This is a genomic window from Peribacillus sp. NPDC097197, assembly GCF_050278025.1.
In the GTDB taxonomy this organism is placed as follows: Bacteria; Bacillota; Bacilli; order Bacillales; family DSM-1321; genus Peribacillus.
On record NZ_JBNNST010000004.1, the window covers coordinates 57,672 to 115,342 of the forward strand.

A 57,671-nucleotide genomic window follows, 5' to 3' on the forward strand; every position below is an offset into this window, starting at 1 on the left:
TTAAGCGTTACCGCTCCTTTTTCCTTGGCTTCACGTAGAAACTGCGTTTGCAAAGGATTATAGATAATGTCACTGACAAATGCACCGGCCTTAAGCTGGTCTAACTTCATTGGGGATTGATCCAACTTCGGACTCATCCCGCAAGATGTTGTTTGGATGATCAAATCATATTGTGATAAGCTTTGTTCCGCCTCGTCAATCGTGAGCGCCTTTGATTCTTTATCATATGGGCAATCAGAAACAAGGTGGGCTGCCCGGTCCTTCGTCCGGTTCGCAATATCAACTTGCTTTACCCCTTCTTTAACAAGGGTGAAGTAAATGGCACGTGCAGCACCGCCCGCTCCGATCACTAACGTTTTTTTAGCCTTAATGTCACCTGATATTTCATCGCATAAAGATCTATAAAATCCTATTCCGTCTGTATTATACCCTATAAAGCGGCCTTTTTCGTTAAAAACTGTATTTACTGCCCCGATGGCAAGCGCCAATTCGTCTACCTCATCGAGTAGGGGAATGACTGGGGTCTTATGTGGAATCGTTATGTTAAACCCTGATACACCAAGGGCTTTCATGCCTTTTATCGCATCAGGCAAACTATCTGGTTTGACATGAAAATGATGATAAACGGCCTGTATATTTTCTTTTTCAAAAGCATCATTATGAATGTCCGGAGACATCGAATGAGCAATTGGATCCCCTATTACACCAAATATCTTCTTCATGGAATCCCTTCCCCTATGGATTAGATTAATGATTTACGGACGATTACGTTAACGCCTTTCGGTACATGCGCAATGACCTTTGCTCCTGGTTCATTGACTGTAACCCAGCCAAGACCTGAAAACACAATATCCATTTTACCTTCTTTTAAAGTAAACTCATGCGGAATCAATTTCGGGAATTCTTCCAATTGAGCCGGACGTGGAGGCGTCAGCATTTCTCCAGCATGATTCTTATATAATTCATCCGCTTTCTCCAATTTCGTACGGTGAATGTTCAATTCATTGGAAAGATAACATGTCAGAGAGCGTCTGCCTCCTGATACATAATCCAAACGAGCCAATCCGCCAAAAAACAACGTTTGAGCTTCATTCAACTGATAAACCCTCGGTTTGATTTCCTTCTTCGGCATGATAATCTTGAAATCACGTGTATCCACATAGTGGGCCATTTGATGGTGGTTGATGATTCCTGGTGTATCAATCAAAGCTTGTCCGTCATCCAACGGGATCTCAATCATATCCAAAGTCGTTCCAGGGAAATGCGAAGTCGTGATGATATCCCCTTCACCGCTCACTTCTTTAATAAGGCGATTGATGAAAGTTGATTTCCCGACGTTCGTACAACCGACGACATATACGTCCTTACCATTCCGATATTTTTCTATCACATCAGCCGCTTCAAGGATATGTTTTCCCTTTTCTGCACTGACAAGTAGGACATCGACTGGATTCAATCCCAATTCCTTCGAAGATTTCTTCATCCAATTAATCAGTTTATTCGGCTTTACCGATTTTGGAAGCAAGTCTACCTTGTTTCCAATCAGTAGTACGTCATTATGTCCGACAAATCGGTGTAATCCTGGCAACCAACTTCCATTGAAATCGAAGATATCGACGATTTTAACAATCAAAGAATCGGTTTCGCCCACTTTATTCAAGATTTTCAAAAAGTCATCGTCCGTTAAAGAAACATCTTGAACCTCATTATAATGTTTTAATTTAAAGCAACGCTGACAAATGATGCTTTCCTTTTCCAGTGCAGATTGAGGGGCGTAGCCCAATTCCTTGGGATGTTCTGACTGGACTGTCACACCGCACCCGATGCATACTAATTCTTGTTGGCTGTTCAATTGTGTTCCTCCCATTCTATCATTCCTTTTCGTTTAAAGAACGCCATGATCTTTCTTTCGAAATAGCGGTTAATTTTCGTTCTGAATTCATCCGTTTGTGCGACCGGTACGACGAGGATCGTATGGAATCCTCCTCTATTTCCTCCCAATACATCCGTCATCAGCTGATCTCCGATTACTACCGTCTCTTCCAACTTCAAGCCCATTGCCTTCCGTGCTTTATGGAAGGCTCTTGCCATCGGTTTTCTCGCCTGATGAATAAAGGGAATCTGAAGGGGGTCGGAAAAAGAACGAACGCGTTTCTCATTATTATTCGATACAATCGTCACTAAAATCCCGTGGGCCCGTAATTTATCGATCCAGATAATCAATTCAGGGGTAGCGGTGGGCCTATCCCACTCCACCAATGTATTATCTAAATCAGTGATCACTCCTTTTATTCCCTTTTCTTTCAACTTTTCAGGATCTATATCAAAAATGCTTTGAACATGTTCACTCGGCAAAAATAATTTAAGCATACTGACACCTCTGTATTTTCTTTGAAATTTACCGTCTCTATCATATCGAATTTTCGGCTTACTTTCAAAAAATTCGTGAAAGAAGGGCTAATCGTAAAGAAACATCATAATGTATGTTTTCTAATATGAAAAGGCATTTTTCCAACAAGCTAAAGAAATCGATAACTTGAATCCATGAGTCACCCTAAAAATTACCAATAGTTTTCGACAAATATTGCCTACAACCAACCTGTGGATAACTTTACTAACATTTTCCATACTGATATGTAACATCTCACTTACTTTGTAAACAACTTAACCACAGGTTATCCACTTTCGGTTGTGGATAACAGAACGATTGTTCTCCAAGTTTATTTCTGATACAGTAGGGGTACACCAAAGATGACTTAATAATATATGTCTAGAAATGCAAAGTATTCCTCGCATTCCAACTGGAGGTGGCAGCCGTAAATGGCGTTCTAATGCAAAAACTATCCGATGATTTGTTGCTTGAATCCTATTTTAAAGCAAGGAATTTAAAGCTGAGCTCTGATTTCATCCGTCTAATTGAAACAGAAATCCATCGAAGGTCCTTAACACATAGAATTCGCTCATTATTTTAATATGGGATACATAGGCTGACAAATCCTGTTAGCCTTTTTATTTTCATACCCCTTCTTGCTTGGCCGCCAAATGTCCAATCGTTTCACCGACCCTGACATCAGCAGGAACGGATAAGCTTTCGGCGAGTCTAAAGCGATCCTTTTCAAAGAGCAGAACGACGGTTGAACCGAAACTGAAATAAGAGAATTCCTGTCCTTTTTTCAATTGCCTTGAATCATCCGTTATGACGATGGAATTGATAAACATGGCGCCGACCTTGACCATGGTTATGCACCCTTCCTCGCTTTGTAATTCTGTAATCGTACGATAATTTTTGGCCAAGGGCTCCTTACCATACTTCATCCCCCATTTATTGACAGGGTATGACTTTTTCCCAAGTGTCCACCTTTTGATTACAGAACCGGAAATGGGCGCATGAATCCTATGATAATGGCTCGGGCTTAAGTATAACACGAGATATTTACCGCCTAGGTATTTTTCTAGAAACAGAGCATCCCCCACCATTTCTTCCATAGAATATACCTTTCCCTTAACGACGATTTTTTTATCAGTACGAATTTCTCCCGCGTCCTCGAGAACGCCATCGACCGGACACGCCACCGCAGAGCTGTCGGTCGTAACCGGTCTCGTCCCCTGTTTTAGCTGCCTTGTAAATAAATCATGCAAATTCGTATAGGCATTCATGTCATTGTTGAACTCTTGTTGATCAAGGTTGAATTTTTTCACATATAGAGGAATCAAGGGCCTACTCCATCGTGATTGGCTGAACTGTTTTAATAGGCCTGAAGATACTCTTCCATTCGTGAGTTCTATAAGAATACGATAAAATGTTTGATACAACTATACCACTCCAACTTGTTAAAAAATTCAAAAAGCACTTGCATAAATTGCGTTCATTCCAATATTATTATATAATAAATACTTATGTTTACTATTCTTTACTTTATTTTGCTTTTTTTGAAGGGAGGGAAAAGATGTTTTTATTACATGCCCTAGATCAAACCATAAAAAAATTGAAAACCCAAACAGCCAATATTATAACTCTAATGAACTTATCCCTCGGTGGATTTGCCATAATAGCCGTGATACACGACCAATTAAATCTTAGCTTGCTTTTAATTTTCCTGGCTGCCCTAGCAGATCGATTTGATGGTATGGTTGCGAGGAAGTTTAACATTGAATCGGAATTAGGTAAAGAGCTTGATTCCATGTGTGATATTATTTCTTTTGGAGTCGCACCCGCTCTACTATTATACCAAGGAATATTAATAGAATTCGGTGCGCCAGGAACATTTTTAACTGTTTTTTATATTGGTTGCGGAGCATACCGCCTTGCACGCTTCAATATAAGTGAGAATAATGGATATTTTACCGGCGTACCGATTACCGTCGTTGGCTGCGTGGCCACACTTAGCTACCTGGCGATTCCTTATTTACACCCGGTCTTTTTCTTATTTCTTATGATTCTATTATCTTTACTTATGATCAGTCCATTTAAATTGAGAAAAGTTTAATTGCTGAAGGAAGCGGGCGCCCTATTCGGGCACCCTTTTTTTTGCAATTTTCCGCTTCATGCCTTTCGAACAAGTGGATCCGTCAAACGCATAAATTCCTCAACATCCTGCATACAGGTAGAAACCGCTTCTTGCCAAAAACCTCGTGTGGTTATATCGACACCCAAATGCTTCTTAGCCAAGGATTCCACATTCATCGAACCTGTATCCTGAAGCAGGGCGATATACTTCTCTTCGAATCCAGCAGGTTCATTCAGAGCTTTCGCATAGATACCTAACGAAAATAGGTAACCGAATGTGTACGGGAAATTATAAAATGGAACATCGGTGATATAAAAGTGAAGCTTCGAGGCCCAGAATGTCGGGTGATACTCATCTAACGCATCCCCATATGCCTCTTTCTGAGCATCGACCATCAGCTCATTTAAACGCTCAGCACTTACATATCCTTGTTTTCTTTCCTCATAAAACCTAGATTCAAATAGAAAACGGGCATGGATATTCATTAATAACGCCACGGAGCGCTGAATTTTATCTTCTAGAAGAATCAGCTTCTCTTCCTCACTGGATGCTTCTTTCAAAGCTGCATCCGCTACGACCATCTCAGCGAATGTAGAAGCTGTTTCAGCCACGTTCATGGCATATGAGCGATTTAATGGATGGATATTCCCCATCACATGGGAATGGAAGGCATGTCCCAACTCATGGGCCAATGTCGATACATTCGAAGGCGTTCCCGAATAGGTCATAAATATCCGGGATTGATGATCCAGTGGGAAGCCGGTACAAAAACCGCCTGGTCTCTTGCCTGGTCTATCCTCCGCCTCAATCCAGCTGTCTTTGAATGCCTTTTGGGTGAAATCCGCCAATTGACTTCCGAATTTCGAGAATTGTCCGATAATGAAGTCTGCCCCTTCTTGATACTCCATTACTTTCGATGTGGCCGTAACAGCAATAGGTGCATCCAAGTCAGCCCAACTCAGTTTTCCCACTTCAAGCATTTCAGCCTTTCTATGTAAAAACCGCACAAGTGGTTCTTTATTGTCAGCTATGACCTGCCACATGCTTTCAAGCGTCTCTTTCTTCATCCTGCAGATTTCCAGGGGTTCCTTCAAAATATCGTTCCAGCCCCTTTTTTCATTCACGCTAATCCGAAAGCCCGCCAAATGATTCAAGGTCCTTGCAAACAGTTCACCCTTTTCTTCCCATGCACGTTCCCAAGCTGTAAATAATTCGTTTCGGACACTTTGGTCCGGACTGGAAAATTTATTTGCCGCCTGACCGATAGAAAGCTCTTCCCCTTTAAACGGAACCGTCATCGAACCGACGAGCGTATCATACATTTGGCTCCATCCTTCAAATCCGTCCATGGACAACTGGGTGATCAGCGACTCTTCCTGGACCGAAAGTTTCTCTTTAGCACGGTCTCGACGCTCATTCAATACATAGGCCAGTTCATTCAACGGTTCTTTCTTGAAGACATTCTCGAACCAATCATCATCCAACTGGACCAGTTTTTCATCCAGTCTACTTAAAGCGACTTTCAAGGATGCTTCCACCTTCATCAGTTTGACCCTTAACTGACCTGCTTTTTTATCCTGAACATTTTGGGCCTCAAGGCAACCGATAAAAGCCCCTGCTTGTTCCATTTTCATTTTGGTGACTTTGTACAGATCGAGAGCCTTGATCAAAGTCTTTTCACTACCCTCTGAATTCAACAGACACACAGCTTGATCCAATTCCGTCACTTCTTGTTTGATTTCATCCATTAGGAGCAGAAATTCCGCTGAAGAGCTTCCCCCTTTAAAAAAGACATCCAAATCCCACGTTAAAGAATATCCCATACATAATTCCTCCTTATTATCAACAACACCATTATAGAGGGTCCATCCATTTTTTCCTATTCATAAGGAAGATTAAGTAGATTTTTGTCTAATTGTTTTCCCGCTTTCCATTTTATAAGCATGATATGATTGATGTACGTAGTAATCGAAAAGTTGGTGGTCCTTTTTGAAGTTCATTATCCACTTTTCAGTCATTGCCCTTCTCCTCTGGACACTGCCCCATTCCTACCAGCAGCATACTCCATTGACCCTTGAAGAGGGCAATGACGTACACCTTTTGAAGAAAATCGAGAAGAAGTTTGCACTGATACCTTTCTTGAAAGTCAGCCTAATCCTCATCGTTTTGCTAGTGAAAGAATCATGGATATTCCTGTTCCTTTATTTCCTCTCTGCCTTCCGCCGACGTTTTTTCAATCCTGTCTTTTATCAGGCGAATTACATAGCTTCTCTCACTCACTGATTTTACAAAAAAAATCGAGGAGTGATGGATATGTGGTTCCGCCTAATCATGATTGGAATCTTTTCGTTAACTGCATCACGTCTATTTCTGTTCCAGGGCATTGAAATCTACCATGCCTTTGCAGACCTGATTCGCAATAAATAAAAAAACGAAGAGAGTGCGGAAGCAAGAATCCGCACTCTCTTCGTTTTACATCCCATTATCTTTGGCCTTCTTTTCCTTCTCTTTCTCCGCACGATAAAATTCATGGAACATCTTCATCAAGGCACGCTTTTCAATTCTTGATACATAGCTACGAGATATGCCCAGTTCTTTAGCAATCTCTCTTTGCGTCTTCTCTTTCTTTAAATCTAGTCCAAACCTTCCAACGATGACTTCCTTTTCACGCTCATCCAAAACACCAATATACTTCTTCACTTTTTCTATTTCCATATTAAGCTGAATCGTGTCAATGACATCCTCTGATTCTGATTTCAATACATCAATTAAACTGATTTCATTTCCTTCTTTATCTTGACCGATTGGATCATGCAGGGAAATATCCTTTTTCGTTTTTTTTGTTGCACGTAAATGCATCAGGATTTCATTTTCAATACAACGTGCTGCGTAAGTGGCAAGCTTCGTGCCTTTACCGTCGGAATAGCTTTCAATAGCCTTTATCAATCCAATGGTCCCGATTGATATCAGATCTTCAGTATCTTCACCGGTATTCTCGAATTTCTTGACGATATGGGCCACTAGCCTAAGATTATGCTCGATGAGAATATTACGGGCTTCCCCATCCCCTTCACTCATAAGCTTCAGATACTTCTTCTCATCTTGTGAAGATAATGGCTGGGGAAAAGCATTATTTTTCACATAGGAAACTAATAAGTAAAATTCCTTGATGAGATAACCGACTGCAGTAAGTATTCCAGGCATTGGTTTCATCCTCCCGCCTCATTGGGTGTTTCCTTATCCATACCTATGCGATTGTGGGCTTGTTCTTGTCTGTACCACAAAAAGAAATCCTCCGCTTGGTTCATTACGTTGCTAGAGAGTCTCTACATACACGGATATTCTCTGGAATATCCATGTTTTTAGGATTCAAGGATTGATGGACCTTTCTAAAAGATGCCCAGAAAATCACCTAAGCGATTAATAGAAAATGTGGGAGGGATATCATTCAAGAATTCTCCTTTTAAAATCCCAATCAAACATAGACAAACTTACATATAATGATAGGGAATTTAAGCGGAAGGGAGGGATTTGTATGGGATACGGCTATGGACCATACGGATATAATTACGGTGCTCCATGCCCAGCACCTTGTTATGGCGGAGGTGGATTCGGTCTTGGAATCGCCTTGATCGTCGTCCTCGTCATCTTACTGCTGTTATTCGGATTCTGGTTCATTCCTGGTGGATTCGGATTCGGGGGCTGCGGAGGACCGGGGCCATGCTGTTAAAATAGAAAAAACTCGGCCAAGTGCCGAGTTTTTTCTATTTTACATAGTCCATGATGCTGTGCAGCGGTTTATCGGCATCGACAGAAACATTTACAGCGATTACTGTTCCAATGACAGTCGTAATAACCAGTACCATTACGATTGAGAACATTCTGAATCACTCCTTATAATTGAACCTATCTTCAATTTACCACGTTTAGGTGATTACCGACCGCTGCTATTTTGAACACTTTTCATACAATCCATGGCGATACTGTGAAGATTGCCTTACATTCGTTAGCCGGTATCCTTCTCCTGCCAGTAGCAACACTTTTCCCCTTTTATAATGGCCCATTTAATCATCTTGATCTCCACCTTTCATTTTAATATTTCTTACGTGCATCTTAGATTAGAAAAAAGGACGATGCCTCATTGCTTTATCTAGGTGCTGCTCACGTAATTTCCTGATTCGCTCTTCTTGCAAACATTCCTCAGCAGTCATTTTCCTCATTTTGATCGTGATTGTAAAAAACAGCATATTCAGTGTCATAATATCACCTCCTTTAAGGGGGCGGCTTACCAAAAAGGCATAAAAAGGCCGCAGAAAGTTCCTTCCTCCTGCGGGATTTTTAAAAATATAAAAAGGCCGCAGGGTAAAAGGATTCTCCCTGCGGCCATTATGTCTGAATGATTAATAAAGCCCATTTGCTTTAAGAATATTCCGCATGGCACAGGTCGAATAGTATATGATTGTTTGTTGGCGCGATCCAGCTAATCAGCTTAATGTTGCTTTCAAGTAAATATGTTCTCATCTTCTTCGACCTCCTTTGGAATATTATTTGGTAAGTATATCCAATAATCAACGTTTTGTAAATAGACTTTTTGTAATTTTTAGAAATTTTTTTCTGTTCCAGAACATAAGGCAATAAAAAAAGCCTGATTCCCCAGTTACACTAAGGAGATCAGGCTTGATTGCTATTGTTGTAAAAAATCTTGGTCATCGCTTTCGTCCAAGATTTTTTTATATTTTTTGGATATAAGGAAAAAGAGGATGGACAAACCGAGGAAGAGTACAGTCGCTCCCATATAGACATTGGTGGAAAGGTCCGTTTTTCCGGTTGTAGGCAGTATCGTTCCTAAATAAAAGAACGCTCCTACACATAATAAGGTGATCGCAAATTGTTTAAAATCCGCCATTTTGGAACGTAGAGCAGACGCCGTTTGATTTTTACGGTTTTTCATCCCATTCACCCCTTCTTTCTTCTAGTAAACAATCTATATCTCATTCTACCATATTAATTCCAAATGGTTGGGTGTAAATAATGGCAGGAAGCTGTGTGGGTGATGGTTCTATCCTTCTAGCGCCTGTTCTAGATCTTCCAAGAGGTCTTCCACATCTTCAAGTCCTACGGATATTCGGATTAATCCATCCGTGATGCCTAAGGTTGCGCGTCGTTCGGCTGGAATCGAGGCATGAGTCATCAAGGCCGGAACCGAAATGAGGCTCTCCACTGCCCCAAGGCTTTCGGCAAGGGTGAAGTATTTCACTTTTTGAAGCACCCGTTCTGCCTTTGCACCACTGCCGACATCGAATGAGACCATGCCACCAAAACCCCGGGATTGCTTTTTGGCAATTTCATGGTTGGGATGATTGACGAGGCCTGGATAATACACGTTTGAAATCGATTCATGCCCGGTCAGGAAACGGACAATTGCCAAGGTGTTCCTTTCGTGTTCCTCCATTCGGATGCCGAGTGTCTTCATTCCGCGCATCAACAACCAGGAATCTTGAGGCCCCAGCACGCCTCCTGTGGAGTTCTGGACAAAGTGAAGGTCTTCCCCTAGTTTTTCATCATTCACGACGGCAAGACCAGCCACAACGTCACTGTGGCCCCCGAGATACTTCGTTGCACTATGGAGAACGATATCTGTCCCGAGCGTAAGCGGATTTTGCCAATATGGAGTACTGAACGTATTATCCACAATGGTTAGCAGGTGGTGTGCCTTCGCTATTTTAGCTATTTCTTCCAGATCGGTGATTTTCAATAGAGGATTCGTCGGGGATTCAATGAACAGCGCTTTTGTATTCTGCTTGATTCCTTTTTCTATAGAGTCCAAATCACTCGTATCGATAAAGGTGGCCTCTAGCCCAAATCGGTTCAGGATTTTTGTCATCACCCGAAAAGACCCACCATATACGTCATCAGTCAGTAAGATATGATCCCCTTGATTAAAGAGCATCATCACAGCCGTCATTGCCGCCATTCCGGAACCGAAGGCAAATCCCCGTTTTCCCCCTTCAAGTTCCTTGATTAATTCCTCGAGAGCATGCCGGGTCGGATTGCCGGTACGGGAGTACTCATAGCCCCTGTGCTTTCCAGGCCCATCCTGTTTGTATGTGCTTACCTGATAGATTGGCACCGATACGGCCCCTGTTTTTTGATCGCCAAAAATGCCTCCATGAATCAATTGTGTCTTCTTCCTCACTTCATAGGCCTCCCCGATAAATATTTTTGCTTAAATACCGCTCGCTGGAATCTGGAAAAACGACGACGATATTTGTACCTGCCCGGGCCTTTTCCGCTTCCATCAAGGCCGCGGCAAAAGCAGCACCAGAGGAACTCCCGACGAGCAGTCCTTCTTTCAAGGCTAATTCTTTCACCTTGGAAAAGGCCTCTTGATCGCTTATTGTATGAATCTGATTAAAATAGGCCTCATCCATGTAAGCGGGTAAAAACTCCATGCCGATTCCCTCTGTTTTATGGGGTCCCGTTTTCCCGCCGTTTAAGATGGATCCCTCCGGTTCGACGATGACGGTTTTGACGGCAGAGTTTTGTTCCTTTAAATATCGGGATGTCCCCATGAAGGTTCCCCCAGTTCCCGCACCGGCAACGAACACATCGACCTGGCCATTGAGCTGCTCCCAAACTTCCGGACCAAGCGTTTTATAATACGTCTCCGGATTCGAGGGATTGGCAAACTGTTGCGGACAGTATGCACCAGGAATTTCGGCAAGAAGTTCTTTCGATTTGGCAATGGCTCCTTTCATGCCATCTTCAGTGGGGGTTTGCACAACTGTTGCCCCAAGAGCACGCATCAGCTCCTGCTTTTCACTACTGAATTGCTCCGGTACACAAAAAATCACATCGACATCCTGGTTTATCGCTGCCAAGGCTAAACCTATCCCTGTATTTCCAGCGGTCGGTTCGATAATGGTCCCGCCTCTTTTTAATGCTCCCGTTGCAAACGCTTGCTTCAAAAGTTCTTGGCCAAGGCGATCCTTCACGCTTCCCCCAGGATTGAGGAATTCCAATTTGGCATAAATCCGGACATCATCCGGAAGTGGGAATGAAGTGATCTCCATCATGGGCGTCTTGCCAATCAAATCATGTATATTGTGAATGACCTTCATAGTGGACATCCTCTCTAAGTTTTCTTAGAAGTTTAGTTGGTTTAAAGGTGGAGATAAAGAATAATCAGCGGAATGGCTTCCGCTGATCACTTGCTGTTTTATATCTTATTTCATTTTTTCAACCATTTTCAGAATCAGTTCCGCTGAATGAAGCGCCGCCGTTTCCAGGAATTGATCAAAGGAAACATTGGACTCCTTACCAGCGATATCCGAAAGCGAGCGAATAATAACAAACGGTGTCTGGAATTGATGCGCAACCTGAGCGATCGCTGCCGCTTCCATTTCGACCGCATATAAATTAGAGAATTTACCTCTGACGAATTCGACACGGACCGGATCATTCATGAACGAATCTCCCGTCACGATCAATCCTTTTGCCACTTGGATATCTTTAATTTCTTTAGCCGCTTCTTCTGCTATTGTGAATAGCTTTTCATCCGGGATGAAAGCAGCAGGCAGCTGTGGCACTTGACCATATTCATAGCCAAAAATCGTTACATCCACATCATGATGGCGCACTTCAGTTGAAATGACGACATCGCCGACATTCAAATCAGGGTGATATCCACCTGCAGATCCCGTATTAATGACTGCATCCGGTTTGAACTTTTCCAAAAGGATTGCGGTCGACATGGCCGCATTCACTTTTCCGATTCCTGATTTAAGCAAAATGACATCGATTCCATTCAATGACCCTGTATTGAATTCCGAACCGGCAATCGTCACCTGTTCCAGCCCTTCCAATTTATCGCGTAAAATCGTAACTTCTTCTTCCATTGCTCCGATTATGGCTACCTTCATTAGTAAAAACCTCTTCCTATATTTTTTCCGCCTCCATAATCCAAACAAATGAGTTGCAACGCTCAAAATTCACAGTGAACCCATGTTTTACAAGCACTTTTTCCAAAAAAGGAATCGTCGTGTAATATTCTGTTTGCAAATCCTTCGCCAAATTATGAAAGCCTGCATCCTCTGCATCCCGAATCGCTTGATCATGCGCTTCTTTTGATTGATACATGGTATCCGCAAACACTATTCTACCACCAGCATTCAGTAACTTTCCATAGTTGGCAATGGCTTTTTCTTTTTCTTCATCCGTTAAATGGTGAAAAGCATACGTACTAACGATTGAATCGACCTGTTTCGGCATCGGAAAGTCGATGAAATCACCATCCACGATTTCCGTTTTATCCTGTAACTTTCTGATTGCTATTTCTCTCATGGCTGGAGATGGTTCGATCCCAGATACCGTGAGACCGGCTTTTATCATCCGTTCCGTCAAGTTCCCCGTTCCCACCCCAAACTCCAATACATGGCCATGGGACCGGCTCGCGACACTATCCAATATTTTGTCATAGTGCTTAAAAACCTCTTGATATTCAATATCCTGTCCCTTGACGGATTCATCATACGATTTAGACCATTCATCAAATAGTTCCAAAAACTCTCTGCCCATATTAATCACCTTTTTATGAGAAATAATCATACCTATGAACAGAATATGAGAGTAAACAAAAACGGTTCGCATTTTTTAGGCAGTTTCACCAGATTTGATGGTACACTAACACTATCAAAACCTTGGAGGAATATAGTATGGATTTTCAACTTGATTTAAATTTATTCGAAGATAAAATTGAATTTTTCGAAGCGGAAAGCATCAAGAGCCTAGAAGAAAAGATCCAATCCCAAATCGAGATCAACAAAGCGATCTTGCTACAGGTGCACTCCGTATCACACCAAATGTATGTTAGTGAAGAAGGACGCCGCTTCTATAGCGCCGTCGTCCATTTTAAAGCGAAAAAATGAAAAAAATCCCGGAAAGCCATCGCTTTTCGGGATTTTCATGCTTACTTTTTATCATTCACTTTCAATTCTTCGACTTTGACTGGTCTCCATCCAGAACCGTCCACCCACTCGATATGTACACGATACGTTTGTGATTCGTTTCCATCTGAAACAGTGCCGATGGCCGTACTCGGAGATCCACCGTTTTGTAACCACCATAACTTCATGCTGCCTTCGTCCACACCAGCTCCAAGGGCAATCGCCTTACGCATTTCATTCCAGTCAACCGAACCCTTTTCGAAGCTTGTCGTATGTTCACCCGATTGCTCTGTACCAACCGGTTTCCAACCCTCACTCGTATAAGCCTTCTCGACATTGCCATCTCCGCTTGCCTCCACTTCTACAAGCTCAGCATCCTTGTCCTTATCTTCCTCAGTCGTATCTGTCGCTTCTGAATCTTCTTCATCTGCTTCTTCTTCCTCGACTCCTGGTGCATCTTCTTTTTTCTCTGTTTTCTCAGCTTTCTTCTGTTGTTTTTCAGTGGTTTGTTTCGGCTCGGTTGTCGCTTTTTCTGTGGAATCGTCATCACTAAGGAAAATCGTGGCTGCCACAATGACAATGAGAATGGATACGATGGTAATCGCGATATTATAAATTTTATTTAATTTTCGTTTTTGATCTCTCTGATTGAATCTAGAACTCAAGGTCCATTCCTCCCTACCTTTACTTTCAGCCTCATTCTATCATGATTCAGCTGGAGATAGAAGGGGAAGGTTTCCTACACTTTTCGTCAATTCTCGCGTATATTCTGGTCCTTGCTATATAGAACATTTACAATATCTGAAAATAGAGGCGTCATGCTGGAACTACTTTCATTTGTTTCAAAATTCACCGTAACCAGTGCATATTTGGGATTTTCATACGGAAAATACCCAGCAAACCATTTATTGAGCTCCCCTTTTTCAATGTTAGTCTGTGCAGTCCCCGATTTCCCTGCGACCTCAACAGGAAGGTTCTTTAGAGAAGCACCGGTCCCTTTCACTTCCGTGACCACCTTTCGTAAAAGATGTTGCAATTTCATCGCCGTATAAGGCTTCACTGTATCTCCCGCCATTGTTTGTGTAGGAAAGTCGACTACTGTCGTGCCGTTGTCGAATTCTACCTTCGAAACTGCTTTGACCTGTTCTTTCTTCCCTCCTCTTGCAATGGTCGCCATCATATTGGCAATGGCAAGTGGTGTGGTTTGGACATCCTGTTGACCAATGGATGTCTTGGCAATCATTTTCGGATCCTTTTTCAATTGTTCATCATGCCATACCTTTCCTTTTTGTTCATGGTACAACTGGGTGACGGCCGTATGGTAAACATCCCCCTGCCATCCGGATTGGCCAACCAACCCCAACATTTCAGCATATTTATCCAAAAAGTCCGGATCCTTTACGGCGATTTCCTTCGATAATTCGGCAAATGTCCTGTTACAGCTCTGGGCAAAGCTATTCTCAAAATTCAGCCTGCCAAGCTCTCTCTGTTTATCGGCTTCCCCTTCAATCGTTTTATCACAATCAAACGTTCTAGTCGGGCTCGCAGCCTCGTAATCAATGACAGCTGCTGCCGTTACCGTTTTAAAAACGGATCCGGGCGTTTTTTGAGTGAGCATCGTATTGATGGCACCTTCGCCATTGGGGTCCTTTTTATTAAGGGCGGGGCGGGACACCATGGCCACGATTTCGCTTTTTTCAATATCAATCAGCACAAGTCCACCTTTTTTAATCCCGCGCTCATCCACGAGCTTCTCTGCTTCTTCTTGAATGCTCTTATCGATGGTCGTGATCACTTTGACGGGGTAAAGAGGGTTGGCAGGTTCCACATATTTTACGTCCACGCCAAACATCGGACCCCCACTGGCATCGACATGAAATACGAGCTTTGATTCTCCATCGGAAAGTAAGAACTCATCAAATGTCCTTTGCAAACCCGTATTGCCAATTTTCGTATCTGCAGAAAGCTGCATATCCGGGTAGCGCTTTTTCTTTTCGGCATCCGATATATTCGTTGTACCAATCAATTGTGCGGCGGGTATTTGATCATGATATAGCTTTTCGTTCACCGCAAATACGCCAGGGATTTTCAATTCATTGATTGCCTTGGACTGATCCAAGGTTAGCTCGATCGGGTCATCCCCACCAAAAACAAAGGGATCTTTCGCTTCTGCGATCGACTGTCTCAGTTCCCATTCCGTCCTGCCGATTATGGAGGCGACTTGATCTATAGGCCAGTTCATCTTATTTAAAAACGGAAACAAAACAAGTGTCGGGATTTCTTCATGGGCAAGTGGAATGCCATTTCGGTCGTAAAACTTCCCCCGTCCGTCGTCAATCTTTAAAATTTGCGAGCGTTGGTTTACACTTGCTTCTATTAAATTCACATCATGCTTGGAAAAGGATTCTGTAGACACTAGTTGGATATAAGCTATTCGGCCAATGAGCATCAGCATGAACATAGCCAAGACAACTGCAAGTATCCTCATTCGTTTCTTTTTCATATAGAAACACCTCGTTACCATTGTTGACGAGGTTCGGATTTTTAAACACTAAAAAGAGGATGCCCTCATGGACATCCTCCTGGAAAACGCTATTAGCTAATAGAAACGATTTTGACGCTCATTTCGCCGCCTGGCGTTAGGATTGATACTTTGTCGCCAACTTTTTTCCCAATCAAGCTTTTGGCAATGGGAGAATCATTCGAGATTTTGCCTTCGAATGGATCTGCTTCAACGCTACCCACGATGGAATACGTTTCTTCATCACCATTTGGAAGTTCTATGAATGTTACAGACTTACCAAGAGTTACTGTATCTGTATTCAAATCATTGTCTTCAATGATTTTAGCATTACGAATCATGTTTTCGATGGTAGTGATACGACCTTCAACAAATGCTTGCTCTTCTTTTGCAGAATCATACTCAGAGTTCTCTGAAAGATCGCCAAAACTACGGGCGATTTTGATTCTTTCCACCACTTCTTTACGTTTAACCGACTTTAAATGTTCTAGTTCCTGTTCTAACTTCGCTTTACCTTCGTTAGTCATTGGATATACTTTTTCAATTGCCAAAACCCTTCACTCCTTCAAATTCTTCACAGCTGACATCCCGCCGTGACCAGTTTATGTACTCTATAAGTGCTTACCCGAAAAAAAATATATATAATCACATGCCACTACGGAACAACCGTCCCTTAGTATATAAACCGACTGCATTAAGCAGCCGGTTCGTTCTGTATCAAGAATAGATTATTGTGTTTTCCAACATTTGTCCAGTCTTTCCCTATAAATAATTGGGATTTTTATATATATGAGGTAAAATGGCACCTATCATTATTTATGCTATGTTATTACAAAAAAGACTTTTGTTCAAGGATTGTTTGTATTTTTGTTACCATGAGGTCAATTGCCACATGGTTTTGCCCACCTTCAGGAATGATGATATCGGCATATCGTTTCGTCGGTTCGATGAACTGATTATGCATCGGGCGAACGACGCTGATATATTGATCGATGACAGAATCCAAGGAACGGCCACGCTCTTTAATATCACGAGTCATACGTCGAAGGATTCGCAAATCTGCATCTGTATCCACATAGAGCTTCATATCCATCAAGTCTCTTAGGCGTTGGTCTTCCAATACCAAGATTCCTTCAAGAATGATGACGTCTTGTGGTTCAACCGTTATGATTTCATCTGACCGCGTATGATTCGCGTAATCATAAACCGGTTTCTGAATCGTTTCATATTTCAATAATGCATTGATGTGTTCAATCAATAAGTCATTATCGAATGCAAACGGATGATCATAATTCGTTTTCAAGCGTTCCTCAAACGGCAAGTGGCTTTGATCTTTATAATAATAATCTTGTTCGAGCATCAAGATGGAATGTCCATTGAAGAATTCAAAAATTGAGCGTGTTACACTTGTTTTACCTGATCCCGACCCACCGGTAACTCCGATGACTACTGGTTTTTTCCTTGTCATGTTAATTCTCCTTACGCATCATATTGTTCACATATACCGGCTTATCTACTTGAATGCGGACAATTTGAAGCGGATGACGTGCTGCGTCCAACTCTTTACCCATTTCATCCCAGATAATGCCGATTTTTTGAGTAAAGTTCTCAATCTCGGGTCCGAAGAATTCCACTTCATCACCAGGCTTGAAGAAGTTACGCTGCTGTAAGGTAGCAATTTGAGTTTCCTCATTATAATCAAGTACCAATCCAGCGAAGTCAAAGCGAGTCTTTACGGTATGATTCCCGAACATTTGTTGTTTATACCCAGGGATTTCCCCCTCCATGAACGATGAAGCCGTCTCACGGTTTGCACATTTATCAAGCTCTTCCAACCATTCAGGTTGGATCTTGTAATGATCCGGATCTGCGCAATACGCATCAATCACTTTACGGTAGACACTAATTACCGTTGCGATGTAGTGAATGGATTTCATCCGGCCTTCGACTTTTAAACTATCAATCCCAATTTCGATCATGCCTGGCAAGGATTCGATCAACTTCAAATCTTTCGGACTCATCGCGAATGGTGCATCTTCTTTATCGAATAACGCTTTCTCTCCATCCTGATTCAATTCGTACAAGTCATAATCCCAACGGCAGGACTGACAGCATCCTCCCCGGTTGGAGTCACGTGCCGTCATATGGTTGGAAAGTGTGCAACGGCCTGAATAGGCAATACACATTGCCCCATGTATGAAGGTTTCAATTTCGATGTCGACTTTTTCCTTCATTTCACGGATTTCATCAGCACTCGTCTCACGAGCTAGCACGACACGCTCCAGACCTTCTTCTTTCCAATACTGGACAGCCTTCCAGTTCGTAAGCGACTGTTGCGTGCTCAGATGAATTTCTACTTCCGGAGCCACACGCTTACACGTTTCGATGATCAATGGATCTGCCACGATAATTCCATGAATCCCCGTATCACGAAGGCCTTCCATATATTCTTCAAGACCATCGATATTTTCATTATGGGCATAGATATTCGTAGTCACATATATTTTCGCACCGTACTTTTTAGCGAATTCGACGCCTTCTTTCATTTCTTCAAACGTGAAGTTTCCGGCATTCGAACGTAGACCATATTCCTGTCCGCCAATGAATACGGCATCTGCGCCATAATGGACAGCGATTTTTAGTTTTTCCAGATTACCAGCAGGAGCCAGCAATTCAGGTTTTTTTACAATGACTCTCTTTCCATCAACTATCTTGGAAATTTTATCAGCAATAGCATTCAAGGCTATTCCTCCTCTTTCCCTTACTTAATAAACCGATTCTTTAAAGAAGAATCCGGTATCCAACTCACGGTTATCAGGTTGAATCGCTTGGACTTTTTCGAACAATTCCATTTTGACATCCTCATAGCGATCTGGATTATCCGCACATAAATCTATCGCCTCACGGTATAATCTTGTGACGGCCACAATGTATTCGGGCGTTTTCAGGACCCCATCGATTTTCAGGGAATCCATTTCCGCTTCCATCAATTCCTGAAGTTCATCAATCATGCACATATCATTCGGACTCATGATATGCGTACCGTTTTCATCTTCATATATCGGATATTTGTTTTCACGTTCCGTATCATGCAGGAACATATTCTTTTGCTCTGTTCGGTTTCCGACTTCCAACGCCTTGCCTTGGTATTCGAAATAGTTGCCAAGTAGCGTACGCTTCGACTGGAACATACATGTCATGCCGTGAACTTGAACTTCAATTTCAACTTCGGCATGCTCCTTCATTTCGATGATTTCGTCCAAGCTGATTTCACGGGCTGCAACGGCCCGCACCGCTCCGCGTTTCCCCCAGTAATTACAGGTGTACCAGTTGGTAACCGTCATCTCTGTGTTCCAATGTAATGGCATATCAGGGGCAACAGCCCTTACAGCCATCAGGACTGCGGGGTCACCGTAGATAATCCGGTCAGCTCCTGCTTCTTGTAGGAAAGCTATATAGTCTTCAAGCTCGTCCACTTTATCATTATGAAAGATTGCATTCATGGACACGTATACTTTTTTACCTGCAGTATGCGCCATTTCAATTGCCTTCTTAACGTCCACACGAGTGAACTCCCCCGCTAAACGAAGCGCATAACGCTGCTCACCGATTACGAATGCATCAGCACCCGCCTCGATCAGTTCAGCTAGATGTGCGATATTTATCGGAGTCACCAGTAATTCAGGCTTTTTCATGTTTGTCACCTCTATGTTTACTAATAGCTACACCATCACCAATCGGTAAAATCACGGTATCGTAATGAGGATGGTCATGCAGCCAGATATTAAAGTCTTTTATTTTTCTAATAAGCGCTCGCTTACGTCTCGTCATTTCCATCTCTTCGATGTTTTCAGCAACCAAGCCTTTAAATAATACATTATCAGTAATGATTATGCCAGCTTCATTCAGGAAAGGTTCGAACAGCTCAAAGAAACGCTTGTACTGTCCTTTCGCTGCATCCACAAAGATGATGTCGAACGGGCCATGATCCTTCACGTGAGGCCCTGCTTCTAGTGCATCGCCTTCTATGAGTGTGATTCGCTCCGAAAGACCAGACTTGGCTATGTTCGCCTTCGCCTGTTCAATACGCGCTTCATTCCGTTCCAGCGTGACAATACGCACATCCGGTAAGGTTTCTGCCATTCTAATCGCCGAATATCCGATTGCTGCGCCCACTTCCAATATGGCCTTCGGTTGGTGAAGCCTCAAAATCTGTAGCAGCACCTCTATTCCTTCAGGCTCCATGATCGGTACATTATGTTCCCTTGCAAAATCCTCTAGCTCCTTAATCAATCCGGTACGTTCCGGAAGTAAGTCGTGAAGATATTGGTCTATTTTTCCGTTCAAGACATTTCCTCCAATGATAAAAAAAACGAAAGCGTCTTGGCCGGCTCTCAATGAAATTCCGCATCATATACAAAACGAACTAGAACCAGCATCACTTGACTATCTACGTTTCCTTATCTTTTCAAAATAAAACCCGGCAAAAGCCGAGTTACAGTCATCAATAAAATCGGATCTGAAATTTTTACGTTTACTATTCTATCATAAAAACAAGGGGAAAGTAATATCCCTCTCCCCTTAGTCCCTATTGGCCTTGCCATTTATTTATTGGTAATATGCTGTGCCTTTTTATTATTGTGCTCTTCCAGTGTTTTGGAATATAGAACTTCTCCTTCAGGTGTAGCCAAGAAATAAAGGTAATCGGTCTTCTTAGGCTTTAAGACCGCTTCAATCGAAGACTTTCCGGCGTTAGCGATCGGACCTGGAGTCAGGCCTTTGTTTTTGTACGTATTATATGGTGATTTCACCTCAAGGTCTTTGTATAGGACCCTGTCTTTGTGTGAGCCTTTTGCATACAAAACGGTAGGATCCGTTTGTAATGGCATATCTTCCTTGAGTCGATTATAAAAGACCGAAGCTATGGTCTTACGATCGACCTGAGCTGTTGCTTCTTCTTCAACGAGTGAGGCAAATGTCAATAGCTGGTGGGCCGTATACTCTTTTTTCTCCATCAGTGATTCGAATGGCTGAAGGGTTTCCTCCGTTTTCTGGAGCATCTCCACTACCATGGATTCAATGGATGGTTTTTCTTCATAAAAGTCATAGGTTGCCGGATACAGGTACCCTTCAAGTGGATATACGACATTTTCATTATCGATTTCCGATGTCAGAAGCTCAGGGAATCTCGTTTGCATGGATTTTACGAATTCCTCATTATTCAATTTCTTAAATATCTCTTTAGAGTCTTGATCTGTCTTCACAGCGATAATATCGGCTATTTGGACTAGCTGCTTGCCTTCCGGAATCGTTATCCTAAGGACGGCCTCTTTCATCAGTTTCCCGGTTTTGATGCTCGTCACAATATCCTTGATTGGCATCGATGGAGAGAGCTTATACTCTCCTGCCTGAAAGCCGGATTCATTTCGGAACTTAATATAATATTTGAAAACACGCGCGTCTTTGATGATTTCCTGCTCTTCAAGCAAAATCGAAATATCACTAATGGAGGAACCAATCGGTATTTTCACCGTCTTGATCGTATCATCCTCTGGATCAAAGGGCTTCATCGCCGAGTTAATATAGAAGAATCCCACAAGGACGACTATCCCTACAATTAAAATAAGTGCAGCAATCGTAATCATGATAATTTTACGGACAAGCTTGGCCTCCCCTTGTTGTTCTAGCATCTTCATTCGAATATGTTGTTTTTTAGATAGCTTTTGATTCTTTTCATCCATTTCCATTCCCCCTGCAAACTGCACACCCACTACAGATTGTTTCTAGAAGATGCTTTCTCTAAGAATAACTTTGCTTCGAATATTATACTAAAACCTACAAATAAATACATGTTTTTTGTATAACTACCTTCGTTCCTACTCTATTTATGGCAAAAGAAGGCCAGTTTTGTCAATAGAAGGTGGTTATTTTATAGGAATAAAGTGATAGGTTCCCGTCTATATAAATACAATGAATTTTCCGAACTTCGTTGTATCAGTTTCTTTAATTCATACAACTATTTGGATATTCATGATAAAATCCTTTTAGTGTGGAAGGGTGTGGAAAAAATGGATAATTCCTATGTCATGGGGTGGGGCACATTAGCATTAATCAATGCCGGAATTGCCCAGGGTAAAAACAGAACGGGTTTAAATTGGTTTCTATTATCATTAGTTTTAGGTCCAGTCGCTACTTTTATTCTCTTGTTTGTGGAGAAAAGATAAGGGATGGGGACATACTAAAAAAAACTGGCCTTGGGATACAAGGCCAGTTTTTGAGAAATTATCTTCCTTCTTCTTCTGCTTCTTCATTATCAAGGAATGTATTCAACATTTCCTCGACTAGATCCCACTCTTCTTCAGTTTCGATTGGAGCAAGCTCACCATCTTTGCTGTCTTCACTTGGTGTGAATGATGAAGCGTGGATTTCAATTTCTTCCTCGTCATCTTCAGCAGACATTGGGTAATAAAGTACGTAAGATTTGTTGAATTTCTCAGAGTCAAATGTGAATAAGATCTCACAAAGCTGTTCGTTACCATTCTCATCTACTACTGTAATATTGTTTTCACCGTGTTCCATTTATCTTCACCTCATATTGAATTTGTTTGTCTGTCCAAGAACCCTTGTAGAATCATGACAGCTGCCATTTTATCAATGACTTTCTTGCGTTTACTTCGGCTCACGTCCGCCTCGAGAAGGACACGTTCAGCTGCCATCGTTGTCAACCGTTCGTCCCAGAGAAACACTGGCAGCTTGAATTTCCATTCTAAGCGCTTGGCGAATTCTTGACTGATTTCGCCGCGCGGGCCAATGGTTCCGTTCATGTTTTTCGGGAGACCAATGACAATCTTAGAAACTTCGTATTCTTGTATGATTTCCTTGAGACGTTTTAAGCCGAATTCGTTTCCAGCTTCGTTAATTTTGATTGTTTCCAATCCTTGTGCAGTCCAACCCATCGCGTCACTCACGGCGACACCGATGGTTTTTGAACCTAAATCAAGACCCATTGTGCGCATTAGTATTCCTCTCGATGGTTCTTAAGATACGATTTGACCAATTCTTCAATGATTTCATCGCGTTCCAGCTTGCGGATTAAGTTGCGAGCATCCATATGGCGCGGGATATAGGCCGGGTCACCTGATAATAAATAACCGACAATCTGGTTAATCGGATTATACCCTTTTTCCTGGAGAGCCACATACACTTTTGACAAGACTTGCTGAACATCTCTTTCGAATGGTTCTTCAGGGAAATTGAACTTCATCGTTTTATCAAAGGAACTCATTATCATACACCTCTCCTCAGCGTCTTAGAATTCCATCATTACCTCATTGTACAACACTTTTCACTGATTATGAAATCGTTAGGACCCATTCTTCAACAAAATTAAGTGCCGCATCCAATTTTTCTGGGTCTTTCCCACCTGCTTGTGCCATATCTGGGCGTCCACCGCCTCCGCCACCGCAACGTGTAGCGACTTCTTTAATCAATTTACCTGCATGGAAACCGCGATCGATGTAATCTTTCGTAACGCCGGCTATTAAGTTGACTTTATCTCCTTGAGCCGATCCCAACACGATAATGACTGAATCAAGTTTTTGTTTTAACTCATCTGCCATTGCACGTAAATTATTCATGTCAGTAGCTTGGACTTTGGCCACAAGGACTTTCACGCCATTGATTTCTTTTACGTTCGAAACAAGGCTTCCCGCTTCGATATTGCTTAATTTAGCAGCAAGGCTATCGTTCTCACGTTGAAGTTCTTTAGCATCCGCCAAAATGGTTTCGATTCTTGCAGGAACATCCTTCATATTCGTTTTCAATTTAGACGCTGCATCCTTCAATACATGAATCTGTTCAGCCATCAAGTTGTAGGCTCCCGCTCCTGTAACGGCTTCAATCCGGCGTGTACCCGCCCCGATGCCACTTTCAGAAACAATTTTGAATAAGCCGATCACTGCTGTATTCGGTACATGGACACCACCACATAGCTCAAGGCTATAGTCGCCTATTTGAACGACACGGACAATCTTGCCATATTTCTCACCGAATAGGGCCATCGCACCCATCGCTTTTGCTTCTTCGATATTTTTATATTCCGTATTCACTTGTAAGCTTTGCCAAATTTTTTCGTTTACAATCGTTTCGATTTGTTCAATTTCTTCTGCCGTAATCTGACCGAAGTGTGAGAAGTCAAAACGAAGGCGCTCCGCTTGTACAAGCGATCCGGCTTGATTGACATGCGTTCCTAAGACATCCTTCAAAGCTTGGTGTAGAAGATGTGTAGCCGTGTGGTTTTTCGTAATCTGGATGCGGTTTTCTTGATTGACCGCTGCCATGACTGTTGCATCAGTTGTTAATGTACCCGCAGTAACCGTGACACGGTGTAGGTTTTGGCCATTCGGTGCTTTTTGCACATCAAGGACATCCACTTTCACCAATTCACTCACAAGCGTTCCTTTATCGGCAATCTGCCCGCCACTTTCCGCATAGAATGGCGTTTTATCCAGGATTACCTGTACATCTTCGCCTTCATGTGCTTCCGTCGTAAGCTCACCATTTTTCACGATGGCTACGATTTTCGCTTCAATTGAAGCTTGATCATATCCGACAAATTCACTTTCGACTTTAATCTCACCTAATATTCCACCTTGGATTTGCATGGAGTCTACATCTTGACGAGCAGAGCGTGCACGTTCGCGTTGTGCTTCCATCTCTTTTGCGAAGCCATCTTGGTCAACTGTCATGCCTTCTTCTTCCGCATATTCCTCCGTCAATTCAATCGGGAAGCCGTATGTATCATACAAACGGAATGCATCGCTACCAGGAATGACCGTGTTGCCTTTTTCTTTTTCCTTCTTGATGACTTCAGAAAGGATTGCAAGACCATCATGAAGCGTTTCATGGAAACGTTCTTCTTCATTTTTGACCACTTTCGCAATGAAGTCCTTCTTGTCGAGAACTTCTGGGTAGAAATCCTTCATGATTTCGCCCACCACTGTCACAAGTTCAAACATGAATGGACGGTTGATGTTGATTTGCTTAGCATAACGAACCGCTCTGCGCAGTAAACGGCGTAATACATAGCCTCTTCCTTCATTGGATGGGAGTGCCCCATCCCCAACAGCGAATGCCACGGTCCGGATATGGTCGGCGATGACTTTGAATGCCACATCTTTCTCGGGATCGACACCATATTTCACATCGGCGATTTCTTCTACCGCATGAATGATCGGCGTGAAGAGGTCCGTATCATAGTTGGTTGCTACATTCTGCACGACAGAAGCCATACGCTCAAGCCCCATGCCTGTATCTATATTTTTCTTTGGAAGCGGTGTGTAAGAACCGTCCGGATTATGGTTGAATTGAGAGAAAACAAGATTCCAGACTTCTAGATGACGTTCATTTTCGCCACCTGGGAATAGTTCTGGATCATTCGGGTCATCTCCATATTCAGGTCCACGATCATAGAAAATCTCCGTATTCGGGCCACTCGGACCTTCACCGATATCCCAGAAGTTTTCTTCCAGACGAATGATTCGTTCAGCAGGAATGCCGATTTTCTTGTTCCAAATCTCGAATGCTTCTTCATCTTCCGGATGGATCGTTACGGCTAACTTTTCTTTATCGAAACCAATCCACTTTTCGTCGGTCAGGAATTCCCAAGCCCATGTGATCGCTTCTTCTTTAAAGTACTCACCAATGGAGAAGTTACCAAGCATTTCAAAGAATGTATGATGGCGTGCTGTTTTCCCCACGTTCTCGATATCATTTGTACGGATTGCTTTTTGAGCGTTCGTAATTCTTGGATTCTCAGGAATCACCCGTCCGTCAAAATATTTTTTCAATGTGGCTACCCCGGAATTGATCCATAGCAATGATGGATCTTCATGCGGAACCAATGACGCGCTTGGTTCGATATTATGACCTTTTTCACTAAAGAAATCTAAATACATTTGGCGGATTTGAGCACCAGTTAAATACTTCATCTATATATCCTCCTCTAAAAAATATGTAATTTTGCGCACGACAAAAACTCCCATCCCAAAAACAGGGACGAGAGTCAACTCGCGGTACCACCCTGATTATGGACACATAAAACACCTTGTCCATCACCTTCATAAATGCCTTAACGCGGCAAGACGGCAGGTATTAACTGCTCTCCGGACTAGCTTTCTGCTGCTCTTCACCTCGCCATCCCTTTCAGCCTAAGGGGATGCCTCTCTTTTAGATGGTCTTCAGCATACTTCGTCCTTCAACGAATTATCTTATGTATTGGATTATATTCACAAGAGTTTTATTTGTCAACAAGCGGCGGCCTCTTTCTGAAATGAACCCTGGCATGCTGCACGAAAACTTTCAAAATGGCCAAAATCGGGATCGCAAGCACCATTCCAATAATTCCGCCTACCTCACCACCAGCCAGGAGGGCAAACATGATAAAAAGTGGGTGCATATGAAGGCTTTTCCCGACAATGAGTGGCGACAAAATATTCCCTTCAAGAAATTGCAGGATGGCCACGATGACAACGACGATGATCACCATTTTGACAGAAATGGTAGCGGCTATGATGACCGCTGGAATGGCCCCGATGATGGGACCAAAATAAGGGATTACGTTCGTTATCCCGATGATTGCACCCAATAATAAAGGATATTCCATCCCGGTGATCCAAAACAGCAAGGATGAAATCACGCCGATCGCAGCACATACGATAATCTGTCCCCGGATATATCCCCCAAGAGAAGCATCGACATCTTGGACAAAGGCACGGCCCTGCTTGCGCCACCTTTTCGGCGTCATGTACCAGGCCATCCTTTTCAAAGAAGCAAAATCTTTCAGGATATAAAAAGCGATGAATGGGATGATGCCAATTAAAAGTACGAAATCGAATAGTTTCAAGGCGAAGTCCATCAGCTTTTCCGGCATTTCACTTAACCAATTTTCAAAAAGGACAACGCCTTCCTCGAATCGTTCGTGGATGCCGAACGGCCAGTCTGCGGTTTGATGATTAAGCTTTTCCACCCTGCTCCGATATTGTTCAACCAGTTCCGGTACACTCTCCGAAAGTTCCCGTACTTGACTGGTCATCATGGGAATTCCCTTATATACCGCAAATCCGATTCCTCCGAAAAAAACCAAATAAATAATCACAATCGATAGCCAACGGCGCATCCCTTTTTTGTTCAAGAATTCCACGACCGGATGCAGCAAGTAACTAATGAACGCTCCGATGAAAAATGGCAGTAGGACTGTTAAAACCACCGTAACAACGGGACCCCACATAGGCTTCAGTTTCATAAAAATATAGATGATGAAAAATAAGAGCAACAAAAAACCGAGTCGATAAAACCATTTCATGCGAATACTCACCTTACCCACCTCCCTAGCCCACTTATTATTCGAAGGGGAAGGGTTTTTCATACCCATATACTAGAAAAGCGATGCAATCATTGCATCGCCTTTTCAAATGGTTAGAGCATCGATTTTATTTTCTTTCGAATTCTCTTCATTTTTTTGTTTATCGTTTTAGAATTCATCATGTTCATGAATCGTCTAGCCATTACATGCACCTCTTCCGTTAATTACATTTGAAGCGGCGGTCATTTTCCTCGAACAAATCATCCAAAGAGCTTAAACTTCCATCTTCTTCGACCTGATGCGTGTTGATCAAACCTTCAGAAATGGTCATTTCTATAAAACAATTCCAACAATAAAATTGGTTTACGCCAATTTTCCCGACATCCTTACTGCGACAATTCGGACATTGTATTTCCAAAATGGACACCTCACTGTTCATAAACTGAAACAATGATGGCATCCTTCCCTAAAGTAGGTGGTTGTTTTGACTCAATCACTGTCGATTCTGAGAAAAAACCATCCGTTGTTTCATACGCTATAATCGTGCCCATTTTTTCCAGAAAATATACGTCCTGCAGTAAGCCTAGCTCGTCGCCCATTTCTGAAAGAAGCATACGACCCACTACCTGATCCTTTGAAAACCAGATGGAATCGTCCATCATTTTCTTTGGTGTCATATCCTGTTGCAGGACGACCCCATCGGGACCAAAGGAAAAGATATCTTCCAGTGCCAGAAGAAGATCCTTCTTGAATAATGCTTGCCGATGGATGACCAGACCGTTCACCAGCCCAGCATCTGATAGTGATAAATCGTGAACCATCCCGATTTTCTCACCCTGGGCAGTAAAGACCGGCAACCCCTTCAATACAGAAAACGTCCGCAAAGTCATCCCGCCCCTCCGAACATTTTTAGTATTGCTTCCTCCCCTCCATTAGATGTACTGAAAGGTTTTCCATTCCTTTTTCAGGCAAGAAAAAAGACCGGTTTCCCGGTCCTGCCTTTCTACCAACCCCTGCTGGAACCTCCGCCTCCCGAGCTTCCTCCGCCTCCGCCTCGAGGACCGCCACCGCCACGGCCGCCCCCTCCGCCTCCGCGACTGATGAACATCAAGAGGATATTGAGTAAGGTTTGAAGGAAAAATCCTTTGAAAAGTTTAGCATCCAAAAAGACCACAATAATCGCTACGATGATGATGAGGAAAATCTGAATGCCCGATAGCTGAGTGTTTTCTTCCGGTTGAACGGCATAATCTTGATAAAAGTCTTCCCCTAGATTGTACTCTTGTAAAACCTCATTATAGACGGCCTTATATGTTTCAGTCAGAGCAAGATTGTATTGATTCGCCTTCAAATGCGGAATGGCCACATTGTCCAATATCTGTCCTGATTGGATATCCGTAATGGCCCCTTCCAATCCGTACCCCACTTCGATCCGAATTTTCTTTTCCTCGACGGCGAGAACAATAAGGACTCCATTGTTCAAATCCGCATCGCCGAGTTTGAATGACCTTAAAGCCTCAACAGAATATTCTTCGATTTCAGAGCCTTCCATGGAATTGACGGTCAACACGGCCACCTGTGCTTTGCTGGCATCCTCCAACCTTTTTCCCAACTCAATTAACTCGGCTTTTTCCTGATCATTCAAGACGCCGGCAAAGTCCTGGACATAGATGTCACCAACTGGTTTTGGGATATTCGGTTCTGCTGCGACTACGTTTGCAAAGTTGAAAGTGAAAAGGAAAAGGAGCGCAAACACAGCAAGCTTTTTCATTACTTATCGCTCCCGAAATCAACCTTTGGTGTTTCTTTGTCTTGTTCACTCACTTCATAATACGGTCTCGTATCAAAGCCGAATGCACCTGCCATCATGTTCTTCGGAAAGCGTTTAATTTCCTTGTTATACGAGGTGACCTGGTCGTTATAATCTTTTCTTGCCACAGTCAAGCGGTTCTCCGTTCCTTCCAAGCTATCCATAAGACTTTTGAAATTCTCATTGGCCTTAAGGTTTGGATACTTCTCCACTACCACCAAGAGGCGGCTCAATGCCCCGCTCAGTTCTTGATCGGCACCGATCGCATCCTCGGTGGTATTGGCACCGGCTAACTTCGCGCGGGCATCACTGACCGCTTTAATGGCCTCCGTTTCATGTGAGGCATAACCTTTTACCGTTTCCACAAGGTTCGGTATTAAATCCGCCCTTCGTTTTAATTGGTTATCCACCTGTGACCACTTATTGTCCACATCTTCACTGCTGCTGACGAGGCTGTTATAGGAAGTCGCGCCAAAAATGATAAGCAGGACCACGACAACTAGTCCGATTAACCAACCTTTTTTCATACTGTTTCCCCCTTATTTTGTTTCTAAGTATAATTACATTCTATATTTATTCCACTAAAACTATGAGTTATAAACTAAATCTAGACAAAAAGCCGAAGATTTAATCTTCGGCTACATAAAATCATAGGGCGTAACATTGCCCATACCGATCATTGGATCTGCATGCAGGAGTACATCAAGATAGCTTTCCTCATGTTCCGGCACTCCTGCTTTTCCATCCAATCCTACAACTTCCTTAACAGAGAAATCCCCATCCAAGGTTTCCCGGAGCTTTTCAAGCAAGGTCGTTTTCCTGCGCATTTCATCGTTGCGCTCGATACCCAGGCGGAAAGCATCTTCTTCACCACACAGAATCAGGAAACTTTTGCTTCGCGTTATCGCTGTATACAATAAGTTCCGGCGTAACATCCGGTAGTAACTTTTCACGACAGGTAAAATCACGATCGGAAATTCGCTTCCCTGTGATTTATGGATTGAACAGCAATACGCGTGCGTAATCTGGTTCAGGTCCTGCTTCGTGTAGGTCACTTCAATGCCTTCAAACGAGATGATCACCTTATCTACATGATCCGTATTTTCCTTTGCGAACAGAATCGAGACGATTTCACCCATATCTCCATTGAAGACGCCCTCCTCCGGCTGATTCACCAGCTGGAGAACCTTGTCACCCGTCCGGTAGACGACATCACCGAATTTGATTTCGCGACGCTTTTCATCCTTATTGCTATTGAATACTTCTTGCAGCATCTTATTCAAAGCGTCAATTCCTGCAGGCCCCCGGTACATCGGCGCCAGCACCTGAATATCCTTGGCCGTGAAGCCCTTCGTCCTGGCATTCGCGACGACTTTCTCGATCACCTGAGCGATTTGTCCGGTCTGACAACGAATGAACGAGCGATCTGCCTGCTGCTTCGTCACATCATCTGGAAGCCGGCCTTTTTTTATATCATGGGCCAGTTCAATGATTGATGAACCATCTGCCTGACGGTAAATATGTTCAAGACTGACAGTGGGCACACACTTTGACCCGAGCAGATCCTTGAGCACTTGACCTGGTCCCACCGATGGAAGCTGATCTTCATCGCCCACCAAAATCAGCTGGACATTTTCCGGCAACGCTTTAAATAACTTCTGAGCCAACCACGTATCCACCATGGACACTTCATCAATGATGACAATTCGTCCTTCGAGTGGATTATCTTCATCATGAGCAAAACCCTCGCTTCCGTTCCATCCAAGCAATCGATGAATGGTCACCGCCGGAAGTCCAGTGGACTCTGCCATCCGTTTTGCCGCTCGACCTGTAGGAGCCGCTAGGACGAATGGAAAAGGATCTGCCCCTTCTTTTTTATAATCGTGGATGTCCATCGAAACCCCATGAAGTTCCGCATACAACTCGACGATTCCTTTAATGACAGTCGTCTTCCCCGTACCTGGACCACCCGTCAAAATCAACATCGGCGATTGGAGCGCCGTTTGGATCGCTTCTTTTTGTGCAGGAGCATAGGAAACATTGAGCCGTTCTTCCAGCTTACCAAGCGCAAGTAGGAATTCCGATTCCGGAAACTGGTCTTCATACTCCGTTTGGGCTAGCAGGCGCTTTATGTTCGCTACGATTCCCTTCTCCGAAAAGTAGAGGGACGGCAAGTAAATTCGTTGGTCTTCAACAATAATTTTGCCCAGCTCGGTCAATTCGATTATTTCCGAGGAAATATTCGTAAACTCTATTCGGTCCCGCTTATTTTCCTCTAGCAACCGTTTGACCGCTTCTAATAACTGCTCGGCCTCTATGTAGATGTTTCCATCCTGTAAGCATTGAGATTCAAGCGTATATAAGCAGGCAGCCTTGATGCGATCGGGATGGCTGCCTGAAATGCCTAGCTGGTGGCCAAGCTCATCGGCACGTCCGAAACCGATCCCTTCTATATCCTCCACAAGTTTGTAGGGATTCCCCTGAAGCATCGTGACGGTATCCTGTTTATACGTTTGATAAATCTTCATCGATAACTGTGGACCAAATCCATATTGATTCAGGGCAATCATCACCTGCTCGAGGCCCTGGTGCTCGACCAATGTATCGTAAAGACTTTTCGCCTTTTCACCTGTCAGCTTCGGAATATCATCAAGAATGGATGGCTGGGCCAGAATTTTGGAAATGGCATTCTCCCCCAGCTTTTCAACGATGCTCTCGGCAGTCTTTTTCCCGATGCCCTTGAATAGTTCACCGGATAAATAACTGACGACGCCTTCCTTGGATTGGGGAAGGTCTTTCCGGAATTGTTCCACATGGAATTGAAGGCCAAACCTGGGATGCTCCTTCAGGGCCCCATAGAATATATACACCTCGTCCTCATGCATCCTCGGAAAATACCCGGTAACGACCGCTTCCTTCTCATCATAATTCAAATTTGTTTCATCCAAACGGATTCTGACAACCGAATACATATTATCTTCGTTATGAAAAATCGTCACCAAATGACGGCCTTTCATAAACATCTTCTCTTCAGAAAACAAATCCATCGAATCCTGCTGAGCCAACGCTTCTCCCCACCCTTCCCATGCTTTTTTCCATTCTATTTATTCAGCAGCCATTTCTTCCATCAGCTTCTTACCATGGGCCGCTAGCATATGATCTGGCTGTGCTTCCAGTGCCTTTTCAAAATAACCGATGGCAGCCTTGGAATCTTCCTTATGCCCTGCATACGCCACACCTAGATTATAATAGGCATCCGCATGACCAGGGTCTTGTTCCACCACGATATTCAACTGCTTGATTAACTCATCATATAATTCCGCATTGGCCAGGCAAAGCGCGAATTGGAATCTTGCATCCACATCCTCGGGACTCAATTCCACCGTTCTTTGCAGATAAGGCATCGCCAATTTCGGCTGGTCCAACGCCATCAATGTCAGTCCAAGCATAAAGTAAGCATCACTGTGATCAAGTCCCAAACGGATTGCCTTTTCAAACATATCCTTCGCTTCAACCAACTTAGAATCCACTTCGTAATATAAGTTCCCTAATGAATAATAAGCAGCCGCTGCATTTTCATCGAGTTCGATCGCCTTTTTATAGAACTTAACGGCTTTATCCGTCTCGCCAACCGCAGTCAGCACATTCCCAAAGTTTATGTAAGCAACTGGCTCAGTCGGGTTTTCCTCAATTGCCTCATTAAAAACCTTCGCCGCTTCCTCATATTTTCCTTGCTGCATAAACTCAATACCTTGTTGATTCTTATCCATCCTATTTCACGCTCCATTTTTTATTGAAAAGTATATAGCATATGCTATCACATTTTTTTATGTATATCATTGAGACCATTTTAGGTCTTTCTACAATGCAAACAAAATCCCCAACCGCAAATACAGCTGGGGACATGCTTATTTTACCCTACGTAGGTCAGTTTTTCACCTTTTTTAAACACTTCATCAATCGTACCGCCGCCTAGGCATACTTCACCGTCATAGAATACGACGGATTGCCCTGGCGTAATTGCCCGGACCGGCTCGTCAAATACGACTTCGACATCCCCGTTTTCCAGGACTTTCACCGAAACGCCGCTATCCACTTGGCGGTACCGGAATTTAGCCGTACACGTAAATTCAGTGGCTGGCATGTGTTCGGCAACCCAGCTCATCTTCACAGCTTTCAGTGAATCAGAGTAAAGCACATCATTGTTAAAGCCTTGGCACACATATAAAACATTGCGTTTCAAGTCTTTACCCGCTACGAACCAAGGCTCGCCGCTTCCACCGATACCAAGACCATGGCGCTGACCGATTGTATAATACATCAAGCCATCATGTGTACCCATGACCTTTCCGTCCATCGTGGTCATTTGACCAGGCTGTGCCGGTAGATATGTGCTCAAGAAGCCTTTAAAATCCCGTTCCCCGATAAAGCAAATACCGGTTGAGTCTTTCTTCGTTGCCGTCGCAAGACCCGCTTCCTTCGCAATTTCACGGACTTCCTTCTTATCGATATGTCCAAGAGGGAACATGACTTTTTCCAGCTGCGTTTGCGTTAACTGGTTCAAGAAATATGTTTGGTCCTTATTATTATCCACGCCGCGAAGCATCTTGTACTCGCCATCTTGGTACTTGACCTGTGCATAGTGACCTGTCGCCACATAATCGGCACCCAGGCTCACCGCATGCTCAAGAAAAGCCTTGAACTTGATTTCCTTATTGCACATCACGTCCGGATTCGGTGTCCGGCCCGCCTTGTACTCCTCCAAGAAGTATGTGAAAACCTTATCCCAATACTGCTTTTCAAAGTTGACCGCATAATAAGGAATTCCGATTTGGTTACAAACCGCAATCACATCATTGTAATCTTCCGTTGCTGTACAGACCCCGTTTTCATCCGTATCATCCCAGTTTTTCATGAAAATCCCGACCACGTCATAGCCTTGATTTTTCAAAAGCAGGGCAGACACAGAAGAATCGACGCCCCCTGACATCCCAACGACGACGCGGGTGTCTTGTGGTGCTTTCTTCATTCTGTCACCTCATCTATTTACAAAAATTTATTGTTGTACTAATCTTTTAACGATCTTCACGGTTATTTCTGCCGCTTCCCTGACTTCCTGCTCGGTATTGTTCAGACCAAAGCTGAAACGAATCGCATTCTTCGTCCGCTCCGAACCTTTTCCAAACATCGCGACCAAAACATGCGACGGTTCAATGGACCCCGCCGTACAAGCAGATCCGCTTGATACCGCGACGCCGGCCAAGTCCAAATTCACGAGCATCGATTCAACATTCGTACCAGGAAAACTGACATTCAACACATGTGGAAGCGCGTGCTCCCTCGATCCGTTAATTTCATATTGTACCTCTGCCTTATCAAAAACGGCAAGCAATACGTCTTTGAAAGAGTTGTATTGCTCCGTTTTACTCTTCATCGTACTTTGGGCAATGGACACGGCCTCGGAAAAACCAGCGATTGCCGGGACACTTTCCGTACCCGCGCGCCGTTTCCGTTCCTGTTCCCCACCGTATAAATGAGGGGCGAACTTCAATCCATCACGCATATATAAGAAACCGGTTCCTTTTGGTCCATTGATTTTATGAGCGGAAACACTCAATAAATCCACGCCCAGCTCCCGGACATCGATAGGAATCAAACCATATGCCTGCACCGCATCCGTATGGAAAAGGGCTTGGTGCTCCCTTAAGAGTTGTCCGATTTCAGCAATCGGCTGGATCGAACCCACTTCATTATTGCCAAACATGACGGAAACCAAAATCGTATCGTCCCGCAATGCCCCTTTTAAGTCAGCAATCGAAATGAGCCCCTCTTCATTCACAGGTAAATACGTGACCTCAAAACCAGACTTCTCAAGGAATTGACAGGTATGCAGAATCGCATGATGCTCAATCTCTGTTGTAATGATGTGCTTGCCTTTTTTCTCATTCGCATGCGCAGCCCCAATAATTGCCGTATTATCCGCTTCCGTTCCACCACTTGTAAAAATGATTTCATTCCGTCCCGCATTGATACTTGCGGCAATATTCGAACGCGCTTCATCTAAAACATGACGCGCTTCCCGCCCGAACGCATGAATGCTCGACGGATTCCCAAAGTCATGGCTCATGACCGTCATCATCTTATCAATCACATTCGGATGCATCGGTGAAGTCGCAGCATGATCTAAATATATTCTGTTCACTTTTTTGTCGCCTCCATAGAATAGTTAGGCAATGCTCTATGATTAACCTGACTCTCGTGTTTACTAATAAAATGAAACTTGCAAAAAAATGCCTATTCACATAGGATTTTACCTTTAAATCAACCGGTAGTCCAATAATGGTTGTAAGATAGAACCCTTTTGAATAGGTATTTTTGCTTCATATTAATCTGTAGCCCCAATTAAATATAGTACATATAATCGTTTGTTTCACCATTGTCCTTGTAATTCGCCAAATCCACGAGCGTGGTATTATCGAGGACTTCTTTAACCGCATCGCGAATCCGGATCCAAAGCTGGCGTTTCACCGGCTCTTCATCCTCAATTCCCTCAACCGGGGTAATCGGTCCTTCCAACACGCGAATCACATCACCAGAAGTAATCTCATGAGGATCTTTCGACAAGACATATCCGCCATATGCACCACGAACACTCTTCACCAATCCTGCATTGCGAAGGGGCGCAATCAACTGCTCCAAATAATGCTCAGACAAATTATGCGTTTGAGCGATCGACTTCAAACTCTTCGGACCTTCACCATAATGCTTAGCAAGCTCAATCATGATCGTTAAGCCATACCGGCCTTTAGTAGATATCTTCATTTATATACACCTCAAATTATTAATCCGTTACTAAATTCTCTTGAAATTATAGCATATACCCAGTAGAAATGCATTCACCCACCCTCCATTTGTCAAATTATTCTAATTGGAGAGGTGGGTAAAATGACGTGAGCGTTGAATTATCGTTGTGAATGTTGAATTTACATCTTGAATGTTGAATTAATTCGCTGAATGTTGAAATATTGAACATGACCGTCGAAATCCGGGGAAATCAAAAGGTTTTTCGTCAAAAATATAGAATATTTATTCTAAATCAAAAGGAGCGTGATTCCTATCATTATTAAAGATTGCGAGATTCCTATAAAAACTCGCATGCTTGAAGCACTTATAAGACGCTTGCCAAGCAATCATCCATTACAACCTATCTTAACCTCCGACTTAAACAGAAACATGGCAGGTTACAAAGGAGAACTTCGAGTCATTTCTGCTTTAAAAGCACTTCCTGAAAAAGAGTATCTAATCTTTCACGACCTTCGCCTCCTTGGTCCTCCCTACCCCTTCCAAATGGACATCCTCATTCTCACTTCTTATTTCATCCTCATTCTTGAAGTAAAAAACATTGCAGGTGAAATCTATTTTGACCAGACTTTCAATCAACTGATTCGTACAAAATATGATGGAAAGATAGAAGCATTTGACGATCCCATTTTGCAAGTGAATCGGCAGCGCCAACAACTGTTAGCATGGATGAAATCCAAGTCATACACTAAGCTTCCGGTGGAAACGCTAGTCGTGAGCGCCAATTCCTCAACTATAGTAAGGGCATCAAATACAGCTTTGAACAGAAAAGTGATACGTAAAGATTATCTACTTTTGAATATTGCCGAATTCAAGGAAAAATATAAAGAGAAAATCCTCACACCTAAAGCGCTGAAAAAACTATCCGCTTTATTCATTAAAGAACATACACCTCATCTACCAAACCTTTTAGATATCTATAAAATCCCGACCGCTTCCCTGCAAACCGGTGTCTACTGCCCTCATTGTTGCAGTTTGTCCATGGAGAGACGATTAAGAAAGTGGATATGCCGTATATGTATGACCTCTTCTCATGATGCTCATATCTCTGCACTTCAGGATTATGCATTTCTCATCAAACCCACGATTACCAACGGTGAATGCCGTCGCTTCCTCCAACTTCACTCATCATCCAGTGCAAAGAATTTATTACTTTCCCTTAACTTAGACAAGATTGGACATACCAAGGGTAGAATATATCTCTTACACTCGCTTATGTCGAATTAATTCGCCTGAATGTTGAATTAATTCCGTGAATGTTGAATTATTACGCCCAACCGTCGAATTCCCCTCCACTAACGCATATTCTGAGCATTTTCCCCTTTGTTTGTGATACCTTATATAAAAAGGAGAGGTGCGTCATGAATATTAAACCGCTTGCTTTCCGGATGCGGCCCCGTTCGATTGATGAAGTCATCGGGCAGGAGCATCTCGTCGGTGAAGGGAAAATCATCGCGAGGATGGTCAAGGCCAAACAGCTATCTTCGATGATTCTGTACGGTCCTCCCGGCATCGGCAAGACGTCCATTGCGAGCGCCATTGCCGGCAGCACGAAGTTTGCCTTCCGGACACTGAATGCTGTAACCAATAATAAAAAAGACATGGAAATCGTCGCTGCCGAAGCCAAGATGTCCGGCAAAGTGATCCTGCTGCTCGATGAGGTCCACCGCCTGGATAAAGCGAAACAGGATTTCCTCCTTCCCTACCTTGAAAATGGGATGATCACCTTGATTGGTGCGACGACAAGCAATCCTTATCATGCAATCAACCCGGCCATCCGCAGCAGGTGCCAGATTTTCGAACTAAAGTCTCTGGAAGTCACTGATATCATCAAAGCCCTCGAACGTGGATTACAAGATGAGGAACGTGGTCTCGGTCACTATCAAACAGATGTCAGCACCGATGCTCTGGCACATTTTGCGACAGCTTCGAACGGGGACGTCCGCAGCGCCCTTAACGCTCTAGAGCTCGCGGTCATTTCTACTGAGCCTGACGAATCCGAAACGATTGTCATCGATGTAAAAATTGCCGAAGAGTGCATGCAGAAAAAGAGCTTTTCGCATGACAAGGATGGTGATGCCCATTATGACGTCCTATCTGCCTTCCAAAAATCAATCCGTGGCAGCGACGTGAATGCGGCCCTCCATTATTTGGGCCGATTGATAGAAGCCGGTGACCTTGTCAGCATCGCCCGTCGCTTGGTCGTCATCGCGTATGAGGACATTGGCCTGGCGAACCCTCAAGCTGGTCCTCGCGCCCTTTCTGCAGTCGAGGCAGCCGAGCGTCTCGGTTTTCCGGAAGCCCGGATCCCGCTTAGCAATTCGGTGATTGAGCTTTGTCTATCGCCTAAATCGAATACCGCCTATAAAGCAATTGACGCGGCACTCGCCGATATCCGCGCCGGCCATAGCGGCGATGTACCCGATCACCTTAAAGATGCCCATTATAAAGGGGCTACCGACCTGGGCCGCGGCGTCGACTATCTCTATCCGCACGATTATGAAAGCGGATGGGTGAAACAACAGTACCTACCGAACAAACTACGCAACAAAAAATACTATCAACCGAAAAAGAGTGGGAAATTCGAACAAGCCCTCGCATCGGTCTATGAGAATATAGAGAAAAAGAAATAACTCCGGATCGTAGTAGATCCGGAGTTATTCATTGTGGAAACTGAAAGCTCTTCACATGCCGCATATTTACATAAAACTCTTCGCCTTGAGCATCCATCATATGGATGAGACCATCCTTCAATTGTATGATTCTCCCTATGTCCATCGGGTGCTGCCCTAAATCGAGTACCACCAATTTATTTGTCAATTTTTTCAGTTGTTCCTCCAAAGTACGCGCCCAGCTTAGACTGGAAACTTGAAGAAGCTGCTCGCTTTTACTCAATCCGTATGGCCCCTTTTCATCATCACAGACCGTTAGCCACTTTACATGCTCCATGGAGATGAACATCGTTTTATAGGCAGGAGAATGAAAAATGAAATAATTATTCATGATACCCACGATATAGCCATAGATGGGTTTGTTTTTCGTGAGCAAAATCTCAACAAAGAGCCCTTTCGCATTCATCAGCATCTTACGAAATGACGTCTCACTGATTTCCGGGTCCTCTCCTCCTTCAATCCCTTCATCTATTATGGGAAAAGAATAATTCTTAATGTGTCGCTGCGGTACATAACGGTACACCTCTCCCGTGTATAGGACTAAGATATCCGTACTTTCTTCTATTAAATTCCCAAACACAAGAATATTTCCTGAGAGTTCTAGCTCCATATACTGTCCAATATATTTAGAAAACAAATATAATCCACCTTTCCTTCCTTATGGCGAGGAATCGTTCTTGAATCCTGTCCTAATTTGGGACACTCCGACTTGTTTCAGAGATTCGCTATAGGAATCACCCCTAGGTCTAGTCCAATATGCCCTTGATCACCTTTTGGACAACCCATATGCCTGTCCCTTTTTAATAAGAAGGCACAACAACTTCATTGGTTGCTGTACCTGTGTGGTCGATTCTTTATAGAGTTGTCTTTGAAACTTTAATTAGGTTCTCAAGCCAGATTTTCTTAAACGTATTGACACGCGTACGGTTTTTATCCTTTCTATGACGGCGACGACGTTTCTTACATTCATCTGAACTTTCATATGAGCTGCTGCTTTCACATGATGATGAACTTTCATCTGAACTGCTGCTCTCGCATGATGATGAACTTTCATACGAACTGCTGCTCTCACATGATGATGAACTTTCATACGAACTACTGCTCTCACATGATGATGAACTCTCATAAGAGCTGCTTTCACTTGATGAACTTTCAGGGGCTATACATTCACATGAAGAACTTTCATGAGAGCTACTTTCACATGATGATGAACTTTCATAGGAACTGCTTTCACTTGATGAACTTTCACTGGAACTGCTTTCACTTGATGAACTTTCACTGGAACTGCTTTCACTTGATGAACTTTCATGAGAGCTACTTTCTCTCGAGGAACTCTCATGGGAAGAACTTTCTTTGTCTTTATCTTTGTCCTTATCTTTCCCCCCACCATCATTCTCCCTTGGGAAAAATAGTCCGATGGATTGGATTTGATCTGTCGTGATATAAAATATTTCGTCTTTATTCACGACAACAATATAGTCTTCTTCAACTTGTATCAAAACACCCTCAACCTTTTCAGGGCCACCTGCATGAACCAAAATCCAGGAGTAAATCAATTGAGTAAGAGCTCCATTTAGAGTATCGTTAGGAACATCTGGAAACTCCGGCCATTTGGAACGGAAGGAAACCTCAACAATCGCTACGCTCTTAATAAGAGCAATCGGGAATAGAACGAGCCCGTCCTTCTTAGTCGATAACACGATATATTCTGTAGTTACCTCGACGATCTGGCCGATTTTTGAAGCTGGGCCACCGCCGTTCACCTGAACGAATCGGTTATCTAATGTTTGCAATAAGCCCACGAACGTTGGAGGAAATGCATAGCCATCATCGAAAGGAGGTAGTAAATCCTCTTGAGATTTTTTTGCATTAACAACCACGATTTTCAGTTGGGCAATCGTATAATACACGAGTTGCTTCTCCTCAGTCAGAATGACGATATACTCATCATTCACTTCTATCAGCCTGCCTTCTCTTGAATCAGGCCCGCCTTTAAATACTCTTACAAATTTCCCCTGCAAAGCTTGAAGGTACGGTAAACTAATTATTTCTGCCATTTTTCCTTTAGCCTCCAATAGTTATTTATACTTTAGTGATATCCGTACTGCATATATATGCGCCTTCTTTCTATTGCGGACTCTTCTAAGCACCCATTTTCTAGTAAATCGTCGTTTACCTAGAGAGAGTACACGTAAAATGACTAAGAACAAGCCTTCCTAAAAAAAATGACCCCGGATTTTCATCCGAGGTCACCTCTTATTTTTCTTTTTTATAGGAAACTGCCACTCTCCCACTTTCCTGCTGTCCTGACTTGGTTACCGTCACGTATACTTTGCCCGATTTCTTACCGAGCTGCTTTATAGAAAGAGTTAGCTTTTTGCCTTTCGCCGTCCCTTTCAACAACATGTTTCCTTTGCTTTTTGCCTTGTAAATCTTCACGACATCGCCTTTGGCAAGGGAACTGATTACCACGGTATCGGCTTTTCCCTTATGATTCGTCACCTTGACCTGGCTTGTTTTCACAGAAGGCGAGGTTTCGCCCTTAAACGTTTGGGCGACACGATCACTTTCCCTCAAAGGTGATTTCATCACGGTCACATAGACCTTACCTGTCTTTTTGCCGAGCTGGCTGACCTTAAGACTCGCTGAAGTGCCTTTCGCCGTCGTTTTCGCTATGACATTCCCTTTACTTTTCGCATCATACACTGTGACGACATCACCTTTTTTCAGGCTGCTTACCTTTACACTATCCGCTTTGCCTGTATTGTTCGTCACATTGATTTGGGAAGCCTTTAATGAACTGGTCCTATCTGAAATCGTAAACTCGTACGGAACATCAACCGAATCATCATAATTTTCCATCACGAAGTAATAGGTCCCTTTTTTCATATAGGTTGTGAGGCTTCCATTTTCATTCGAATTTAATTCTGCCAACTTTTTATTGGAACGATCTTGGATAGATCCACGCCATATCGTGTCCCGTTTTTGTTTCATGTTCAATGTCACATTCCCATTTTGCGGGACGATGAATGTAAAGAAATCGCGATCATCAGAGTGACTAATGACCCCTTTATATGTGGCATTCAGGTTGATAAGATTCGCTGTAGCTACCTTATCATTGGACTCTTTTTCGTAAAACGGGCTTTTTGTATATTTCGTGGAAAATTGATAATCAGCTTTGGAGGCTTGCCCGCCACTATTGTTGATCCGTACATAGTACGTCCCTTTAGGCAAACCTACTTGCACTTCATCAAACCCGGATGTATCATCCTGTCTTTTCGTATAAACGAACGTATAGATGTAGCCTTTACTATTCTGGATATGTCCCTCAAAAGAGGTCTTGGCATTCCGTTTAATCGATAACGTGACATTCCCCGGCTCGGGTAAAGTTACTTTATACAAAATCTCCTTCTTATTAGCTAAAGAACCCTTATACATCTTGTTCACGTTAATCGCTTTAGCTTGATTCACGGGCGAAGCCGCATGTACATCCGCTTTTCCTGCCACTGAGAACATAAAGATGCAAGCTCCAAACATAATCAAAAACCTTATATAACTCTGTTTCCGCACACGTTTCATTTCCCTTCATATGTAAATTAGTAGTTAAATGATATTAGTTATATTTTCCTATTAAACCATAAGTTTATCAACGTTTTCTTGTATGGTAATTATAACCAATGACTTTTTTACACTAAAAAGACCCCAAATCCTCATTTGGAGTCCTACTAATCACCTATAATGTGCTTTCATCCATCCCACTACCGATTCCCCGTTTCTTTCACGGATGCCTTCCACTTCCTCTTTGCCAATGATTTGCCCATCCTGAATCAATAGCACTTCATCCAAGACCTTTTCGATATCATCGATTTCGTGTGTCGTGATGATGACCGTTTGTTTTTCAAAATCAATATACGTAAGCAAGCTGCGAACAATCTCTTCACGAACCATCACATCCAACCCTGAAAATGGTTCATCCAATAATACGATTGGTGCCTCCCGTGACAACGCCAGCACCAATTTAAGCCGGCCCCTGTTACCTTTCGACATCGAACTGACCTTCTTTGAAACATCCAGCTTCATGAATGCCAGCATTTCCATGGCCTTCTCGTGATTAAAATCCGTAAACTGCGAAGCATGAAAGTCAATGTAATGGCCGACCGTAAACGCGGGGTAGAAAAAATCCAACTCCGTCAAATACGACACGCAAGAGGCAATCCTCCTGCTTACCTTCTCTCCCTCGACCGTCACCTCACCATGATCCGGTTTCACCAAACCGGCAATCAGTTTGAGCAGGGTCGACTTACCGCTTCCATTGGCCCCTAACACACCATAAATCTTTCCTACATCAAACGAAAGTGAAACACGATCCAGTGCCACAATTTTTCCATACTTCTTCGTCACGTCCTGCATTTCAATCATCATTCCACATCACCCCGTTCTGTCAAAAATGCCTGTACCGCTGTGAGCATTTCCGTCTTTGACAAGCCAATCTCTTTCATATTTTCCACGAACGTTTCCATGATTTCCGTTTGGATCCGCACCCGTAACGAAGCGATCAAGGTTGGATCATTTTTAACGAATGTTCCCTGCCCCCTTTTTGTCTCCACAATTCCATCCCTTTCAATCTCAGCATACGTGCGCTGTATCGTATTTGGATTAACGCCTGTTTGAATAGCCATCTCCCGAACCGATGGTAGCTTTTCACCACTTTTTATCTCCCCGCGGACAATCGAATAACAAATTCGATCCGCTACCTGTAAATAAATCGGCTTTGTCGCATGAAACTCCTCTGTCATACACTTACACCTCGATCTTTCGGTCCAGCAGCCAACATGAAGCTAGGAATAATAACACTAACGTGATGATATCCAACCCGGTTGTCAGAAGGGATATGCCTCCCGTATTTAGGTAAAATTTCAAATTATCAGCCGACATGGTAAATGAAGAGTCACTCAAAACGTCCACGACCCAGACCGTATCCATTTGTTGATAAACAGCCGTACTTTCATACCAGCTCCCCACCATGACCATCCCTATAAATAGAAGGGAAACGATCAGCCAACGAAACGGTTTAATGGCTGACACCCGAGCCAATGCATGGTAAACCACCCATAAAAATAACATGACCAGGGCAAGGAAAAGACTGACCGCCATCAAGAAAATACCCATTTGGAGTAAATTATAGAATGACATCATACTCTCCGTGTGAAAACTCACACCAAAATTGCTCGTCGGAATCCTCATGGTCACAAAAGTGAGCAGGCAGGCAAACAGCAATGACATCCCCTGGAACAGTACACTGATCAACAATTTACTACCTAGTAGCATCCCGGAAGACTGTGGATTATACAACCAGACTTGTGCCTTCCCTTCCACATTCAAACGACTACATATAAGGAAAATCATTATCAGCGGATGCATCAACATGACCATCGGTGAACTGATGTAAAACAAACCAGCCACTTCGAAATACTTCGCAAGTAAATAGGCAACAAACACTAACCCCGCCTGGGCCAGCAGCAACCAAAGAAGAACCGACTTCCCGATCAGCCACTCCTTTTGCATCAATCCTCTAAACGCTTTCACTTCCCCATCCCCTTTACCACTGTGTTAGTTAAATAGTACACGACTACACATGCATTGTCAAATATACTATAAAATACCAAAAATCCTATTATTTAAATAACTAATTTATTATAATAGATTAAGTGATTATAAAGTGAGGAAGGAAGTAGACGATGAGACATGAAAAGAAGAAAAAAAAGAAACGAACATGGCCAAAAGTAGTCGGCATTATCGTCCTTCTTTTTATACTAGCCGGGGGGACTTTTGCATTCTCCGTATGGAATTCCTTAACAAAGACAGTCGAAACCATGCATACACCTATAGAGCGCAGTACAGATAAACGGACCAAAGAACTCGTATTATCGGATTATGAGCCTTTTTCCATGCTGATGCTCGGTGTCGATGAACGGGAAGGCGACAAAGGCCGCTCGGATACGATGATTGTCTTGACCGTCAATCCAAAATTGAAGTCCGTGAAGATGCTGAGCATCCCACGAGATACTCGTACTGAGATTGTCGGACATGGCACCCAGGATAAAATCAATCACGCCTTTGCATTCGGTGGCGCCGCGATGGCGATGGATACGGTCGAGAATTTCCTTGATATCCCGATCGACTATTATATGAAGATCAATATGGAAGGCTTTAAAGATATCGTGGACGCAGTTGGCGGTGTCACCGTCCAAAATGATTTGAACTTCACTGAAGAGGGGACGACCTTCAACAAAGGCATGATCGAACTGAACGGTAAAGAGGCGTTGAGCTATGCCAGAATGAGATATGAAGATCCAAATGGTGATTTCGGGCGTCAATCCAGACAACGTGCCATTATCGAAGCTGTCATTAAAGAAGGGGCGAGCGTATCGACCTTAACGAGTTACGACGACGTATTCGACGCACTAAGTAAAAATATCCAGACTAATTTGACGTTTGATGACATGATGGACATTCAAAAGAATTATAGAGACGCAAGCAATGACATTTCCCAATCATCCATAACCGGTACCGGAACGAAAATCGACGGAATCTACTACTATATCGTGTCGGAAGAAGAACAAAAAAAGATTCAAACAGAATTAAAGGAACATTTAACCGTCAAATAACGCAAAACGAAAAAGCTGCCTGGACCGCATCCAGACAGCTTTTTCATTTTACCCATCCAACATTCTGACAAAAAACGGACACCCATTGTAGAGATTTGTTGGAATTTTTGTTGTTTATTAGAGGGGAAAAGACGGTATAATCTAATAAGAGCTAAGAAATTCCTTCTTCCCCTTGAACCTTTCATTACGAGAATCAACTTTCATTAGACACAAGGTCATGTGAATCATCATGCTTAGATTTAAACATTTCAAACAAATAAAAGGAGTGGATTGTATGAAAATCAAGGCAGGTAGTTGGGCAATGTTAAGCAAACAAGACAAAATGTTTATTCTGAAGGCCATCAGTGATCGCTCTAGAATGAAATATGCTTCATGATTAATACTTTAATCCGTCAATTCCCTTATAAATATCCTCTCCCTTTTCGATAAAAGGAGCGAAATGTTGAAAAAGGAGAGGCATCTATTCAAATCGATAATCCCAAAACAGACGCCATTCGTCTTTTTCCTTCACTACATAACAATCCTGTTCGATGGTAAACACACCAAAGTGAGACTCAAACATCTGTGTGACAGGAACCCTGTACGCTGTTTTATGGACCTTGCCACCTTTCCCCATGCTCCAATCCTTCACTTTCTTTGAACGTCCCACTTCATACTGAAAGGTTTCCACATCCATATGCTGCAAGAAGACATGAGCCCGATTTTGCACATAATCAGCACGAACCGGAAACCGCAGCTTCATTTCAGCACTCAATAAATCCCTCGACTTCCCGAATTCCGCCTCACTCTCGTACGCATAGAACTCATCCACTAATCGTTCTGGTCCACTGGGCCTAAGGAAAACAATACAGCCACCGAAAGCTACAATCAGGGAAAAAAGAGCCATCATTCCTGCCATTTTCCTATTATGTCTTCTTATCTTCATCACCTTCAGAAAGGCTATCCTATCCTTACATTATATCCATGAGAAAAACGACAAAAAAAGAAGCTTGCTTATTAAACATACTTCTTACGGCGCCTCCACCATCTATTGACTATAAAAAAACACAAAATACCTAACAGTCCCCCGAACGTATCGATTATAACATCCTGCATCAAAGGCGTTCGCCCACCGGTGAATTTTTGATGCAATTCATCAGCACTCGCATAAAATAGCACGCAAACAAGTGCACCCGAAAGGCTAATAAACTTATTCTTCACAAAATCCCGCCAAACACCAAATGTCAAAAATCCGAATACAAAAAAGATAAAAAGATGCGCACCCTTTCGAATGAAAAACTCGAAAAAACCATCCACCCCAGCGGTATGAGCACTCACCTCAACACCACCATACAAAAAGGAAATACCCTCAAGCAATTCATACCAATAGGGCGTATTGAACCGTCCTAAAAAAGAAGCAAGACTCTGTTCTTCATATGTCTGTGAGGAAAAGGAGAAAATCAGCATTGCCCATAAAATAAGCAAAGCCGGGAATACCCACTTACGATTCATCATTTGATAGTCCTTCCATGAACTCTTTTAGTTTTATCCTTCAATCTTAATTCAACTTTTGAGAGCATCTATTAAATAAAAGTTAACTTCTAAAAAAATTTGGGAGTGTCAAAGAGGTCTTATGTATGGTTAATTACGGAAACGATTATTTAAATCTCTTTGAAAGCGGCGAACTTTACCCTAGCTAAACTTTCGGTGATTATGATTTTTCTGCCATCTATCTCCTCTGAAAATGAGAATGTCAAGTATTTAAAAAATCCCTCTGCCATTGCAGTCTTTTTTATCGTTATTTTAGTTTAATTTACCATTTTTTGATTTTCATAACAATAATATTGTTTTTGAATATCATGGCATTAAAAAACCATCTATTACATTTCCCTGAATTTAATCTTTCACTATTAACTAATTTTTATTGTCCAATTTACCCGGACTGTTAGTAGTATAGTTGCCTATTTCACCTTGCATGGTTGAATTATTGCTGTTTGCGTGGTTGAGTTATCCTTTTATTTATGAAGTGACAATGTTTAATCATCTTATATTAAACAGCCCCCGGTTAATTCCGGAGGCTGTTTCTGTTTATTTTTTCGCTTTGACCACAGTTACGGTTCTTGCTTTGCTGGAATATCCCGCTTTGCTTTTGGCCGTAACGGAAAGCTTGGTTCCTGCTTTTTGTTTTGTCTTCATCGTAACTTTAAATGTTCCCGCACTGTTGGTTTTTGCTTTTCCGAGCTGGCTGCTTCCTTTTTTAACGGTAACGGTCGAGCCTTTTTCAGCTTTTCCTGTAATTGTTTTAGCATTGTCCTTGACTGTATGAACGGTTGGCTTTGCGACGTAGTTCACGGCCCTTTTGGCATTTATACGCCCATTTCCGTAAAGATCGTCTTTTCCCTTTTTACCCAGATCATCGGACGTGCTGAATAGGCGTTCTTCGACCTGCGTATTCTTCAAGGTGGGCTTGTTCCCCCAGACCAAGGCTGCGACCCCAGTGACGATAGGCGCGGCCATCGAGGTTCCTGTCATATACCCATACGATTTATAAGGAAGCGTTGAATAGATCGAATCACCTGGTGCAGCCAAGTCAATATTGGTTCCATAATTGGAATAGTCGGCAATTCGATCTTTCTTTGACGTCGCACTGACGGAAATGACGTTCTCATAGGAAGCGGGATAACTGTTCCAGTAAGTATCTTCATTTCCAGCTGCGGCAACGATGACCAATCCCATATCATGGGCATACTGGATGGCTTGATCTTCACTATAAGAATAATTGAAGCCTCCTAAACTCATATTGATAATATTGGCCCCATATTCCACGGCATAATAAATGGCATAGATGAGATCAGAGGAATAGCCATATTCTCCCCTAAATATATTGATTGGCATGATTCTAGTATTCGGGGCGACACCCGTTCCGCCAGCTCCATTATTCATCGTAGCCGCAATGATTCCGGCCACATGTGTTCCATGTTCTCCTGCCGGCAAATGGGGGCTAAAGTTCACCATGTTATAGGGAGCAAAGAATTTTCCTTTTAAATCGGGATGATTAAGGTCTGCCCCGTTGTCAATGACGGCCACTATAATACTTTTCGAGCCCTTCGTCTTGTCCCAGGCTTTCTCGGTTTGGATCAACTTGTGATGATATTGCTTCGTATAATGGGGATCACTCGGTTTTTTCATCAATTGAATGAGATGATCTGGTTCCACGTACTCAATATTTTTATCTTTTTCTAGCTTCCTTATAAAACCAACTAGGCTTGTGTCATCCGGGACTTCCATCGTTTTCAACAGACCCTGTTGATCTATCGTTTTCTCGCTCACCTTGTACTTTTTCAAACTACCTTCTTTGGCTGAAGGCTTCATCTTGACAATGACCCGATCTGTTTCAATCGCGGTTGGATTGGCTTGTTCAGCTGCTAGTGTAGGTGGACCGTTACCAACGCCAATTTGGATGCAAAAGGCGATGATAACCAATAAAGAAAACATCCGCTTCATACTCATCCCCTCTTCCCCGTACTCATGAACTATAAATTTACCAAGTTATCAACTAATGCATATACTTATTTCACGGTATTTAGTACAAAAAAACCTCCAAGATTCTCGGAGGCTTCCTTTCTATTATAATTTTACTTTTTCACGGTCACTTTTCTTGACTTACTTGCATTCTTTGCCTCGTCTTTTGCGTAGACATACACGATTTTCCCGGCACTTTGCTTGGCAATCTTGACCGTGAAGCTACCTTTGTTCGTAGCTTTGGCAGAGCCAATGACTTTGCCCGATGCTTTGACATATACGGTGGAGCTTGCTTCTGCCTTCCCTGTCACCTTTGTTGTTTTAGGCGTGACTTTATTGACTGTCGGCATGCTTGGGGCGGTTTTATCCTTGACCGTCACCTTTTTGGCAGGGCCTTTGTTTCCTGCTTTATCGGTTGCGATTAAAGTCAGCACTTTTCCAGCCTTTTGCTTTTTCGTCATCGTCACGGTGAATGTGCCTGAGCTGTTAGTGGTTGCCTTTCCAAGCGTAGTGGTTCCCGTTTGGACGGTCACTTTGGAACTCGCTTCCGCTTTCCCCGTCACCTTTGTCGTATTGTCACCCACAGCATTTACTGTCGGCTTAGGTGGTGCGGTTTTATCGGTAACGGTAAGGAAGACCGGCACGCTTTTATTACCTGTTTTATCGACTAATCGTACATACACTTTCTGGCCAGCCTTCTGTTTTTCAACCGTCGCTGAAAATGTCTTTTCCCCGTTGATTTTCACCGTGGCTAGTGTTATTTTCTTCGTATAAATGGAGACGGTTCCGGTTGTAAACTGGCTAGGTATCGTCCCTTTAATCTTTGTATCCCTATCTGAGATGCCTGTCACAGAAGGTCTACTGAGGGTCTTCATCTCAAGTGCCTTTTTTGCATTGACACGCCCGTTACCATAATAGACATCTTTTCCTTTTGTGCCTAGATCGACAGCCGAGTCATATAATCGATATTCCACCGCTAATTGGGAAAGTTTCGGTTCATTGGACCAAATCAATGCGGCTACACCGGTAACAACGGGTGTCGCCATGGACGTTCCGCTCATAAAGGCATATCGATTATAAGGAAACGTTGAAAGGATTTTATCCCCGGGGGCTGTAATATCCACCGATGAATCGTAATTGGAATAAGTGGCGCGCTTATCTTTTGATGTGGTGGCACCCACCGAAATGACATGACTGAATGCGGCAGGGTATACACGTTTGTTGCTCTTTTTCAAATCCCCTTCATTTCCAGCCGCCGCAATAATCAGAACCCCTTCTTTATACGCCTCCTGGACCGCTTTATCTAGCGCTTTTGAATAATAGGTCTCTCCTAGACTCATATTAATTATGTCGGCTCCGTTTTCGATTGCATAATGGATGGCTTCTATGATATCGACCGTATCTGCATATTTCCCATCAAAAACGTTAATCGGCATAATTTTTATAGTAGGGGCCACACCTGCGCCTCCTAGTTTATTGTTAGCAGAGCCGGCAATGATGCCCGCAACATGCGTTCCATGTTCTCCTTTGGGCAGGATATTCATTCTCTCACGCACAGTATCATAACCTTTATAAATCTTCCCTTTTAAATCTTCATGATTACGGTCAATGCCATCATCAATGATGGCCACGATCATTTCTTTTGAGCCCATGGTCTTTTTCCATGCAGCTTTCGTCCCGATTTTTTGATGATGCCATTGATCCTTAAAAATGGGGTCAGACAGACTTTCCATCTTTTTAAAAAGATAGTTTGGCTCTGCATACTCTACCTTTTTCTGATCTTCAAGCTTCTCTATTAGTTTTTCTGTGGTTTGCCCTTTAGGGATGTCTACCGTTTCAATTAATTCGCTGATAGGCTCATCATTTGTTTCTCTATATTTTACAATGACACCATCGGCATTAGGAGCTTCCTCTGCAAAAACGGCTTCTGGCTGTTGAATCGGCAAAAATGTTAAAAGAAGTGCGATAGGTACGATGGACCGAAATAACTTTTGCATGGAATCACTCCAATAGATTATTATGGGTACTTTTCATTAGTTCCCTCTATCTAAATTGTATACTGATAGATATAGATTTACTAATCTTTTCATCTAGTCAATATGAATCATTTCCATTTTTATCAAAAGAAAAAACCGCAATTTGCGGTTTCAGTGTCCTCCTAAATAGGCATTCTTTATTTCTTCACTCGCCGTTAGTTCCTCAGCTTGACCAGAAAGGACGATGCGGCCCGTTTCCACTACATACGCTCGATCTGCAATGGATAATGCAAGATTCGCATTTTGCTCGACAAGCAGAATCGTCGTACCCGTTTTATTGATTTCTTCTATGATGCTGAAAATCTGTTTTACCAGTAACGGTGCAAGTCCCATCGAAGGCTCATCCAATAAGAGCAGACGCGGCTTTGCCATAAGGGCCCGACCCATGGCGAGCATTTGCTGCTCTCCGCCAGAAAGGGTTCCCGATTGTTGCTTAAGTCTCTCAAGCAAGCGTGGAAATAGTTCGTATACCTTTTCCATATCCTTTTTGATCTCTGCCTTGTCTTTTCGTAAATAAGCACCTAGTTGAAGGTTTTCTTCCACCGTCATGTTGGCGAAAACACGGCGTCCTTCCGGGACATGCGAGATTCCCATCTTCACGATCGATTGGGCAGGTTTGCCACCGATTGATTGATTCTCATAAAGAATCTTTCCTTGTTTCGGTTTCAATAAGCCGGAAATCGTCTTGAGCATCGTACTTTTACCTGCTCCGTTCGCCCCAATCAGGGTGACGATTTCACCTTGGTTGATTGTGAGGGAGACACCCCTTAATGCCTGTATGTTCCCGTAATATACGTTAATATCCTCGATTGTTAACATTATGAAACCTCCTCGCCCAGATAGGCCTCGATGACTTTTGGATTGTTACGTATTTCTTCCGGCTTTCCTTGAGCGATCAACTGGCCATGATCGAGCACATAGATACGCTCGCATACACCCATGACAAGAGGCATATCGTGTTCAATCAACAGCACGGTCAAGTCAAATTTCTCACGGATTAGCGCAATCAATTTCATGAGTTCGTGTGTTTCCTGGGGATTCATGCCGGCCGCCGGTTCATCGAGTAAGAGCAGTTTTGGGTTAGCGGCAAGGGCACGGGCAATTTCCAAGCGCCTTTGCTGACCATACGGCAGGTTTTTCGCCTTTTCATCCTTGTATCGATCCAGATTGAAGATCTTCAGGAATTCAATGGCCTTTTCCTCCATTTCCTGTTCCCCTCTAAAATGGGTGGGGAAACGCAAGATGGAACTGACAATGCTATGTTTCGAAAGAGAATGATAGGCTACTTTTACGTTATCAATCACCGAAAGTTCACTGAACAAACGGATATTCTGGAACGTCCGGCTGATTCCTTTTTGCGTGATTTTATAGGGCGGACGTTTCCTTAAGTTTTCCCCGTCTAGGGAAATGGTGCCCTCAGTCGGGACATAAACCCCAGTCAATAGGTTGAAAAATGTCGTTTTCCCAGCTCCATTCGGTCCGATTAAACCGACCAATTCCCCCGGATACAACTCGACGTTAACATCGGATACCGCTTTAAGCCCTCCAAACTGGATGCCGACCGAGTCGACTTTAAGCAGCGGTGTTTTTGTTGTTGCCATGGCTGCTGCCTCCTTTACGATTGAACATGGACGTTATTTCTTTCGTTCCCATCAAGCCTTGTGGACGATAAATCATCATCACAATCAGAACAAGGCTGTAAATGATCATTCTTGTTTCTGGATAGTCTTGCAGGAATGTCGTGACGACCGTAAGAAGGATAGCTGCCAATACGGAACCGGATAAGCTTCCAAGTCCACCGAGTACGACTAGAATTAAGATATCGAATGATTTCAAGAACCCAAAGTTCGACGGTTGGATAATATAGAAGTTGTGGGCATATAACCCTCCAGCGATTCCAGCAAAGAAAGCACCGATTGCAAACGCGACAACTTTATAATAGGTTGTGTTAATCCCCATCGAGTCGGCTGCCGTTTCGTCCTCACGGATCGAGATGCAGGCCCTTCCATGTGTCGAACTTGTAAAGTTCCGGATGACAAGGACTGTGATGAGTACGGAACCGAACACCCATGGCCATGTAGTCAAATGCGATACTTGCATTCCGCTTGCCCCGCCTACATAGTCAATATTCAAGAGCACGATCCGGACGATTTCTCCAAATCCCAAGGTCGCGATTGCCAGGTAATCCCCTTTAAGACGTAAGCTTGGAATCCCAATGACCAAACCGGCAAGCGCTGCGACCAACCCACCTATAATCAATGCCAGGGGAAACGGCATTTGCAACTTCATGGTAACGACCGCTGAAGCGTATGCACCGACGGCCAGAAAGCCGGCATGTCCGATTGAAAATTGACCGGTAATCCCGATGATTAAATGAAGGCTCGTTGCCAAAATAATATTGATCCCGATGAACATGAGCGTATTTTGATAAAAAGGATTCAAAGAACCGCCGCCGATCAGTACCTGGACCACGGCGAAAAAGATCAGTGATAGGACGATCGAGAGCCAAAAACCTTTAGCTCGCTTAAAAGTAGTCATAGCTTTGTCTCCCTTATACTTTTTCTTTTTTGTTTTTACCGAACAAGCCTTGTGGCATGAAAATCAAGATAAGAATCAGTACGATAAAGGCTACGGCATCCCGCCATAATGAATAGCCAGCGGCACTGACCAAAGCCTCGATGACTCCAAGCAATAATCCTCCGACCATCGCACCCGGGATAATTCCGATTCCACCAAGCACCGCGGCTACGAATGCCTTCAACCCTGGGAGCACTCCCATCAAAGGCTCGATTTTTATATAATAGATACCAAAAATGACCCCTGCTGCTCCCGCTAATGCGGAACCGATTGCAAATGTTGCTGAAATCGTATTATTGACGTTGATCCCCATCAGCTTAGCCGCATCTGCATCGAAAGAAACGGCACGCATCGCCTTCCCGATTTTCGTTCTATGAACAATGATTTGTAGAACGATCATCAATGCGACGGCTACGCCAAAGATCAATACCGACTGGCTGTTTATCGAAGCACCGAATATATTGATTTTATCCGAAGGCAATACATCACTCGGATAAGCTTCCGGCTGTGCACCACGGACATAGATGAATCCATATTCGATCAAAAGGGAAACACCGATGGCGGTTATAAGAGCGGCAATGCGCGTTGCATTGCGCAATGGCTTGTATGCGATCCGTTCAATTAATACGCCAAAGAGTGCACAGACCGTCATTGAAATGAGGAGGGCTGGCACAAACGACAGATCCAAAACCGTTATCGAGTAGAAACCAACGAATGATCCGACCATGAAGACGTCACCATGTGCGAAGTTTATCAGTTTAACAATTCCATACACCATCGTATATCCGAGAGCGATAAGGGCATAAATGCTACCGAGTGAAACTCCATTTATTAGCTGTTGTACCAATTCCATATTCGACTCTCCTTGAAAAATCTAATTTTATAATGCGGCACGTCTATTTTTTCAGTGGGTAAAAAATGAGAAGTCGCCAGCACCTTCTAATCGAAGAAGGGCCGGCGAAGGCTAAAACCTTTCCCAGATCATTCAGGATTGATTTTTGTATTGAATACCTGTTTTCCTTCTTTAAACTCAAGGATCGTAGCGGATTTGATTGGATTGTGTTTCTCATCTAATGTAAATGTTCCCGTCACAAGGCTAAGATCTTTTGTTTTTTCCAAAGCATCCTTGATCTTATCCGAATCCGAAGATCCGGCACGTTTAATGGCATCGGCAAGGAAGTAGCCAGTATCGTAGCCTAAAGCGTTAAAAGCATCAGGGGATTTGTCTTTGTATTCAGCCTTGAATGCCGACACAAAGTTCTGGATCTTTTCGTCAGGGTCACCTGAAGAATAATGGTTGGTGATGAATGTATTATTTAGAGCCTTCTCACCAGCAATTTCAACTAGTTTAGGAGAATCCCAACCATCGCCGCCCATGAATGGAACGTCAAGACCTGTTTCACGAGCCTGCTTAACGATCAATCCAGCTTCTTCATAGTAGCCTGGTAGGAAGATGAAATCCGGTTTTGCCGATTTCAGGCGAGTCAGTGTAGAACGGAAATCAGTATCCTTGGCAATATAAGCTTCTTCCGCTACAACTTTTCCACCATTTTTTTCGAATTGTTCCTTAAAAGCTGCCGCTAACCCTTTTGAATAATCGCTTGCACTATCAATATAGATGGCTGCGCTTTTTGCTTTGATTTCGCTAGTGGCGAAATTCGCTGCCACGGTTCCTTGGAAAGGATCGATAAAGCTTGTTCTGAAAACATAATCATTCAATTTATCATCTTTATATGTGATTTCTGGGCTTGTCCCAGAAGGAGAGATGACCGGAACCTTATTATCCTGGGCAATCTGCACCTGTGCGATTGTATTCGTACTTGTTGCGGCACCGACGATTGCTGTCACCTTATCTTGAGAAGTCAGCTTTATGGCACCACTTGTCGCTTCAGCCGCTTCGGATTTATTATCAACTGGTATAAGTTCGATTTTTTTTCCATCAATGCCTTCTTTGTTAATTTCTTTAGTCGCAAGCTTGAGACCTTCTGAAATCGATTGTCCGTAAGAAGCAACTCCCCCTGATAATTCAAGGTTCACCCCGATTTTAATCGTGTCTCCCTCTTCACCCTTTTTTGTTGTTGAAGCAGAGTCCGAACCGGAACAACCTGCCAATACCCCTGCTACTAGTGATAGCGAAAGAAATGCACTTGCTAATTTCTTCTTTTTCATAATGAACCCCCTATTTTGTAATCTTTATTTGTGGCGCATGAATATTTATTCAATACGCTGTCTAAATAATTGATAAATATAAATATTTAAAATTTAATAAATATTTTGAAAATAGTGTACCGCATAATTTTCACCACGTCTAGACGTAAAATGCATGAACATTTTGTCCAATAGTCTATATCTCATAGACCTTTGCAAGCTATTATTATATTTATATATGCCATCATCGTTTTTAACAGAGAAAAATCAAAGAGTTTCGTTATTTCAATGTTATAAATCTATGTTTATCATCAGTCGTTTTTTATTCCGTCATTAGTAACATCCAACCTTATCATTTCCTTAATTTTCTATTCTCGAGTATCCTGATAGGTTTTTACACCTACATCCAGCGCGTATCTTTTATACAGATTTCTATTTCGAAATTGTATAATACTATATAAATATTCATGTATTTCTGCTGGTCATTACAACAAAAAGACCGCCATATGGCGGTCCCTTTGAATCAAGCGAGATCACGGATCAATCTTCGTATTAAAGGTTTGTTTACCATCCACATATTCCAAGATGGTGGCCGATTTAATCGGATCATGATTTTCATCCAAGTTCAAGGTTCCTGATACTAATTCGAAATCCTTCACTTCTTCTAATGCTTTTCTGATATTTTCAGATGTTGGATCTCCGGCTCTTTTAATGGCATCAGCCAAATAGTAACCAGTGTCATAGCCTAATGCAGCAAAAGCATCAGGTGTTTTCTTGTATTCCGCTTTGAATGCTGAAACGAAATCTTGAATCTTAGCGTCTTCATCTTCCGGCGAATAGTGATTAGTGATATAGGTGTTCTTCAAAGCTTCTGCTCCGGCAATTTCCACGACTTTTGGTGAATCCCAGCCGTCTCCACCCATGAACGGAAGGTCCATTCCATTTTCCCGAGCTTGCTTCAAGATCAGACCGACTTCTTCATAGTAACCTGGAAGAAATACGAATTCTGGTTTTGCGGACTTGATACGAGTCAATGTCGCACGGAAATCAGTATCTTTTGTCACATAGGCTTCTTCCGAAACGATTTTCCCTCCATTTTTCGTAAAGGCTTCCTTAAAGGCTGCAGCTAGTCCTTTTGAGTAATCGCTTGCACTGTCAACATAAATGGCAGCGGTCTTCGCCTTCACTTCATCTGTTGCAAAATTGGCTGCAACGGTTCCTTGGAATGGATCGATGAAGCACGTTCTAAACACATAATCATTCAATTTTCCAGCTTTGTTCGTAATATCGGGATTTGTTGCGGTTGGTGTAAGTAGAGGAATCTTGTTATCCTGTGCGACTTGAACTTGTGCTAACGTGTTTGTACTTGTAGCGGATCCTACAATCGCCACTACTTTATCCTGACTGACAAGTTTAATCGAACCGTTCGTTGCTTCTGCTGCATCCGATTTATTATCCACTTTTTTAATTTCAATTTTCTTACCATTGATTCCTTCTTTATTGATTTCATCGATGGCCAATTGCAAACCATCCATTGCAGACTGACCAAATGAGGCCGTCCCACCTGACAATTCAAGGTTGGCACCAATTTTTATGGTGTCTTCTGAACTGGATGATCCTCCGCCTGAACTACTGGTTTTCGAGTCACCATTGCAACCTGCCAGTGCCCCTGCGATTAATGATAGTGATAGAACCATGCCTGCTAACTTTTTCTTTTTCATTTGAAACCCCCTTTTTCTTTAGAAAACAAAAAGAATATTCTGAAAATAATGTATCTCATTCTAGGTAGTTTGTCTATATTTTTCGGTAAAATAGTAAATATATGTAATTATCAAAACAAAAAACTGACCCTAGATCAGAGTCAGTTTACCGCTTATTAATCGTTAACACGACGAACTTCAATATCTTTTAATAGGTCATTAATGACCCAGCTTGCCGCAATTAAGCCGGCTACAGATGGAACGAACGCATTGGAAGATGGAGGCATTTGAGCTTTACGGATTTTCGCCTCATCATTACCGACCTCTTTCCGGACATCCTCACGTATCACAATTGGGCTTTC

General features: G+C 42.9%; 60 protein-coding genes (2 of these 60 cut by a window edge). 9 read left to right on the forward strand and 51 right to left on the reverse strand.

The window, feature by feature from the left end; translation table 11 throughout:
- The 3 genes in view from aroE to ACQKL6_RS06940 are tightly spaced (at most 20 nt apart) and all read right to left on the reverse strand, a layout consistent with a single transcriptional unit that may run on beyond the window.
- Nucleotides 1-722, reverse strand: the 5' portion of a protein-coding gene (gene aroE / locus ACQKL6_RS06930) for a shikimate dehydrogenase (protein ID WP_402958370.1). Its footprint begins 121 nt before the window's first position; the window shows 722 of its 843 coding nt (coding positions 1-722); the start codon lies at nt 720-722; its stop codon lies off the left edge, out of view.
- 20 nt (nt 723-742) lie between these two features.
- On the reverse strand, nt 743-1,852 hold the full coding sequence (gene yqeH / locus ACQKL6_RS06935) for a ribosome biogenesis GTPase YqeH (RefSeq protein WP_427650888.1): 1,110 nt from the start codon (nt 1,850-1,852) through the stop codon (nt 743-745).
- Nucleotides 1,849-2,370, reverse strand: coding sequence for a YqeG family HAD IIIA-type phosphatase (locus ACQKL6_RS06940; RefSeq protein ID WP_402869649.1), 522 nt, complete (start codon nt 2,368-2,370; stop codon nt 1,849-1,851). Before ACQKL6_RS06940 ends, yqeH begins: the two co-directional genes overlap by 4 nt.
- Nucleotides 2,371-2,831: 461 nt before the next feature.
- On the opposite strand from ACQKL6_RS06940, the gene ACQKL6_RS06945 reads away from it, so the two are divergent.
- Nucleotides 2,832-2,972 (forward strand): sporulation histidine kinase inhibitor Sda, encoded by a 141-nt coding sequence (locus ACQKL6_RS06945; RefSeq protein ID WP_402869651.1) that lies wholly within the window; start codon nt 2,832-2,834, stop codon nt 2,970-2,972.
- Between the two features lie 43 nt (nt 2,973-3,015).
- Here ACQKL6_RS06945 and ACQKL6_RS06950 read toward each other — a convergent pair whose 3' ends face one another.
- A complete protein-coding gene (locus ACQKL6_RS06950; RefSeq protein WP_402958365.1) occupies nt 3,016-3,813 on the reverse strand; it encodes a phosphatidylserine decarboxylase in 798 nt (265 codons plus the stop codon).
- Nucleotides 3,814-3,947: 134 nt separating this feature from the next.
- Here ACQKL6_RS06950 and pssA point away from each other — a divergent pair, with 134 nt between their 5' ends.
- Entirely contained in the window at nt 3,948-4,487 is a 540-nt protein-coding gene (pssA, locus tag ACQKL6_RS06955; protein WP_402958363.1) for a CDP-diacylglycerol--serine O-phosphatidyltransferase, read from the forward strand.
- 56 nt (nt 4,488-4,543) lie between these two features.
- On the opposite strand, the gene ACQKL6_RS06960 is transcribed toward pssA, so the two are convergent.
- Nucleotides 4,544-6,331, reverse strand: a complete 1,788-nt coding sequence (locus ACQKL6_RS06960) for a M3 family oligoendopeptidase (RefSeq protein WP_402958361.1) — start codon at nt 6,329-6,331, stop codon at nt 4,544-4,546.
- A gap of 166 nt (nt 6,332-6,497) precedes the next feature.
- On the opposite strand from ACQKL6_RS06960, the gene ACQKL6_RS06965 reads away from it, so the two are divergent.
- Nucleotides 6,498-6,791, forward strand: a complete 294-nt coding sequence (locus ACQKL6_RS06965; RefSeq protein ID WP_402958359.1) for a hypothetical protein — start codon at nt 6,498-6,500, stop codon at nt 6,789-6,791.
- Nucleotides 6,792-6,980: 189 nt separating this feature from the next.
- Here ACQKL6_RS06965 and sigK read toward each other — a convergent pair whose 3' ends face one another.
- Nucleotides 6,981-7,712 (reverse strand): RNA polymerase sporulation sigma factor SigK, encoded by a 732-nt coding sequence (gene sigK / locus ACQKL6_RS06970; RefSeq protein ID WP_402869661.1) that lies wholly within the window; start codon nt 7,710-7,712, stop codon nt 6,981-6,983.
- Nucleotides 7,713-8,043: 331 nt separating this feature from the next.
- On the opposite strand from sigK, the gene ACQKL6_RS06975 reads away from it, so the two are divergent.
- Nucleotides 8,044-8,238 carry a sporulation protein YjcZ gene (locus ACQKL6_RS06975; RefSeq protein ID WP_402869663.1) on the forward strand — a complete coding sequence of 65 codons (195 nt, stop codon included), beginning with the start codon at nt 8,044-8,046 and terminating at the stop codon, nt 8,236-8,238.
- Between the two features lie 388 nt (nt 8,239-8,626).
- Here ACQKL6_RS06975 and ACQKL6_RS06980 read toward each other — a convergent pair whose 3' ends face one another.
- The 6 genes from ACQKL6_RS06980 to ACQKL6_RS07005 all read right to left on the reverse strand — a co-directional run bounded on the left by ACQKL6_RS06980 (nt 8,627) and on the right by ACQKL6_RS07005 (nt 13,085).
- Nucleotides 8,627-8,767, reverse strand: a complete 141-nt coding sequence (locus ACQKL6_RS06980) for a YrzI family small protein (protein WP_427650889.1) — start codon at nt 8,765-8,767, stop codon at nt 8,627-8,629.
- A gap of 425 nt (nt 8,768-9,192) precedes the next feature.
- Nucleotides 9,193-9,459 carry a YrhC family protein gene (locus tag ACQKL6_RS06985; RefSeq protein ID WP_427590532.1) on the reverse strand — a complete coding sequence of 89 codons (267 nt, stop codon included), beginning with the start codon at nt 9,457-9,459 and terminating at the stop codon, nt 9,193-9,195.
- 108 nt (nt 9,460-9,567) lie between these two features.
- Nucleotides 9,568-10,704: a bifunctional cystathionine gamma-lyase/homocysteine desulfhydrase gene (locus ACQKL6_RS06990; protein ID WP_427650890.1), complete on the reverse strand. Its 1,137-nt coding sequence runs from the start codon at nt 10,702-10,704 to the stop codon at nt 9,568-9,570.
- 1 nt (nt 10,705) lies between these two features.
- The gene (locus ACQKL6_RS06995; protein WP_427650891.1) at nt 10,706-11,629 is read right to left on the reverse strand and encodes a PLP-dependent cysteine synthase family protein; all 924 of its coding nucleotides are present in this window, start codon (nt 11,627-11,629) and stop codon (nt 10,706-10,708) included.
- 105 nt (nt 11,630-11,734) lie between these two features.
- Complete coding sequence (gene mtnN, locus ACQKL6_RS07000) at nt 11,735-12,430, reverse strand: 5'-methylthioadenosine/S-adenosylhomocysteine nucleosidase (protein WP_402869673.1); 696 nt, start codon at nt 12,428-12,430, stop codon at nt 11,735-11,737.
- Nucleotides 12,431-12,446: 16 nt separating this feature from the next.
- Nucleotides 12,447-13,085, reverse strand: coding sequence for a class I SAM-dependent DNA methyltransferase (locus tag ACQKL6_RS07005; RefSeq protein WP_402958346.1), 639 nt, complete (start codon nt 13,083-13,085; stop codon nt 12,447-12,449).
- A 137-nt stretch (nt 13,086-13,222) separates the two neighbouring features.
- On the opposite strand from ACQKL6_RS07005, the gene ACQKL6_RS07010 reads away from it, so the two are divergent.
- Nucleotides 13,223-13,435, forward strand: coding sequence for a DUF2536 family protein (locus ACQKL6_RS07010; protein WP_402958344.1), 213 nt, complete (start codon nt 13,223-13,225; stop codon nt 13,433-13,435).
- Nucleotides 13,436-13,476: 41 nt separating this feature from the next.
- Here ACQKL6_RS07010 and ACQKL6_RS07015 read toward each other — a convergent pair whose 3' ends face one another.
- From ACQKL6_RS07015 to mltG, 8 genes are all read right to left on the reverse strand, one after another.
- Nucleotides 13,477-14,118, reverse strand: a complete 642-nt coding sequence (locus ACQKL6_RS07015) for a YrrS family protein (protein ID WP_402958342.1) — start codon at nt 14,116-14,118, stop codon at nt 13,477-13,479.
- Between the two features lie 86 nt (nt 14,119-14,204).
- Nucleotides 14,205-15,956: a peptidoglycan D,D-transpeptidase FtsI family protein gene (locus ACQKL6_RS07020; RefSeq protein ID WP_402958340.1), complete on the reverse strand. Its 1,752-nt coding sequence runs from the start codon at nt 15,954-15,956 to the stop codon at nt 14,205-14,207.
- A gap of 92 nt (nt 15,957-16,048) precedes the next feature.
- Nucleotides 16,049-16,525, reverse strand: coding sequence for a transcription elongation factor GreA (gene greA, locus ACQKL6_RS07025; protein ID WP_402869683.1), 477 nt, complete (start codon nt 16,523-16,525; stop codon nt 16,049-16,051).
- A 278-nt stretch (nt 16,526-16,803) separates the two neighbouring features.
- Nucleotides 16,804-17,442, reverse strand: a complete 639-nt coding sequence (gene udk, locus ACQKL6_RS07030) for a uridine kinase (protein ID WP_402869685.1) — start codon at nt 17,440-17,442, stop codon at nt 16,804-16,806.
- Between the two features lies 1 nt (nt 17,443).
- The gene (locus ACQKL6_RS07035) at nt 17,444-18,715 is read right to left on the reverse strand and encodes a peptidase U32 family protein (protein WP_427650892.1); all 1,272 of its coding nucleotides are present in this window, start codon (nt 18,713-18,715) and stop codon (nt 17,444-17,446) included.
- Between the two features lie 24 nt (nt 18,716-18,739).
- Nucleotides 18,740-19,669 (reverse strand): peptidase U32 family protein, encoded by a 930-nt coding sequence (locus ACQKL6_RS07040; protein ID WP_427650893.1) that lies wholly within the window; start codon nt 19,667-19,669, stop codon nt 18,740-18,742.
- Nucleotides 19,656-20,321 (reverse strand): O-methyltransferase, encoded by a 666-nt coding sequence (locus ACQKL6_RS07045; protein WP_402869691.1) that lies wholly within the window; start codon nt 20,319-20,321, stop codon nt 19,656-19,658. The genes ACQKL6_RS07040 and ACQKL6_RS07045 overlap by 14 nt, the downstream gene beginning before the upstream one ends.
- 257 nt (nt 20,322-20,578) lie before the next feature.
- Nucleotides 20,579-21,715: an endolytic transglycosylase MltG gene (mltG, locus tag ACQKL6_RS07050; RefSeq protein WP_402958335.1), complete on the reverse strand. Its 1,137-nt coding sequence runs from the start codon at nt 21,713-21,715 to the stop codon at nt 20,579-20,581.
- 327 nt (nt 21,716-22,042) lie between these two features.
- Between mltG and ACQKL6_RS07055 the strand changes: the two genes are divergently transcribed.
- Entirely contained in the window at nt 22,043-22,198 is a 156-nt protein-coding gene (locus ACQKL6_RS07055; protein ID WP_402869695.1) for a hypothetical protein, read from the forward strand.
- Between the two features lie 58 nt (nt 22,199-22,256).
- Here ACQKL6_RS07055 and ACQKL6_RS07060 read toward each other — a convergent pair whose 3' ends face one another.
- The 14 genes from ACQKL6_RS07060 to cymR all read right to left on the reverse strand — a co-directional run bounded on the left by ACQKL6_RS07060 (nt 22,257) and on the right by cymR (nt 35,968).
- Entirely contained in the window at nt 22,257-22,553 is a 297-nt protein-coding gene (locus tag ACQKL6_RS07060; RefSeq protein ID WP_402869697.1) for a DUF1292 domain-containing protein, read from the reverse strand.
- A gap of 11 nt (nt 22,554-22,564) precedes the next feature.
- Nucleotides 22,565-22,990, reverse strand: a complete 426-nt coding sequence (gene ruvX, locus ACQKL6_RS07065) for a Holliday junction resolvase RuvX (RefSeq protein ID WP_402869699.1) — start codon at nt 22,988-22,990, stop codon at nt 22,565-22,567.
- Nucleotides 22,990-23,259, reverse strand: a complete 270-nt coding sequence (locus ACQKL6_RS07070) for an IreB family regulatory phosphoprotein (protein ID WP_402869701.1) — start codon at nt 23,257-23,259, stop codon at nt 22,990-22,992. Before ACQKL6_RS07070 ends, ruvX begins: the two co-directional genes overlap by 1 nt.
- 67 nt (nt 23,260-23,326) lie before the next feature.
- A complete protein-coding gene (gene alaS, locus ACQKL6_RS07075) occupies nt 23,327-25,963 on the reverse strand; it encodes an alanine--tRNA ligase (RefSeq protein ID WP_407407800.1) in 2,637 nt (878 codons plus the stop codon).
- A gap of 308 nt (nt 25,964-26,271) precedes the next feature.
- Nucleotides 26,272-27,348, reverse strand: a complete 1,077-nt coding sequence (locus ACQKL6_RS07080) for an AI-2E family transporter (RefSeq protein ID WP_403121997.1) — start codon at nt 27,346-27,348, stop codon at nt 26,272-26,274.
- Between the two features lie 208 nt (nt 27,349-27,556).
- A complete protein-coding gene (locus tag ACQKL6_RS07085) occupies nt 27,557-27,775 on the reverse strand; it encodes a hypothetical protein (protein ID WP_402869707.1) in 219 nt (72 codons plus the stop codon).
- Nucleotides 27,765-28,226 (reverse strand): PRC-barrel domain-containing protein, encoded by a 462-nt coding sequence (locus ACQKL6_RS07090; protein WP_402869709.1) that lies wholly within the window; start codon nt 28,224-28,226, stop codon nt 27,765-27,767. The genes ACQKL6_RS07085 and ACQKL6_RS07090 overlap by 11 nt, the downstream gene beginning before the upstream one ends.
- Nucleotides 28,227-28,339: 113 nt before the next feature.
- Nucleotides 28,340-29,107, reverse strand: coding sequence for a TPM domain-containing protein (locus tag ACQKL6_RS07095; protein ID WP_402958327.1), 768 nt, complete (start codon nt 29,105-29,107; stop codon nt 28,340-28,342).
- The gene (locus ACQKL6_RS07100) at nt 29,107-29,673 is read right to left on the reverse strand and encodes a LemA family protein (RefSeq protein ID WP_402869713.1); all 567 of its coding nucleotides are present in this window, start codon (nt 29,671-29,673) and stop codon (nt 29,107-29,109) included. The genes ACQKL6_RS07095 and ACQKL6_RS07100 overlap by 1 nt, the downstream gene beginning before the upstream one ends.
- Nucleotides 29,674-29,784: 111 nt before the next feature.
- Nucleotides 29,785-32,211, reverse strand: a complete 2,427-nt coding sequence (gene recD2, locus ACQKL6_RS07105) for an SF1B family DNA helicase RecD2 (protein WP_427650894.1) — start codon at nt 32,209-32,211, stop codon at nt 29,785-29,787.
- 39 nt (nt 32,212-32,250) lie between these two features.
- Complete coding sequence (locus ACQKL6_RS07110) at nt 32,251-32,916, reverse strand: tetratricopeptide repeat protein (protein ID WP_427650895.1); 666 nt, start codon at nt 32,914-32,916, stop codon at nt 32,251-32,253.
- A 143-nt stretch (nt 32,917-33,059) separates the two neighbouring features.
- A complete protein-coding gene (gene mnmA / locus ACQKL6_RS07115; RefSeq protein ID WP_402986370.1) occupies nt 33,060-34,175 on the reverse strand; it encodes a tRNA 2-thiouridine(34) synthase MnmA in 1,116 nt (371 codons plus the stop codon).
- A 27-nt stretch (nt 34,176-34,202) separates the two neighbouring features.
- A complete protein-coding gene (locus tag ACQKL6_RS07120; RefSeq protein WP_427650896.1) occupies nt 34,203-35,348 on the reverse strand; it encodes a cysteine desulfurase family protein in 1,146 nt (381 codons plus the stop codon).
- Between the two features lie 200 nt (nt 35,349-35,548).
- Complete coding sequence (cymR, locus tag ACQKL6_RS07125) at nt 35,549-35,968, reverse strand: cysteine metabolism transcriptional regulator CymR (RefSeq protein ID WP_402869723.1); 420 nt, start codon at nt 35,966-35,968, stop codon at nt 35,549-35,551.
- A 333-nt stretch (nt 35,969-36,301) separates the two neighbouring features.
- Here cymR and ACQKL6_RS07130 point away from each other — a divergent pair, with 333 nt between their 5' ends.
- Entirely contained in the window at nt 36,302-37,234 is a 933-nt protein-coding gene (locus ACQKL6_RS07130) for a nuclease-related domain-containing protein (RefSeq protein WP_427650897.1), read from the forward strand.
- Nucleotides 37,235-37,368: 134 nt separating this feature from the next.
- Complete coding sequence (locus ACQKL6_RS07135) at nt 37,369-38,640, forward strand: replication-associated recombination protein A (protein ID WP_402986376.1); 1,272 nt, start codon at nt 37,369-37,371, stop codon at nt 38,638-38,640.
- A 28-nt stretch (nt 38,641-38,668) separates the two neighbouring features.
- Here the strand turns inward: ACQKL6_RS07135 and ACQKL6_RS07140 are convergent, their stop codons facing one another.
- The 6 genes from ACQKL6_RS07140 to ACQKL6_RS07165 all read right to left on the reverse strand — a co-directional run bounded on the left by ACQKL6_RS07140 (nt 38,669) and on the right by ACQKL6_RS07165 (nt 44,265).
- A complete protein-coding gene (locus tag ACQKL6_RS07140) occupies nt 38,669-39,316 on the reverse strand; it encodes a DUF2642 domain-containing protein (RefSeq protein WP_402869729.1) in 648 nt (215 codons plus the stop codon).
- A 217-nt stretch (nt 39,317-39,533) separates the two neighbouring features.
- Complete coding sequence (locus ACQKL6_RS07145) at nt 39,534-40,736, reverse strand: DUF2642 domain-containing protein (RefSeq protein WP_427650898.1); 1,203 nt, start codon at nt 40,734-40,736, stop codon at nt 39,534-39,536.
- Between the two features lie 199 nt (nt 40,737-40,935).
- Nucleotides 40,936-42,195, reverse strand: a complete 1,260-nt coding sequence (locus ACQKL6_RS07150) for a hypothetical protein (RefSeq protein WP_427650899.1) — start codon at nt 42,193-42,195, stop codon at nt 40,936-40,938.
- Nucleotides 42,196-42,408: 213 nt separating this feature from the next.
- Nucleotides 42,409-43,098, reverse strand: coding sequence for an ABC transporter ATP-binding protein (locus tag ACQKL6_RS07155; RefSeq protein ID WP_427650950.1), 690 nt, complete (start codon nt 43,096-43,098; stop codon nt 42,409-42,411).
- Nucleotides 43,098-43,475: a GntR family transcriptional regulator gene (locus tag ACQKL6_RS07160; protein ID WP_427650900.1), complete on the reverse strand. Its 378-nt coding sequence runs from the start codon at nt 43,473-43,475 to the stop codon at nt 43,098-43,100. The genes ACQKL6_RS07155 and ACQKL6_RS07160 overlap by 1 nt, the downstream gene beginning before the upstream one ends.
- Nucleotides 43,476-43,479: 4 nt before the next feature.
- Nucleotides 43,480-44,265, reverse strand: a complete 786-nt coding sequence (locus tag ACQKL6_RS07165) for a hypothetical protein (protein WP_402986389.1) — start codon at nt 44,263-44,265, stop codon at nt 43,480-43,482.
- 152 nt (nt 44,266-44,417) lie between these two features.
- Between ACQKL6_RS07165 and ACQKL6_RS07170 the strand changes: the two genes are divergently transcribed.
- Nucleotides 44,418-45,347, forward strand: a complete 930-nt coding sequence (locus tag ACQKL6_RS07170; RefSeq protein ID WP_402986391.1) for a LytR family transcriptional regulator — start codon at nt 44,418-44,420, stop codon at nt 45,345-45,347.
- 460 nt (nt 45,348-45,807) lie between these two features.
- On the opposite strand, the gene ACQKL6_RS07175 is transcribed toward ACQKL6_RS07170, so the two are convergent.
- The 11 genes from ACQKL6_RS07175 to ACQKL6_RS07225 form a co-directional block, all read right to left on the reverse strand.
- Complete coding sequence (locus ACQKL6_RS07175) at nt 45,808-46,245, reverse strand: hypothetical protein (protein WP_427650901.1); 438 nt, start codon at nt 46,243-46,245, stop codon at nt 45,808-45,810.
- A gap of 98 nt (nt 46,246-46,343) precedes the next feature.
- Nucleotides 46,344-46,841 (reverse strand): VanZ family protein, encoded by a 498-nt coding sequence (locus ACQKL6_RS07180; RefSeq protein ID WP_402986397.1) that lies wholly within the window; start codon nt 46,839-46,841, stop codon nt 46,344-46,346.
- Between the two features lie 573 nt (nt 46,842-47,414).
- On the reverse strand, nt 47,415-48,830 hold the full coding sequence (locus tag ACQKL6_RS07185; protein ID WP_402986400.1) for a S8 family peptidase: 1,416 nt from the start codon (nt 48,828-48,830) through the stop codon (nt 47,415-47,417).
- 131 nt (nt 48,831-48,961) lie between these two features.
- On the reverse strand, nt 48,962-50,845 hold the full coding sequence (locus ACQKL6_RS07190; RefSeq protein WP_427650902.1) for a S8 family serine peptidase: 1,884 nt from the start codon (nt 50,843-50,845) through the stop codon (nt 48,962-48,964).
- Nucleotides 50,846-50,995: 150 nt separating this feature from the next.
- A complete protein-coding gene (locus ACQKL6_RS07195) occupies nt 50,996-51,703 on the reverse strand; it encodes an ABC transporter ATP-binding protein (RefSeq protein WP_402869791.1) in 708 nt (235 codons plus the stop codon).
- The gene (locus tag ACQKL6_RS07200) at nt 51,703-52,485 is read right to left on the reverse strand and encodes an ABC transporter ATP-binding protein (RefSeq protein WP_402958253.1); all 783 of its coding nucleotides are present in this window, start codon (nt 52,483-52,485) and stop codon (nt 51,703-51,705) included. Before ACQKL6_RS07200 ends, ACQKL6_RS07195 begins: the two co-directional genes overlap by 1 nt.
- Nucleotides 52,457-53,422, reverse strand: coding sequence for a branched-chain amino acid ABC transporter permease (locus tag ACQKL6_RS07205; protein ID WP_427590544.1), 966 nt, complete (start codon nt 53,420-53,422; stop codon nt 52,457-52,459). The genes ACQKL6_RS07200 and ACQKL6_RS07205 overlap by 29 nt, the downstream gene beginning before the upstream one ends.
- Nucleotides 53,423-53,435: 13 nt before the next feature.
- The gene (locus tag ACQKL6_RS07210) at nt 53,436-54,314 is read right to left on the reverse strand and encodes a branched-chain amino acid ABC transporter permease (RefSeq protein ID WP_427590545.1); all 879 of its coding nucleotides are present in this window, start codon (nt 54,312-54,314) and stop codon (nt 53,436-53,438) included.
- A gap of 128 nt (nt 54,315-54,442) precedes the next feature.
- Nucleotides 54,443-55,630, reverse strand: coding sequence for an ABC transporter substrate-binding protein (locus tag ACQKL6_RS07215; RefSeq protein WP_427590546.1), 1,188 nt, complete (start codon nt 55,628-55,630; stop codon nt 54,443-54,445).
- A 512-nt stretch (nt 55,631-56,142) separates the two neighbouring features.
- On the reverse strand, nt 56,143-57,330 hold the full coding sequence (locus tag ACQKL6_RS07220; protein WP_402958247.1) for an ABC transporter substrate-binding protein: 1,188 nt from the start codon (nt 57,328-57,330) through the stop codon (nt 56,143-56,145).
- Between the two features lie 155 nt (nt 57,331-57,485).
- On the reverse strand, nt 57,486-57,671 hold the end of the coding sequence (locus ACQKL6_RS07225; RefSeq protein WP_402986410.1) for a tRNA threonylcarbamoyladenosine dehydratase. 576 nt of this gene lie beyond the right edge of the window; only the last 186 of its 762 coding nucleotides appear in the window; its start codon lies off the right edge, out of view; the stop codon is at nt 57,486-57,488.

Coding starts and splice junctions, on each gene's coding strand:
- ACQKL6_RS06940 (WP_402869649.1), bottom strand. CDS start 2,370: ATGCTTAAATTATTTTTGCCGAGTGAACATGTTCAAAGCATTTTTGAT.
- ACQKL6_RS06945 (WP_402869651.1), top strand. CDS start 2,832: ATGCAAAAACTATCCGATGATTTGTTGCTTGAATCCTATTTTAAAGCA.
- pssA (WP_402958363.1), top strand. CDS start 3,948: ATGTTTTTATTACATGCCCTAGATCAAACCATAAAAAAATTGAAAACC.
- ACQKL6_RS06960 (WP_402958361.1), bottom strand. CDS start 6,331: ATGGGATATTCTTTAACGTGGGATTTGGATGTCTTTTTTAAAGGGGGA.
- sigK (WP_402869661.1), bottom strand. CDS start 7,712: ATGCCTGGAATACTTACTGCAGTCGGTTATCTCATCAAGGAATTTTAC.
- ACQKL6_RS06975 (WP_402869663.1), top strand. CDS start 8,044: ATGGGATACGGCTATGGACCATACGGATATAATTACGGTGCTCCATGC.
- ACQKL6_RS06980 (WP_427650889.1), bottom strand. CDS start 8,767: ATGACACTGAATATGCTGTTTTTTACAATCACGATCAAAATGAGGAAA.
- ACQKL6_RS06985 (WP_427590532.1), bottom strand. CDS start 9,459: ATGAAAAACCGTAAAAATCAAACGGCGTCTGCTCTACGTTCCAAAATG.
- ACQKL6_RS06995 (WP_427650891.1), bottom strand. CDS start 11,629: ATGAAGGTCATTCACAATATACATGATTTGATTGGCAAGACGCCCATG.
- mtnN (WP_402869673.1), bottom strand. CDS start 12,430: ATGAAGGTAGCCATAATCGGAGCAATGGAAGAAGAAGTTACGATTTTA.
- ACQKL6_RS07005 (WP_402958346.1), bottom strand. CDS start 13,085: ATGGGCAGAGAGTTTTTGGAACTATTTGATGAATGGTCTAAATCGTAT.
- ACQKL6_RS07010 (WP_402958344.1), top strand. CDS start 13,223: ATGGATTTTCAACTTGATTTAAATTTATTCGAAGATAAAATTGAATTT.
- ACQKL6_RS07020 (WP_402958340.1), bottom strand. CDS start 15,956: ATGAAAAAGAAACGAATGAGGATACTTGCAGTTGTCTTGGCTATGTTC.
- udk (WP_402869685.1), bottom strand. CDS start 17,442: ATGACAAGGAAAAAACCAGTAGTCATCGGAGTTACCGGTGGGTCGGGA.
- ACQKL6_RS07040 (WP_427650893.1), bottom strand. CDS start 19,669: ATGAAAAAGCCTGAATTACTGGTGACTCCGATAAATATCGCACATCTA.
- mltG (WP_402958335.1), bottom strand. CDS start 21,715: ATGGATGAAAAGAATCAAAAGCTATCTAAAAAACAACATATTCGAATG.
- ACQKL6_RS07055 (WP_402869695.1), top strand. CDS start 22,043: ATGGATAATTCCTATGTCATGGGGTGGGGCACATTAGCATTAATCAAT.
- ACQKL6_RS07060 (WP_402869697.1), bottom strand. CDS start 22,553: ATGGAACACGGTGAAAACAATATTACAGTAGTAGATGAGAATGGTAAC.
- ruvX (WP_402869699.1), bottom strand. CDS start 22,990: ATGCGCACAATGGGTCTTGATTTAGGTTCAAAAACCATCGGTGTCGCC.
- ACQKL6_RS07070 (WP_402869701.1), bottom strand. CDS start 23,259: ATGAGTTCCTTTGATAAAACGATGAAGTTCAATTTCCCTGAAGAACCA.
- alaS (WP_407407800.1), bottom strand. CDS start 25,963: ATGAAGTATTTAACTGGTGCTCAAATCCGCCAAATGTATTTAGATTTC.
- ACQKL6_RS07085 (WP_402869707.1), bottom strand. CDS start 27,775: ATGAACAGTGAGGTGTCCATTTTGGAAATACAATGTCCGAATTGTCGC.
- ACQKL6_RS07090 (WP_402869709.1), bottom strand. CDS start 28,226: ATGACTTTGCGGACGTTTTCTGTATTGAAGGGGTTGCCGGTCTTTACT.
- ACQKL6_RS07095 (WP_402958327.1), bottom strand. CDS start 29,107: ATGAAAAAGCTTGCTGTGTTTGCGCTCCTTTTCCTTTTCACTTTCAAC.
- ACQKL6_RS07100 (WP_402869713.1), bottom strand. CDS start 29,673: ATGAAAAAAGGTTGGTTAATCGGACTAGTTGTCGTGGTCCTGCTTATC.
- ACQKL6_RS07110 (WP_427650895.1), bottom strand. CDS start 32,916: ATGGATAAGAATCAACAAGGTATTGAGTTTATGCAGCAAGGAAAATAT.
- mnmA (WP_402986370.1), bottom strand. CDS start 34,175: ATGAAGAAAGCACCACAAGACACCCGCGTCGTCGTTGGGATGTCAGGG.
- cymR (WP_402869723.1), bottom strand. CDS start 35,968: ATGAAGATATCTACTAAAGGCCGGTATGGCTTAACGATCATGATTGAG.
- ACQKL6_RS07130 (WP_427650897.1), top strand. CDS start 36,302: ATGCTTGAAGCACTTATAAGACGCTTGCCAAGCAATCATCCATTACAA.
- ACQKL6_RS07135 (WP_402986376.1), top strand. CDS start 37,369: ATGAATATTAAACCGCTTGCTTTCCGGATGCGGCCCCGTTCGATTGAT.
- ACQKL6_RS07145 (WP_427650898.1), bottom strand. CDS start 40,736: ATGGCAGAAATAATTAGTTTACCGTACCTTCAAGCTTTGCAGGGGAAA.
- ACQKL6_RS07150 (WP_427650899.1), bottom strand. CDS start 42,195: ATGTTCTCAGTGGCAGGAAAAGCGGATGTACATGCGGCTTCGCCCGTG.
- ACQKL6_RS07155 (WP_427650950.1), bottom strand. CDS start 43,098: ATGATTGAAATGCAGGACGTGACGAAGAAGTATGGAAAAATTGTGGCA.
- ACQKL6_RS07160 (WP_427650900.1), bottom strand. CDS start 43,475: ATGACAGAGGAGTTTCATGCGACAAAGCCGATTTATTTACAGGTAGCG.
- ACQKL6_RS07170 (WP_402986391.1), top strand. CDS start 44,418: ATGAGACATGAAAAGAAGAAAAAAAAGAAACGAACATGGCCAAAAGTA.
- ACQKL6_RS07175 (WP_427650901.1), bottom strand. CDS start 46,245: ATGGCAGGAATGATGGCTCTTTTTTCCCTGATTGTAGCTTTCGGTGGC.
- ACQKL6_RS07180 (WP_402986397.1), bottom strand. CDS start 46,841: ATGATGAATCGTAAGTGGGTATTCCCGGCTTTGCTTATTTTATGGGCA.
- ACQKL6_RS07185 (WP_402986400.1), bottom strand. CDS start 48,830: ATGAAGCGGATGTTTTCTTTATTGGTTATCATCGCCTTTTGCATCCAA.
- ACQKL6_RS07190 (WP_427650902.1), bottom strand. CDS start 50,845: ATGCAAAAGTTATTTCGGTCCATCGTACCTATCGCACTTCTTTTAACA.
- ACQKL6_RS07195 (WP_402869791.1), bottom strand. CDS start 51,703: ATGTTAACAATCGAGGATATTAACGTATATTACGGGAACATACAGGCA.
- ACQKL6_RS07200 (WP_402958253.1), bottom strand. CDS start 52,485: ATGGCAACAACAAAAACACCGCTGCTTAAAGTCGACTCGGTCGGCATC.
- ACQKL6_RS07205 (WP_427590544.1), bottom strand. CDS start 53,422: ATGACTACTTTTAAGCGAGCTAAAGGTTTTTGGCTCTCGATCGTCCTA.
- ACQKL6_RS07210 (WP_427590545.1), bottom strand. CDS start 54,314: ATGGAATTGGTACAACAGCTAATAAATGGAGTTTCACTCGGTAGCATT.
- ACQKL6_RS07215 (WP_427590546.1), bottom strand. CDS start 55,630: ATGAAAAAGAAGAAATTAGCAAGTGCATTTCTTTCGCTATCACTAGTA.
- ACQKL6_RS07220 (WP_402958247.1), bottom strand. CDS start 57,330: ATGAAAAAGAAAAAGTTAGCAGGCATGGTTCTATCACTATCATTAATC.